We start from the raw sequence: 57671 nt of genomic DNA, 5'->3' as shown, positions 1-57671 counted from the left end.
CGCAACTAAACGGATGTGAATACGGTCGATTTTGTCGGGATGAGCGAGTCCCTCCCGCGAAGTCATTTTCGCAGGCGGATGCTCTTTCAAGTCGACCGCCGGAATGTCTCGGAGCTGATCTCCAACGCGTGCGCGGTAGCCGACCTTGCCATGATGTATCTCGACTGGGCGTTGAGCTTACTCGGAGTCGCCAGACAAAGGTGCTGGAGCACTCGATGCGAAGCCACACGGAATGCTTGTGCTGGCGGCGGCGTGAAATACGTCTAATCTTTGACTTGGACTACGTTGGAAACAAATGTCATGCCGTCGCACCCGCCGGATCCCGATGTCGATGATCTCGCGCCGACCGAAGACGCGCTGACGGCCTATGACGATGAGCACATTTCCACGTACCTGCGCATGCTCGATGCCGCGGCTGAGGACGCCGATTGGCGCGAGGTGGCTCGAATCGTTCTTCATATCGACCCCGATCACGAACCCGAACGGGCCCGCCGCGCTTACGACAGTCATCTTGCCCGAGCCAGATGGATGTCGAGCAAAGGCTATCGTCATCTGTTGCGGCGTGCGGCCGATTGATGCCGATGGTTTTCGATACGCTGAACGCAGTGGTTGAGGTGTTCAGTCTTCGTTAAGGCAGTTCCGTATCGGGATACCTGCCATGCGGTCTCTCGGGCGCCGCAATCACAAAGAGTCCTCATTGTGTGGTTGCAATCTTGGTGCGGCTGCAGATGAGGACTACGAAATGTCGAAATTCGAGTGGCGTTCGTCTCGGGCTTACGATCTGGACCATGCAGCAGATCCAAACGTTGCCTGGGAATGTCTTCGCCGCAATCCAGCCTATCAGCAGGACTACCAATCAGTAGCAGACCCGGAAGTATGCGCTCCGTCCGAATTCCGCAACGAATGGGGGCTCGTCTTTCGCAGCTGATCCCCGCCACGCGTTTGATGCCCAGCCGATCTTTTGGGCGCCAGAGACGTTGCCCACCGTCTTGTCGATGGACCGGGCGGCACAACCGAATTTCACCGCACCGTTGGATCTGACCGAGCTGTTGGGAGACCGACTGCGTGCGGCTTCGGACGGCTGGCATGTTGTGTTGCCGCTCGGCGGCGGTACACACCGTCTGTGGCTGCCGGACGAGCCGGTCAAACGCGTCACATACAGCGTCAAGCTGCCGCTTGATGAGGATTTCGAGGCACGCGCCCGTGCGGCCCAGAGGCTTTGGCGGGCCCTGAACAATCGGCCGCTAGGGCCGTCCCCGGACGGCCTTACGCTGCAGCAACGCGCGCGTCTTGCGACGGCGCTTCGCGCGCTCGACGGCCACCTGGAGGGCGCTTCGTATCGAACGATCGCCGAAGTGCTGTTTGGATCCGCACGCATTCCCGCTCGCGCCTGGAAAACTCACGACCTCCGCAGCCGTACCATTCGCTTGGTGCAATTGGGCCTGCGGCTGATGCGTGGCGGCTATCGCGATCTGCTGCGTCCGCGCCATCGCAAGAGATGGCGCTGATTGCAGTCGCGGCGAGCGCCGCGGTCTACCCGTACGCCCAAGGGTCTGCGACGGTTGGGTTGCTGCTCGATCTCTGCCGATCGTTGGCGATCGTCATGGTGACCGCGTGGGGTGCCGAACATTCACCCCCCGATCTTCGGCATCCCCCTTCGCTCGTCTGCTCCGCCATCGTGACCTCCGACGCGCCGCTGACCTCACAAGCGCGCTCTGAGCACACGGAGCCTCGACAATGCCCGATCCGAACGCCGGCTTGCCGCCACGATACCTTCGCACGCCAGAAGCTGCCCGCCTCCTGAGCCTGTCAGGACGAACCCTCGAAAAGCACCGCACCTACGGCACCGGCCCGGCCTACAGAAAGCTCGGCGGCAGGGTGGTCTACGCGCTCGAGGATCTCAGGGCGTGGGCGGATGGCGGTGTCAAGACATCGACGTCCGATCCGGGAAAGAGCACCGTGCTCCCCGCCAAGCGGCATCCGGCGCTCGTTCCCTATGCTGGCAAGGGGCGCCGCTGATGCACCAGCGGTATGATCGGCAAGCCCATGGCCCGCGGCCGTCTGAACGCGGCCAACTCGAACTGTTCCGCGCGTTGCCCGGCGATCTCGCCGCCCGTGATGCGCAGGATCTCATGGCCTATCCGTTCTTCTCGCTGGCCAAATCCAGACGCGTCGTCCCGATCGACTTCCATGCGGGCAAGATCAGCATCCGTGTCGAAGCGGTGCCGGAGCACGGCATGGCCACGATCTGGGATGCCGATGTTCTGATCTGGGCAGCCTCACAGATCGTTGAAGCGCGTGACGCCGGATTGAAGACCTCACGGCTGATGGCGGCCACGCCTTACGAGATTCTGACCTTCGTTGGCCGCGGGACCAGTGTGCGCGACTACGATCGTCTCAAGGCAGCGCTCGATCGATTACAGTCGACCACGATCATGACGTCGATCAGACAGCCTGAGCGTCGGCGGCATCGGTTCTCCTGGATCAATGAATGGAAGGAGACCGCGGATGTGCACGGCCGTCCGCGGGGGCTGGAACTGATCTTGCCGGACTGGTTCTATGCCGGCGTGCTCGACGACGCCCTCGTGCTCACCATCGACCGTGCGTATTTCGATCTGAAAGGCGGGCTCGAGCGCTGGCTCTATCGCATCGTGCGCAAGCATGGTGGCCATCAGAAAGGCGGCTGGAGTTTTGATTTCGCGCATCTCCACGCCAAGTCCGGCTGCCTGTCGCCCCTAAAACACTTTGCCTACGATCTGCGCGACATCGTCCGCCGTCAGACGCTCCCCGGCTACCGGCTCACCATCGAGGCCGGTCTGCGCGGCGCGGAGCGTCTCTCCTTCGCGCCCGCTCCCGAGGATCCTTTCGCCGCACGTCTACGCAAGCGCGGCTTCATCGGCGCATCTGGGGACAACCTGTGAATCAATTCGTGCCATCGAGGACGCGCAGGATCGTGCCGTCAGGGACCCGATTCCCGTGCCAACGGGGACCAGAATCGAACGAAACGGCCAACCTTTCAACAGTTTGGCGGGCTCGTAACTTTACTAACCTGGAATCCTTCGGATTCCTTCTAACGGACTGCGCATGTCTGTCGCTCATTTCGCCGCGGCAACAGACGCGAGAATTCGATGTTCGGCGTGGCTCTCGTCATGGAGCAGCCGAATGAGCGAGCTCACCGATGTCGAGCTGATCTGGCTCGAGAAGCGGGTCGAAAACTGGATTCGCTTCGGTCATGCGGCGCGAGAGACGATTTTAGACAAGAGGCGCCGGATTCTGTCGTTTGCGCCTGGCAGCATCTTCGCCTTCGTGCGCTGGGCCGCGAACGATTTCGGGACTGTCTTTTCGCGCATCGACATCATCCGGACCGTCGCGCCTGAGCAAGGCTGCACAACCATTCCGCATGTACGTCCCGGTGGCGACATCATGCTGCACCTCGCGGGCTGGCCAAAGGTCGAACGCGTGCTGCAGCAGATCGACATGGTCGAAGCGCTCGGCATCGATCCGACCGAGGCAGCTCCCGACTATTGGCGGCACGTTCACAACCGTCTGCTGGTCGATGAGGCGCCGCGGCCGTACACGCGGTTGCGCCATCAAGCGTGGCTGCGGCGACGGAGGATCGTACCATGAGCCGCCATATCGCAGTCTGTTCCGTCGCGGTTGGGGCCGCCGTGCTCATGATGGCCGCGACCGTCGCGCGGCCAGCCGTCCGGTATATCTGGAACGTGTCTGCAAGCGTGCCCCTTGGCTTGTACCGGCTGCGCCCAATCGACGGGCTTGTCCGTGGTGAGCTTGTCGCAGTCCAGCCGCCTGAGCGGCTCGCAATATTTCTTGCCGACCGCAACTTCCTGCCGCGCGGCGTGCCGATGCTGAAGCGGGTGGCGGCATTGCCCGGTCAAACTGTTTGTAGAAGCGGTCTTGCTCTCAGCGTCGACAATGTCGAAGTCGGGCAGGCGCGTGAGCGTGACGGCAAGGGCCTGCCATTGCCGGTCTGGCAGGGCTGTCACGTTATCGTCGATGGCGAAGCCTTCCTCATGAATCCGCACTCGGCGGTCTCGCTGGATGGGCGATATTTCGGGGTGCTGCCGGCGGCGGCGATCATCGGCCGAGCGGAGCCTGTCTGGGTGAGCGGGGAGGGCTGATGTTGCAACATGCTCGCCGGCCTTCCCAAATCTCGCTGTTCGATCTGCGCTCAGATCCTTCACTCGCCCCGGCCAAATCTAGCAGCACGGCTCAGCCGCGCAGGTGTCCAAAAGCCGCGTCCGGCCTGACCGCGGGGCAGCCGTTGGAATGGAATCTCGGCGGCTTTATCGTGACGGCCACTCGTCCTCTGGCCTGCATTCGGCTCGTGCGGACGATCACGTTGGTTGCTACTGTCGTCGTGTGGTCCACACGGTGGATCGTGTCCGCGGATGCTGCGGCATGCGCCAGTCAGCCGGCATTCGAAGCGCACCAGCGAACAGGGCCGGCGGTCTCATCCTTCACAAGCTTCGTGACCGAAGCCGCGCAACGTTTCGGTATTCCCGAGCGCTGGATTTATGCGGTCATGCGCGCCGAAAGTGGCGGAGAACGGCGCATGCGATCGCCCAAGGGCGCCATGGGTTTGATGCAGATCATGCCGGAGACCTGGCGAGATATGCGCGCCCGATTGGGTCTGGGGGCTGATCCCTATGATCCCCGCGACAACATCCTGGCGGGGGTAGCCTATCTGCGCGAGATGCACGACCGCTATGGAATGCCGGGGTTCCTTGCCGCCTACAATGCCGGCCCTAGACGTTATGAGCGCCATCTGGCGACCGGCTGGCCGCTGCCTATGGAGACACGCGACTATGTGGCGAGGCTCGCACCGATCATCGGTGGCAGGCCGGCCGAGCGCGCAGCCAAGGCGAACGCGTTTGCGCCGGTCGAGTCGCGCGCGACGCTCTTCATCCCGCGCAGCCGGCGTCGTTGGGGTAACGATCGACGAGCACCCAGCAATCGTTCAAACGGTTCATCGGGGGCGCATGCGACGGCCGATCCATCTGCACTGGCGCAGCGCTCGGGCGCGCTCTTTGTCCGTCGGGCGGTCGATGATCTCTCGCAATGATTGGGATCATACCTCGTCGTGGTCTGTCGCAGATCATCGCATGTCTGGGTGGAAGTGAGTTGACGTTGGAATACGTCTGCCACGGATTGCGAGATAAAAGCGCCGACGGCCGTCGGGCGCATGTGGTTGTTTGGATTCGTGTTTCAGACGTGATCCAGATCGGGCCGGCTGGCGGTCTACGGCGAAAGCATCGGCAAATCAATCAAGCGAGCGCCGTCGGCCAAGCCGGCCTGTCGCCGAGGTTGACATGAGCCGGGACGAGAGCGACTTCCGCGTTCGTCCCGGTCGGATCAGGAACGCCGGCCGTGGCCCAGCCAAGCCGAAGAGCTTTGTTGGCCAGGTCATGCGGGCTGCGAGGAAAGCTGGCCACACCGGCAAGGGTTTTGGCCGGGAGGGACGACGGGCCGGTGCGCGGTTCGGGCGCGGGCGGTCTGCTGCCCTGGCCCTGTCGCTGCGCTCGCCGACGCGGCGGGTCGTGATCAAGGCGCGCGTGGTCCGGCATAGGGGGACGAAGTTCCGGTCGGCGCCGCTTGCCAAGCATGTGAGTTATCTCAAGCGTGAGGGCGTCACGCGCAACGGCGCGGATGCCACAATGTTCGATGCGCGATCGGACCAGGCCGAGGAGCGGGCGTTCGCTGCCAGCGTCGAGAGCGACCGCCATCATTTCCGCTTCATTGTCTCGCCGGAGGATGCCGCTGATATGCAGGATTTGCGTGCCTTCACGCGCGAGCTGATGCGCGATGCCGAGCGCGATCTCGGGACGCGGCTGGAGTGGATCGCAGTAGATCATTGGAACACGGACAATCCGCACGTCCATGTTCTCGTGCGCGGCCGGAGCGATGACGGCCGGGATCTCGTCATCAGCCGCGACTATATCAGCCGCGGATTTCGCGAGCGGGCCGCGGAGCGCATCGGTCTTGAGCTCGGGCCGCGCAGCGAGCACGAGATCAAGTCGGCTCTTGAGCGCGAGGTCGATGCCGAGCGCTGGACCGGACTCGATCGCACGCTTCGCGCTGTTGCCGACGAAGGAGCTGGCGTCGCCGATCTTCGCCCGGTGACGCGCGGCGAAGATCCGGAACTGCGAAGGCTGATGACCGGCAGGGCGGCCCGGCTGGAACGTCTTGGTCTGGCCGAGCAGATTGCGCCAGGGCGTTGGACGCTGAAGCCGGGTCTCGAGGAGACGTTGCGCGATCTTGCGCTCCGCGGCGATATCATCAAAACCATGCACCGGGCCATCGCCGGCTTCGGCCGGGAGCCCGACATCGCGGGCTTTGCGCTGCATGGTGATCAGCCGGCCGATCCGGTGCTCGGCCGCCTCGTGGCGCGTGGTCTCCACGACGAGCTCAAGGGCTTGGCCTATGCCATCGTCGACGGCGTCGATGGCCGAACCCATCATCTCAGATTCGCTGATCTCGAGCTGGCCGGCGATGCTCAGCTGGGAGCGATCGTCGAGGCGCGCATGTATGACGATGCGCAGGGTCGCAAGCGGCTGTCGCTCGCGACACGATCGGACCTCGCCCTCGACGCCCAGGTGACCGCGGATGGTGCGACATGGCTCGATCGTCAGTTGCTGGCGCGGGAGCCTGTTGCCGCCCGCGGAGGATTTGGAGCGGACGTCCGGGCCGCCATGGAGCGCCGGATCGATCATCTGTCCGCTGAGGGTCTCGCTCGCCGGCAAGGGCAGCGGGTCGTGTTCGCGCGCGATCTGCTCACCACCCTGCGTCAGCGCGAGCTGAATGCCGTCGCATCCAGGCTTTCGGCAGAGACGGCGCTGGCCTACCGGCCGATCGGCGAAGGCGATCCGATCGCGGGCATCTACCGTCAACGTGTGACCTTGGCGTCCGGTCGCTTCGCCATGATCGACGACGGGCTCGGCTTTCAGCTCGTGCCTTGGCGTCCGGCACTTGAACAGCAGCTCGGGCGCGAGGTGCGCGGGATCGCCATCAGCGGCGGCGCAGTGAGCTGGAGCTTTGGACGCAAGCTCGGCCTCGGACTCTGATCGTCCCTGAAACATCGAAATGGCATGGGGCTGACCACCAGGGAGGCTTGGACACCCCGGTTATTCTGCGAGATTCTGCGCAAGACTACGACGAGCATCGTTGAGGCATTGCCTCCCTTGTATCTCGTCGGCTCCTTCGTCCCACGAGCGCAGATATGTAACGGGGGACGATCACGATGCCGTATATCGATGCTGGCGGGGTCAAGCTCTATGTCGAGGAAACCGGCCAGGGCCATCCGATCATCTTCGCTCACGAGTTCGGCTCTGACTTGCGAAGCTGGGATCTGCAGGTCCGTCACTTCGCGAAAAGCCACCGCTGCATCGTCTACAACGCAAGGGGCTACCCGCCCAGCGATGTTCCCGAGGATGCCGCGCTGTACGGCTGGGAGCATGCCGTCGGCGATATCGATGCGGTGATGCGCGGACTTGGGCTCGACCGAGCGCATCTGGTCGGGGCCAGCATGGGCGCCTATGCCGCCCTGCAGTTCGGACTACGCTACCCAGGACGGGCCAGCGCCATCGTTGCCGCAGCCGCGGGATCGGGCTGTTCGCCGTCGCAGCGCGAGCAATGGCTGAAGCAGACATCGACGCTGGCGCGGTTGTTCATCGATCGCGGTCTGGATGTGACGGCGGACAAAATCGCGCACAGTCCGACGCGCATTCAGCTCAAGCACAAAAATCCCCGGGCGTGGCGGGAGTTCGCGGACCGGCTTGGGCGGCTGTCTGTACAGGGACTGTCGACAACCATGGTCCGATATCAGATGTTGCGCCCGTCGCTGTACGACTTCCGGGACAGCTTGGCCACATTGGCGATCCCGGTGTTTCTCGCTGTCGGTGACGAGGACACGCCCTGTCTCGATGCCAACCTGATGCTGAAGGCATGCCTGCCCGACGCTGGCCTTTGGATCTCTCCGAACACGGGTCACACCATCAATATGGAAGAGCCGGCTGCCTTCAATGCGCAAGTTGAAGGATTCTTCGATGCCGTCGAGCGCGGCTGCTGGCGTCACGGCTATCCCACATCCAAACCGCGTCCCCGGAATCTCGACGCCGAGCAGGCAGGCCCAGCGATCTCCTTGGCTCAGCGCCGAATGCGCTGAGTCCTCGATCGGCTCACCGCAATCTGTCGACGCCGCTGCTCATCCTTCGATCCCACTCATCCTCTCCGCGTGGCAATATGAAATCCAGGATCGGCGTTTATCTCTCCCAGGACGTCGCAGCACGCTTGGCGGTCGCGGTCGCGGTTCAACGCCCGGGCCAATCGAGGTCCGCGCTCGTGGAAGCCGCTCTTGATCGCTATCTGGGCCCCGACGAAGACGACGGCGAGTCCGTGCGCGATTGTATCGGCCTCATGAACCGGCAGCTGGAGCAACTGGCGGCCGATGTCAGGCTCGTCAGCGAGGCTGTCGCGCTGCAGGCGCGCTTTCAGTTTGCCATGGCTCCACGCCTCCCGGCTGCTGCCTTGCACGAAGCCTGCCAGCGGGGGGCCGAACGCTTCGACGAATTTGCGGCGCAGGTCTCCGCCCGCGTTCATCAGGGGCGCTCTTTGCTCCGGGAGACGCTGGACCGGCTCAGCGCGGCGGTCCAGAGCGCGCCGGACGACGATCCCGAGGAGACGGCGCGCTCGCAAACCAGCGCGGGATCGGCTGCCGCTGATCGCGATGTCACGGCTTCGGTAGACGATTTGCAGGCTCATGCGATGCCGCGCCAGGCGGGCACAGGCCAAATGTCCATGTGGCAGCTGATCGTTAGAGTGTTCCTGCCGTTCGTTGGTGCCTACTACCTGTCGTTTCTGTTCCGGACCATCAATGCGACGATAGCAGGCTCGCTCGCCGCCGAATTCGGCCTCAGCGCCGGCAATCTCGGTCTGTTGACGTCGGTCTACTTCCTGACCTTCGCGGCTGCCCAGATCCCGATTGGCATTCTCCTGGATCGACATGGTCCACGGCTCGTTCAGAGCGCGATGCTGTTGGCCGCGGCTGCTGGTGCGGTACTGTTTGCGGTCTCGGATCACTTCCTGCTTCTCCTTGCCGGCCGCGCTCTGATAGGCCTCGGCGTCGCCGCCGCATTGACGTCAGGCCTGAAGGCACTGCTGCTCTGGTTTCCGGGCGAGCGGGTGCCGTTGCTCAATGGCCTCATGATCATGATGGCGGCCTCGGGAGCGGTCACCGCGACGCTGCCGGCGGACTGGCTGGTCGCCTCGATCGGCTGGCGTGGATTGTTCAACCTGCTTGCGCTCGGATCGCTGGGCTGCTCGCTGCTGATCTTTCTGATCGTGCCCAAGGTCGTGCCGGCGTCGCCATCTGCTTCAGGTGTGGCCAAGATCGGCCTGAAGACCATTTACGCCGACCCCCGCTTCTGGCGGCTGGCGCCGCTCTCGGCCACCTGCATCGGGACGGCCTGGTCGCTCCAGGGGCTTTGGGCTGCATCATGGTTCAGCGATGTCGATAGCCTCGGCCGGCCGGCCTTGCTGCAGAACCTCTTAATGATGGCGATTGCCTTGAGTCTCGGCGCGCTGTTGCTTGGTGTCGTTGCGGATCGATTGCGCCGGCGGGGCATCGGGCCCGGTCAGTTGCTGTTGTCAGTCGCGATTCTGTTCATCGCCGCGCAATCGGCGCTGATCGTACGCCTGCCGCTGCCATCGTGCATCTCCTGGGTGTTCATTGCGTCCGTCGGTGCAGCGACCGTGCTGAGCTACGCCGTCTTGGCAGAGTACTTTCCGAAAGAGGTCGCTGGACGAGCGAATGCGGCACTCAACGTGTTCCACATCGGAGGCGCGTTCGCCCTGCAATGCTTGACGGGACTCGTGGTCCAGCTCTGGCCGGCGGTCGGCGGTCACTATCCAGCAATTGCGTACCAGGCAGCTTTCGGCGTGAACGTCGCTCTCCAGATTGCGGCTGCGATCTGGTTCGCGCTTCCGTCCCGGGCGAGCGCTGAGAGCGGGGAGGAGTACCAACAATTCGTTGAGCGGGATCTGCGGCGTGCTTGACAGCATCGGGAGTGACATTCTGCACGAGGTCTTGCCAAGGGCCGGTCTGCTGCAGTCATCGCCTGCCGAGCGTCGAGTTGTGCGTCGAACGAGGCGGCCGTTCGCTGACTGTTCGGGGCCGCTCTCGCCCGGCGTTCTGGGCCTCTGACCTGCCCTCATGCCTGGCACGAGAATCCTCTGGGGGCAGATCACAGCGGTCGTCGCGATCGTGCTTGTCACGATGTGGGCCGCGACGCAGTGGACGGCGTGGCGGCTGGGGTATCAACCGCAGCTTGGGCCGCCCTGGTTCGAGCTGGCGCGGGGCATGCCTGTCTATCTCCCGCCCGCATTCTTCTGGTGGTGGTTTGCTTATGACGCGTATGCGCCCGATGTGTTCGCCGAGGGAGGTCTGATTGCGGCGTTCGGTGGTGTGGCCTCGATCGTGGTCGCGTTCAGCATGTCGGTCTGGCGGGCGCGTGAGCCGGCGGATGTCTTCACTTATGGGTCTGCGCGATGGGGGACGCTGAAGGAGATCTCCGCGGCCGGACTGCTGGGAGCGGACGGCGTGGTGCTGGGACGGTACGCGGATCAGTACCTTCGTCATGACGGTCCAGAGCATGTGCTGTGTTTCGCGCCGACTCGCTCGGGCAAGGGCGTTGGCCTGGTGGTGCCGACCCTGCTGACGTGGTCGGGCAGCTGCATCGTCCACGACATCAAGGGCGAGAATTGGCAACTGACGGCGGGCTTTCGAGCGCGGCATGGCCGGGTGCTGCTGTTCGATCCGACCAATGCGCGATCGGCGGCTTACAATCCGCTGCTCGAGGTGAGGCGAGGGGAGTGGGAGGTCCGCGACGTCCAGAATGTCGCCGACGTCCTGGTCGATCCCGAAGGGTCGCTGGAGCGGCGCAATCATTGGGAGAAGACAAGCCACGCGCTGCTTGTCGGCGCCATCCTCCACGTGCTCTACGCAGAGCCGGACAAGACTCTGGCGGGGGTGGCCAACTTCTTGTCGGATCCAAAGCGGCCGATCGATGTCACTCTGCGCGCGATGATGACAACGGCGCATCTGGGGGACGCCGGACCGCACCCTGTGATCGCATCCGCCGCCCGCGAGCTCCTGAACAAGAGCGAGAACGAGCGCTCGGGCGTGCTCTCGACCGCGATGTCGTTTCTCGGATTGTATCGCGACCCTGTCGTGGCGCAGGTGACGCGCCGTTGCGACTGGCGGATCCGTGATCTCGTCGCGGGCGAGCGGCCAACCACGCTCTATCTCGTCGTCCCGCCCTCCGACATCAGCCGGACCAAGCCGCTGGTCCGGCTCATTCTGAACCAGATCGGACGCCGCCTGACCGAAGATCTGCAGGCCCGCGAGCGGCGCCACCGGCTGCTTCTGATGCTCGACGAATTCCCCGCACTTGGGCGGCTCGATTTCTTCGAGTCCGCGCTCGCCTTCATGGCTGGCTATGGCCTGAAGAGTTTTCTGATCGCACAATCGCTCAATCAGATCGAGAAGGCATATGGTGCGAACAACGCGATCCTCGACAATTGTCATGTCCGGGTGTCGTTTGCGACCAATGACGAGCGCACCGCCAAGCGGGTGTCCGATGCGCTGGGCACCGCCACCGAGATGCGGGCGATGAAGAACTATGCCGGCCACAGGCTCAGCCCCTGGCTCGGCCATCTCATGGTCTCGCGCCAGGAAACGGCACGTCCCTTGCTCACGCCGGGAGAGGTGATGCAGCTGCCGGCTGATGATGAGCTGGTGCTGGTCTCCGGTGTTCCGCCGATCCGCGGCAAGAAAGCCCGATACTTCGCGGATGCGCGGCTGGTCGACCGGTTATTGCCACCTCCCAATCCCGTCTTGACACATCAAGACGGCGATGTGTTGACGGACGACTGGAGCAAGCTGGCGCCAATCTCGCGCAGGATCTCAGCCGCAGATCAGGGCGCGCCGTCTGCGTTCAGCAACGCCGGTGATGCCGCGAATGCCGGGATCCGGAGGGAGGCCGAGCTTCCCCAACACGAGGAGATCGTCCCGGCGCCAACGCAGCCTGTTCAGGAATTCAACTTTGAAGACCGGGAAGCGGATGACGAGACGGTGCGCATCAGCGCGCTGCGTGACCAGCTGCGTGGCTTGCCGCAGCAGGCGGCGCTGGACCCGGACGACGGCCTTGGCCTGTGAAGGAGTTCGACCGTGCGGACCAAGCACACCTTTCGACTGCCGCCAAACCTGGCGGGCCAGCTCGCTGATTACGCCAGCCGCAAGCGTGTGCCGCAGGCGCTCGTCGTCGAGACCGCGCTGACGTCCTATCTGTCGCCTGACAATGCCGAGCGAATGGAGGCAGCGCTAGGGCGGCGTCTCGACCGACTGACGAGGCAGGTGGAACGTTTGGAACGTCACGTGACGATCTCCAATGAAGCGCTGGCTCTGTTCGTGCGGTTCTGGCTGACCGTCACGCCACCGCTGCCGGATGCAGTCCAAGCCGGGGCGCAAGCCAAGGGCCGTGAGCGCTACGAAGGGTTCGTTGAAGCGCTCGGACGGCGGTTGGCCAAAGGACAGACGCTGGCCGCGGAAATCTCCCAGGACGTCGCGGCTAGGGACGTGAAATCAGACGAGGTTCAAGGCTAGGCCGTTTGATCCAGATGTCCGAGGCGGAAGATCAGGACGGACATCAGCCAGCCGATGACGAAGATGCCGATGATGAAATAGCCCATGATCCCGAAGTGCTGGCTGATCTGATCGACAAGGCTCCACCCCCCGCCATGGAGGTCCCATTTGTCGGCAACGAGGCTGATCAGCTCAATTCCACCGATCAGCAGCGCGACCACGACCGAAATCGAAGTCATGGTGAGATTGTAGTACAGCTTGCGGATCGGGTTCGTGAACGCCCACCCATAGGCCTGGACCATGACGACCCCGTCCGTCGTATCGACGAGCGACATGCCTGCAGTAAAAAGCGCCGGAAGAACGAGTGTCGACCAGACCGGCAGTCCGGATGACGCCTGTGTTGCCGACAAACCCAGGAGGCTCACCTCTGTCGCAGTATCGAAGCCCAGCCCGAACAGGAATCCGAGAGGATACATGTGCCAGCTCTTTGTCACGATGGCAAAGAGCGACCGCAATGTCCGTGAGATTGGTCCTCGACGTAAAAGCAGATCATTGAGAGCATCGTCTGTCACCTGCTGGCCGCGTCGGGTCGCAGAGAAGGCGCGGTAGATCGAAAGCAATATCACCAGATTGGCGAGCGCGATGACAATCAGGAACGCTGCAGAAACGCCGATTCCGACCAGTCCGCCAATCTCCTTGAACCAGCTGAACTTGGCGTCGAGCGCCGCAATCGAGCACGCGACCAGAAGCGACGCGATGATGACGACTGTGGAGTGGCCGAGCGCAAAGAAGAGCCCGGTTGAGATGGGACGTTTTTCCTCCTGCATCAGCTTTCGCGTGACGTTGTCGATCGCCGCGATGTGATCAGGATCGACAGCATGCCTGAGCCCGAAGCTGTAGGCCAATGATGCCATGCCGAGCAGGACCGGCTGGCCCGCGTACTGTACGAGGGCCCATGTCCACGCCGCAACATTCGTGGTGATGAGCGCCGCGTAGATGAGGACGATCTTGCGGGTCTGATTTTGTGGACGATCGTCGAAGGTGTGTCGAATGGGAAGTATCAATCGTGCAGTCCTGCTCCACCGCGCCAGGCCGATGGGAGCCGCGCCGCACACCCCCACACGTCTCCGAGACAGTGTCGTTCATCCATCTGTCATGTTGCTCCCCGAGTATGACGAATGTCAATGATTGTCATACTATCGTTGCGCGTGTAGGGTTTGCTGACCGGTGTAGAGGCCGGCGACAGACTTCGGGTGATCGCGGCAAGCCTCGTCCGGAAACGCATCGCGTGAGCGATGGCTCATCGTGGGAAGCAGTCGCCCCTGAGTCTCACGCCAGAGCGCGCAATTCGTCCATCTTCGCACGGCGCGCGCCGTTTCCGGACGGGGCTTTGTGGATCGTGATCATCTCTCAGCCGCAGGCGTTCGGATACGCAGGCTTTAAGAAGTGGTGATCTAGACAATCGGCTGGCGGGCCGCTTTGGCGACCGCGAGCAATCCGATCGAGATCACGAGGGTCAGGATCAGGGCGACGCGCGTCCAAATCCGCCGGTATGTCTCTGCTCGGGTCACCTCAGTCCATCGCCATTGCGGCAACAGAACCAGATCATCCAGCGTCGTCGCACGGTTGTCTTGAATTTTGGGGGCGAAGAAGCGGCGCCAACCGTCGTGAAATGCTTCCGTCTGAGTCTTGAAGGCAACGAAACGGCGCGAGTCGTTGCCGGCAACGGAGTTCAGCGCCTCGTTGACGAGAATGGCGGGCGAGAGAAAGCCAATGATGTCCACGAGACGCTGCTGCGCCAGGAGTTGGCTGTCGAAGCGCTTGAGCAGTGGTTCGATCTGTTCATCAACGCGCTGTTTGGCGAGGAAGAAGGCGCGCATGCGCGACGGCACCTCGATCTGTCCGTTTTTCACCGCCAGGGCTTCGGGGTCAGAGGCGTAGCGGTAGTCGGCGCTGTAGAGAGTCTCGTACTCGCGCAGGGCGTCGGCGGTGACCACCCGCGTCCGGCTTGCCAACTCGGTGCGAGACGGGGCCGGGCTGACCGCGTTCACGGCCAGATTCATTGCAACCGGCAGGATGAGCACGAGGACCGTCCAGAGCGCGACCATGATCAGTGCGTTCTGCGACGACGGACGTCCGAGAACGTTGACGAAGGCCGCGACCGTAAACCAGAACAGCGTATAGCCGGCGATGAGCAGGGCCCACGACAGCATCAGAGCCATCGATGCGATCGTACGTGTCTCGGGAAAGATTGCGAGAAGGACGATCAACGGCAAGGGGATCACCACGGCCAGAAGCGCGATCAGCCGCACGGTCACCTTGGCAGCCAGTAAGGTCGTAAGAGACAATGGCTGCGAGCAAAGCATGCGCAGCGTGCCCTGCTCTCGCTCGGCCGAGAGCAGGTTGTAGCCGAGGCCGACGACGAGAAGGGGCAGCACGAACACCACGACGAAGGCCAGATCGAAATGCCCGCTGAGAAGGTTCCACGGGTTCTCGATTTCCGAGTCGTACATGAACTGCACCTTGCTGAGATACGAGATGCGGTAGTAGTTCGGCATCATGTCGGACTGACCGACTGCGAGTGCCGCCAGCGGCGCATTTGGCAGCACGGTATGCCGGCCCGCGAGCGTGCCCGCCATCGCAGCGGGATTGGCCGGATTGGAGAATGGAACCAGGGCGTCCTTGCCGGCCAGGACGGATTGCAACCTATCGCGGTTCTTCTGCTGCGCTTCGCGCTCATGTGCCGTCACCTCGGCGATCATCCGCTCGCGCAGCGAGGCTTGCGCGATACCGACGAGCAGGCCGCAGCCGATCATCAGAACCAGAGCCGTGCACACCAAGGGCAGAGTCCGGTCTCTGAGGAGCGTGCGTGTCTCGTGGCGGACGATGAGCCAGAAGTTTGCAATCGAGCGAGAGGATGGAGAGATCATCATCGATGGTTCGCGCTATCGCATTAGGGGACGGGAGACAGCGGCATGCGCCAGTGCGATCGTCCCGCCGAGCAGAACCGCCAACAGAACGAGGCTTTGCCAATGATGTGCCAAGGCAAAGGACGCGCGCGGAAGTGAGTAATGAAACTGTGGCACGCTGGCCCACAGCTCCGGGCCGGCCTTATAGGTGAAATGTGCATTCCCCAACGGATCGGCATGCTTGATCAGGTCTTCGCTGACGATGTCCTGGATCAGCCGGCGGTGCGCCTCCGCAGCCGAGGAGAAATCGCGGTGCTGTGTGAAGTCCGTGCCGGCCAGGCCCATCGAAAAGCTGCGAAGGGCAGTCACGGGGGCCACGATGCCGACCCAGCGTTGCATCCGCTCCTGGCGCTCGAACGTATCCCATAACTTGCTGAAGGTCTGATCGAGGACGCCGTATCCGGCATGGTCGTCCACCTGCAGCGCAGCACCCCACTTGCTCAGCGGGAGCGCGGCGTCCCATTGGGTGCGGACGCCAAAATTGGCGGCCCACGCCTGATCAGCCGCTTGGCCAATCTCGTGCGACAGGTGCTCGTCGAAGTCGAGGCGTGACGGCGTCGGATAGAGCAGGCTCGCGGCTTCAGAGGCGGCACGGGGCGCGATCAACGTCGTTGCGACCCAAAAGGCCAGCAACAGCACGAGAGCCGCGCGTGACGAACGCACCAGGGCGGATACGGCAAGCGTAAGGAAGATATAGAAGCCGAGGTACAGACCGTAAGCGGCAAAAAGCCAGGCGGTGCGGTACAGCACGTCGAGGCGGTCGGCGGTGGCGGTGCCCGCGAGCAGAATGAGCGACAGGATCGCGGCGGCCGGGAGAACGAGGAGAGCGATGCACCCGCCGAGCGCGGCCGCCTTACCCAACAGCAGACTGCGGGCGGAGACACCGAGGCTCAGAAGCTGCCGCAGCGTGCCGCGTTCATATTCGCCGCTGATCGCGTTGAACCCGATCACAATGATTAGCAGCGGCAGCAGCACCTGGAGCACCCAGGCCGGCGACAACTCGCCGAACCGCTGCAGCCCGGTGGCATCCTGCGCCGGTCGGAATTTCAGCTCGCTCTGCCGATGAGCCTGCAGCCACACCGTGGATCCGACATAGGGCTCGATGCCGGGGTCCAGGATGGACAACGGCGGTTCGGGCTTGAAGACATGCATGCCCTGTTCGGCGGCGTCGTGAGGGTGACGGCGGCCCTGCTGGAGCCAGGCGTCATAATCGAGCGCCTGCCCCGCGCTTCGCTCGCTGTTGATCTGAGCGTGGCGCTGCCAGCCTGCTGCGAGAGCAACCGCGAGCAGCAGAAAGACCAACCCGCCTGCCCATACCAGTCGACCGTCACGCAGGATCTCGCGCGCATCCTTTGCAGCAATGAATGCAAACACGTCAGTTCTTCATATGCTTGAGATAAAGCGCTTCGAGATCGGCATGGCTGACGTCCTCGCTCTTGAGCTCCTCTACGAGGCGCCCGCGCTTCATGATGCCGATGCGTGTGCCCGTCTGCTTGGCATGGAAGAGATCGTGTGTGGTGGTCAGCACCGCGACCCCCGACTTGCTTGCATTGATCAGCAGTTCCGAGAACTCGTTGGCCGCGGACGGATCGAGGCCGGAGGTCGGCTCGTCGAGTAGCAGGGCCTTGGCCTGCTTGGCGAGCGCAATCGCGATGCCGACCTTCTGGCGCATGCCCTTGGAATAGGTCGAGACCCGGTCGTCGACGGACTGGCGAGGCAGTCCGGCAGCTTCGAGCAAGGCGAGCAACTCCGACCGTGGCAGGCGATCCCCGGTCGCAAGCGACGAGAAGAAGGCCAGGTTCTCGACCCCGGTCAGCGTCGCATAGAGCGTCACCTGCTCGGGGATGTAGGCCAGCAGACGCTTGGTCTCGAGTGGAGATTGCGCGACATCGAGGCTGCCGATCGTGAGACGTCCAGATGACGGTTGGATGAAGTTCAGGAAAAGATTGATCAGCGTCGTCTTGCCCGCGCCATTGGCGCCCAGCAGGCAGTAGATGTCTCCGGGGGAGACGCTGAGCGTTACGCCGTCCAAGGCGGTCTTGTCACCGAATTGCTTCGTCACGTCGATCGCGTCGAGCATCGATGCTCTTTCCATTGCAGATCAAGGTATTCCGGACAACAAGGATCGGTGTGTGACCCGAGAGCTTCGAATGACCTATTCGGTTTTCCAGATCGCAGTATGATCTTTCAGTCTTGACATCATACTCGGTGCGTCTGATTAATCAAGAAGCCGTGAGTGTCGCGGTGAACGAGCGCAATGGGGCAGTCGTTCACCGGCCGGCTGCTGGGGGTGGTTGTGCGTGATCTTCGTTGCTCGGTTTCTGCGTTGAGCTTGTCGGTCGCGCTCGGCTCATGCCTGCTTCTGACGGTCGATGCCGCTGCACAAACATCTTCCCCGCCGGCGTCAGCGACAAGGACGCCATCCGAGCTCCCACAGGTCGATGTGACTGCGCCAAAGCCGCGGAGCTCTGCCGCCGCTCGCTCGTCCGAGACCCAGAAGCGCCAATCCACCCGTTCGAATACGCGGCGGCCTGTTGCCGCTCCTGCGGCTGCAGTCGCAGATCGTCAGGGACAGGGAGATCAGCGCGGAGTTGTAACGCCGCTGAACTCCAGCGGCGTCGCCGCGAGCGCGAGCCGGCTCGGGCTGACGCCGCGCGAAACGCCTGCAAGCGTCGAGGTCGTCGGCGCCGAAACCATCCGCGAGCAGGGCTATCATACGACCGTCGACACTGTGAGGGGCGCTACGGGCGTGACGGCGGGAGACGCGCCGAACGATGTCGCTTATGCCATGCGCGGCTTCCAGGGCAATCAGATCAACGTCACCTATAACGGCATCAATATCGGTCCGACGGGTTTCACCGCGTTGACGATGGAAACGTTCAACCTCGACCGGGTTGAATTCCTCAAGGGGCCGTCATCGCTGGTCTCGGGCCAGGGCGCCGTCGGCGGGGCCATCAACTTCGTGACCAAGGCGCCTCACACCGGGCCGATCACGCAGGAGGCGTTCTTCGGCTTCGACAACCGAGGCAGCATCCGCAGCGGCTATGGTTCGGGCGGGAGCACCAAGATCGATGGTCTCGACTATCGTTTCGACATCAGCAAGTCCAGGGAGGTCGGCTTCATAGACGATACCGACACCAAGAATCTGCACGTGTCCGGACAGCTGAACTATCGTCTCACGGACACGTTCAAGGTGTTTGCGGCCACCGAATTCAAGGATTATCAGGCGAAGCTGTACGAGGGTACGCCACTGGTGCCGTCTGCCTACAGTGGCGCGTTCGCCACTTCGGGGATCGTAGCCGGCAACAAGATTTCGGATTACAACGGCAGCGCGCTCAATAATGTCACGATCGACAGCCGGACATTATCGACCAATTACAACGTTCTGGACGGTCACAAGACCATCAAGGAATCCTGGGTGCGCGGCGGCTTCGAATGGGCCGCGACAAACGACGTCACGGTGCGGAGCCAGTTCTACAACTACAATGCCAGTCGCGACTGGTACAACAACGAGGTGATCGCGTTCAACGCCGACACGAACCAGGTGGATCGCGAACGCTTCTATGTCCATCACAACCAGAACATGGTCGGCAACAACACCGACGTGACCTGGAATTCGAACATCTTCGGTATGGACAACCGGCTGGTGACGGCCTTTGAAGTCTATCACCTGGATTTTGCCAGGCCCGGGGCGGCGTCGATCGCTCCTCCCGATCAGGTCTCGCTCGTCGATCCCGTACGTGGCTATTACGGCACGCTGCAAACGCAGCGTCAGACGGCGGTCATCGACAGCTTCGCGATCAACCTGGAAGATCGGCTGAAGATTACCAACACCTTCGCGCTGATCGGCGGACTGCGCTACAATCCGTTCACGTTGGACCGCACGTCGGTCGACAAGTTCGGCGCGACGAAGAGCGGATTTCCGTATTCGGCGAGCTGGGATCCGGTGACGGGACGGATCGGCTACACCTGGGAGGCCGTTCCTGGTCTGACATTCTACAGTCAATATGCGACGGCGAGCGATCTTTCGGTCGGCAGCCTGTTTCTGTTGAGCCCGACGCAGAAGCTGACCCTGACCTCGGCGCGCAGCTATGAGACTGGCGTCAAGAACCTCCTTTGGGACGGACGCGCCGAATGGACGCTGTCGCTGTTCGACATCGAGCGGAGCAATGTCTACTCGGCGCAGGCCGGGCAGCGCCTCAATCTTGCAGGTAAGGTCAAATCGCAGGGCGTTGAACTGTCGGGAGCGGTCCGCCCGACCCCCGAGAGCAAGGTCTGGGCGAACGTCGCCTATGTCAACGCCCGCTACGCCGACTACGACTTTACGGGTGGCACCTATTCCGGCAACACGCCCCCGAACATTCCGTCGCTGGTGGTCAACGGCGGCGCGTCCTATCGCTTCCTCAATCCGGGCTGGCTGCCCGTTGAACTCGGCTTCTCAGTCCGCCATGTCGGCGACCGCTTCACGACCGACGCCAACGTGGTCACGATGCGGGCCTATACCACTGCGGATGTCTTCGCATTCGTCGACATTCCAAAATCACGAGTCTTCCCGACCGTCGACAATACGCGAGTGACGTTCCGCGTTCGTAACGTGACCGACAAGAAGTACGCCGCCTGGAGCGATCCGAACTATCCTGATCAGATCTTCCTCGGCGCGCCGCGGACGTACGAAATCGAGACCTCGTTCAAATTCTAAGCTGCGCCAGATCGAGGCGGCAGTCATCGTCGGACGGTCGAAGGTGGCCGCTCTCTACGCGCGATTTGAAGCTCGGGACGGCGACTGTATCTGAATTTCCCCAGGCATTCGATTGGCAATTACCTGGGAAATTGCTCGCGCTCGATATGTGCGTCGAAATCTCTCCATCCGTCCCCGCCAATCGTTTCTCTTTCTACGCCATAACGCGACTGCTCCAATGAGCGCGTTGCGCCGTACGAAGGGCTGCCGCTTCTAATCGTCCCTGTGAGCGACGCGCGAAGCGCCGTCGCCGGTCACGGGGGTGATCATGGCGGTTCATTCATGGCGGACCGAGGCGAGCTCGCGCGGCGCGCGCATGTTGCGGACGGCCTTGGGGCCTGCGATCGCAACATGGCTCGATGATCCCACCATCGTCGAGGTGATGCTCAACCCGGATGGCCGGCTCTGGGTCGATCGGCTCGCTTCGGGTCTGACTGCAACGGGTGAGACGCTCTCGCCCGCCGACGGCGAGCGCATCGTGCGTTTGGTCGCGCATCATGTCGGCAGCGAGGTTCATGCCGGAGCGCCCCGCGTCTCGGCCGAACTGCCGGAGACCGGCGAGCGTTTCGAAGGTCTCCTGCCGCCGGTCGTGACCGCACCGGTATTTGCCATCCGCAAGCCAGCGGTCGCCGTGTTCACGCTCGCGGACTACGTCGCAGCCGCAATCCTCACGGACGCGCAGGCCGATTTGTTGCGAACGGCGGTGGTTGCGCGCAGCAACATCCTCGTCGCAGGGGGCACCTCGACCGGCAAGACCACGCTGACGAATGCGCTGTTGGCGGAAGTTGCAAAAACGGACGATCGAGTGGTGCTGATCGAGGATACGCGCGAGCTGCAATGCGCGGCGCCCAATCTGGTGTCGCTTCGGACGAAGGACGGTGTTGCTGCCCTGACGGACCTCGTGCGGTCCGCGTTGCGGCTGCGGCCCGATCGCATCCCGATCGGCGAAGTCAGAGGCCCCGAGGCGCTGGATCTCCTCAAGGCTTGGGGCACCGGTCATCCCGGGGGCATCGGCACCATCCATGCGGGCTCCGCGATCGGTGCGCTCAGGCGCCTGGAGCAACTGATCCAGGAAGCCGTGGTCACCGTGCCGCGTGCTCTGATCGCCGAGACCATCCAGCTGATCGCCGTTCTCGCCGGCCGCGGCGCCGACCGTCGCTTGGTCGAGCTCGCCCATGTCGAAGGGCTGAATGCCGGCGGCGACTATCAGCTCACCCAGCTCGCACCCGCGTCAGGAGAACAGCCATGAAGCAACGCTCTGGTCCTTCGGCTCTTTGGGCGGTGGCGTCCGCGGCTGTGACGTTCGCTAGCTTTGCGATGAGTCCGGTCTGGGCCGCGGGCTCCAACATGCCGTGGGAACAGCCGCTCAATCAGATCCTGCTGTCAGTCCAGGGACCGGTCGCAAAGATCCTGGCGGTGATCATCATCATAAGCACGGGCCTGACGCTCGCCTTCGGCGATACGTCGGGAGGATTCCGCCGGCTGATCCAGATCGTCTTCGGGCTCTCGATCGCCTTTGCGGCCTCGAGCTTCTTCCTCGCGTTCTTCTCGTTCGGTGGCGGGGCAGTGATCTGATGGAGGCTCCGCTCCATGCCGATCAGCCGTTTCCTGGCTTTGCAATCGCCGTGCGCCGCTCGTTGACCGAGCCGATCCTGCTCGGCGGTGCGCCGCGCGCGATCGCGATCCTCAACGGTACGCTCGCTGCTGCGCTTGGCTTGGGGCTGCGGCTCTGGATCGCGGGGCTTCTGTTCTGGGCGATCGGCCACGGCGTGGCGGTGTGGGCTGCCAAACGCGATCCAGACTTCGTCGAGGTCGTGCGCCGGCACCTGCGCATTCCCGGTCATCTCATTGTGTGAGGAGCAAGCCATGATGAACTTGCGTGAATATCGCAACAGCAATGCGCACCTGTCCGATTATCTGCCGTGGGCCGCTCTGGTCGATCACGGCATCGTTCTCAACAAGGATGGCTCGCTGCAGCGGAGCGCGCGGTTTCGGGGGCCGGATCTGGACTCGGCGGTGCCGGCCGAGCTCGTGGCTGTGGCCGGTCGGCTCAATAATGCCCTGCGCAGGCTCGGCTCCGGATGGGCCGTCTTCGTCGAGGCGTTCAGGTATCCGTCGCAGCTTTATCCCGCGAGCCAATTCCCTGATCCCGCCTCCGCACTGGTGGAGGCCGAGCGCCGGGCGCAGTTCCAGGCGCAGGGCGCGCATTTCGAGTCGAACTATTTTCTGACCTTCGTCTATCTGCCGCCGCCCGAAGATGCCTCGCGCGCCGAGCGCTGGCTGTATGAGGGACGCGCGCAAGGTGAGGGCAGTGATGCGCAAGAGATCCTGCGTGGTTTTGCCGACCGCACAGATCGCGTCCTGCAGCTGCTCGATGGCTTCATGCCGGAGTGTCGCTGGCTCGATGACGAGGAGACTCTGACCTATCTGCACGCGACCATCTCGACCAAGCTGCAGCGTGTCCGCGTCCCCGAAATCCCGGTCCATCTCGACGCGCTGCTGGCCGACCAGCCTTTAACCGGTGGACTCGAGCCGCGGCTGGGCGACGCTCACCTGCGGGTGCTGACGATCGTCGGTTTCCCGACCGCCACGACACCCGGCATTCTCGATGAACTCAACGCGCTGGCGTTTCCCTATCGATGGTCGACCCGGGCGATCATGCTCGACAAGAGCGACGCGACCAGGCTGCTGACCAGGATCAGGCGGCAGTGGTTCGCCAAGCGCAAGTCGATTGCCGCGCTCGTCAAGGAAGTCGTGACCAACGAGGCCGCCGCGCTGGTCGACACCGATGCCCACAACAAGGCTCTCGACGCCGATGCGGCGCTTCAGGACCTTGGCTCCGATCTGATCGGGGAGGCCCTGGTCACCGCGACCATCACGGTCTGGGATGAGGATCCGCGCATTGCCGACGAGCGCTTGCGGCTTGCCGAGAAGGTGATTCAGGGTCGCGACTTCACCTGCATGGTCGAGACGGTCAACGCTGTCGAGGCCTGGCTCGGGTCGCTGCCTGGCCACGTCTACGCCAATGTGCGCCAGCCGCCGGTCTCGACCCTGAACATGGCCCATATGATCCCGTTGTCAGCGGTCTGGGCCGGCCTGCAGCGCGATCAGCATCTCGGTGCGCCGCCGCTGTTCGTGGCGCGGACCGAGGGCTCGACGCCGTTCCGCTTCTCGCTGCATGTCGGAGACGTCGGGCATACGCTCGTGGTGGGGCCGACCGGTGCCGGCAAGTCCGTGCTCCTGGCGTTGATGGCGATGCAGTTCCGCCGTTATCCCGGCTCCCAGGTGTTCGCCTTCGATTTCGGCGGCTCGATCCGCGCGGCCGCGCTCGCCATGGGCGGCGACTGGCATGATCTCGGCGGGGCCTTGTCGGAGGGCGCAGCGGACGCGGTCGCGCTACAGCCGCTTGCGGCGATTGAGGATGCGACGGAGCGCGGCTGGGCGGCCGACTGGGTCGCGGCCATGCTCGCGCGCGAGCAGATCAGCATCACCCCTGAGGTGAGGGATCATCTGTGGTCGGCGCTGACCTCGCTAGCGTCGGCGCCGGTGTCTGAGCGAACGCTGACGGGACTATCGATCCTGCTGCAGTCCAATGCGCTGAAGCGGGCGCTACAACCCTTTTGCCTCGGTGGCGGCCCTTATGGCCGGCTGCTCGATGCCGACGCCGAACGGCTCGGTGGTGCGTCCGTGCAGGCATTCGAGACCGAAGGTCTGATCGGCACGGCGGCAGCGCCAGCCGTGCTCGCCTATCTTTTTCACCGCATCGAAGGCCAGCTCGACGGCCGCCCGACGCTCCTGATCGTCGACGAAGGCTGGCTCGCGCTCGACGACGATGGCTTTGCCGGCCAGCTCCGGGAGTGGCTGAAGACGCTGCGCAAGAAGAACGCGTCCGTTGTCTTCGCCACGCAGTCGCTGTCCGACATCGATGGATCAAAGATTGCCCCCGCCATCATCGAGAGCTGCCCGACCCGGTTGTTGCTGCCGAACGAGCGCGCGCTCGAGCCGCAGATCACAGCCATCTATCGACGGTTCGGCCTGAACGACCGCCAGATCGAGATCCTGTCCCGGGCCACGCCGAAGCGGGACTATTACTGCCAGTCGCGCCGCGGTAACAGGCTGTTCGAGCTCGGTCTCGGCGAAGTTGCGCTGGCGCTGATCGCGGCGTCCTCCAAGACCGACCATGCCGACATGACGCGCGTGCTTGCCGAGCACGGCCGAGACGGCTTCCTTGCCGGCTGGCTCACCCACCGAGGCGTGTCCTGGGCGATTGACCTCATTCTCCATCTCAATGGCCGGGAGGTCCTCGCATGACGGGTCCTCGTCGTCTCGTCCGTAGAGCGGCGGCAGCCGTCGCCATCTGGGCAGCGTCGGCCTCTATTTCGTCGGCGCAGCTGGTCGTGTTCGACCCAAACAATTACGCCCAGAATGTCCTGACCGCCGCGCGCGAGCTGCAGCAGATCAACAATCAAATCATCTCGCTGCAGAACCAGGCGCAGATGCTGATCAACCAGGCGAAGAACCTTGCGAGTCTGCCGTATTCGTCACTGGCGCAGCTGCAGCAGTCGATCCAGCGCACGCAGCAGCTGCTCAAGGAGGCCCAGCGCCTGGCCTATGATGTGCAGCAGATCGACAAGGCGTTCGCGACCACCTATGCGCCGGCGAGCAGCAGCCAATCGAGTCAGGCGCTGGTGGACAATGCGCAGGCGCGCTGGCAGACCTCCGTGGCCTCGCTGCAGGATGCCTTGAAGGTGCAGGCCGGCGTCGTCGGCAATCTCGACGCGGTCAAGACCCAGTCGTCCGCGCTGATTGCAGCGAGCCAAGGTGCGAGTGGGGCGCTACAGGTCACCCAGGCTGGCAACCAGATCCTTGCGCTGCAGGCTCAGCAATTAGCCGATCTCACCGCGAGTGTGGCCGCGCAGGGCCGCGCCGTGATGTTGGACGCTGCGCAGCGTGCCGCTGCTCAGGATCAGGGCCGCGAGCAGCTCAAGCGCTTCCTGACGCCAGGTCAAGGCTACCAGCCCTCCAACGTACAGATGTTCCATTGATGCAGAGAAGTCCTGTCAAATGGCTAAGGCTTTTCGCCGTGGCGGCCGCCACGCTCGCCACTCTCTCCGCCTGCACCATTCCGTTGCGGGGTGGGCAGGATACGGAGACGCGGCAGCCGGCGCCAAAGTCCAATGCGCTCGATGAGACGCTTACGCGCTGCCGCGCGGTGCGTCCCGAGCAGGCTGACGCCTTCGCGCAATGCCGTCGGTTGTGGTCGGAGGGCCGCCGCCGCTTCTTCGGCACGATCTTGCCGGCCACACCGAGCAGTGGCTCGCCTTCGCCGGCGCTCGATCCTGTGGAGCGGACGCGATGACCGGGACCGGAATCATCGATCAGTTTCTGGAGACGTTCACCCGCACCATCGACTCCGGCTTCGGCCTCGTCAGCGGCGATGTCGGCACGCTGGCGACGACGCTGGCTGCGATCGATCTCACCCTCGCTGCCTCGTTCTGGGTCTGGGGCCGCGAGGACGATGTCATTGCGCGGCTCGTCAAGAAGACGTTGTTCGTCGGCGTCTTCGCCTATTTGATCGGCAACTGGAACAGCCTCGCCCGGATCGTCTTCGAGAGCTTTGCTGGTCTCGGTCTGAAGGCGTCGGGCTCGGCGCTCTCGGTCGCCGACTTCCTGCGTCCGGGCAAGATCGCCCAAGTCGGCCTTGATGCCGGGCGACCGATGATGCAGGCCACCGCCAATCTCATGGGCTATGTGAGCTTCTTCGAGAACTTCGTCCAGATCGCGGTTCTGCTGTTCGCCTGGATCGTGGTGCTGCTCGCCTTCTTCATCCTGGCTATCCAGCTCTTCGTCACACTGATCGAGTTCAAACTGACGACGCTTGCAGGATTTGTGCTGATCCCGTTTGGACTGTTCGGCAAGACGGCCTTTGCCGCGGAGCGCGTGCTCGGCAATGTCATGTCCTCCGGCATCAAGGTCCTCGTGCTCGCCGTGATCGTCGGCATCGGCTCGACCCAGTTCTCGCAGCTGATCTCCGCCGGCAACGGTGATCCGCCGACCATCGAAAGCGCAATGACGCTCGTGCTCGGCGCATTGGCGTTGCTCGGCCTCGGCATTTTCGGTCCTGGCATCGCCAACGGGCTCGTCTCCGGCGGACCGCAGCTCGGCGCTGCAGCGGCGGCCGGCGCAGGCCTTGCGGCTGGCGGTCTCGCTGTTGCCGGCGCGGGGCTCATTGCGGGCGGTGCCGGTCTTGCCAGCGCGGCGGCGACCGGTAGCGGTCGAGGCGCGTCGGCGCTGGGCGGCGGAGTGGTCCGAGCGCTGCGAGGTGGCGGAGAGCCATCCCCGTCGGAGGCTTCGGCCGCCAGTCCATTGCGACAAGCCGCTGCGGCCAACGCGGGCGGCACTTCGTCCGCAGGGTCGGCTGACGGCGGAGGGTCCCCATCGGGCTCGCCGCGATGGGCCGAACAGCTGAAGGCAGGGCGGACCATCGGTCAGGGCACCTCGGCGGCGACGCAGGCCGTCCGCGGCGCTGGACAGGGCGGGCAGGGCAGCTCCGTCGATCTCTCGGAGGACAAACCATGACGATGTTCAAACGTCCCGCTGTCCATTATGGCCGCACGCCGCAACCGGTCACGCCGTATCAGAAGGCTGCGCAGGTCTGGGATGAGCGCATCGGCTCGGCGCGTATGCAAGCCAGGAACTGGCGGCTAATGGCGTTCGGGTGCCTGATGCTGGCGAGCGGCCTGGCCGCGGCCCTCGTCTGGCAATCGGCACGGGGCAGTGTGACGCCCTGGGTGGTGGAGGTCGGCCATCTCGGCGACGTCCAGCGGGTGGCCCCCGCGATTGCCGAGTATCAACCGACCGATCCGCAGATCGCCTTTCATCTCGCGCGCTTCATCGAGGACGTGAGAAGCCTCCCCGCGGACCCAATCGTCCTGCGCCAGAGCTGGCTGCGCGCCTATGACTTCACGAGCGATCGCGGGGCAGCCGCGCTCAATGACTATGCCCGGACGAACGATCCGTTCGCGAGGCTCGGCAAAGCCCAGGTCTCGGTGGAGGTCTCCAGCGTCATCCGGGCCTCGTCCGAGAGCTTTCGCGTGGCCTGGACAGAGCGGCACTATGACAACGGCGCGCTGAGCGCGACCGAACGCTGGACCGCCATTCTCACCATCGTGCTCGCGATGCCTGACGATGCCGACCGGCTGCGCAAGAACCCTCTCGGCGTTTATGTCCACGCCATCAACTGGTCGAAGGAGCTGTCGCAATGAACGGCCGCGTCCTCACCGGCACGGTGCTTGCGCTCTTGCTGAGCGGCTGCGCCACGTCGAAGCCGCCTGAGATCCGCTACGACGCTGAGGTGCCACCGTTGCCGGCAGCGCCTGTCACGGTTGATGACAGGCCGCGGGCGCTCCATGTGCCGCCGCCATGGAAGGTGACGTTTGGTGGCAAGGCTGGCGCGAAGGAGGAGGGCGATCCTGTCGATCGGATCGAAGCGGCCAATGGTGCGGCCCGCGTCGAGCCGCGCAAGCGGGGCTATTACAACGCGGCGCAGATCTATGCTTACAGTCCAGGCGCGATCTATCAGGTCTACGCAGCGCCGGGACAGATAACGGATATCGCGCTTGAGCCGGGTGAACAGCTCACGGGATCAGGTCCGGTCGCGGCCGGCGACACCGTGCGGTGGGTGGTCGGCGATACCGAGAGCGGCGCGGGCGATACCCGTCGCGTGCACATTCTGGTCAAGCCGACGCGCGCAGGCATCGAGACCAATCTCGTCGTCAACACCGACCGCCGAACCTATCTGATCGAGCTGCGCGCCCGCGAGAAGCCCTATATGCCAGCCGTGGCCTGGTATTATCCAGAGACGCATGCGGCGCTCGCGGCTCTGAAACCCGTCCTGCCAGATCCCGCGCAGCGTCGCTTTCGCTATCGCATCGAGGGTGATGATCCGCCCTGGCGGCCGGTGACCGCTTATGACGACGGCCGCAAGGTCTATGTCGAATTCTCTCCCGGCATCGTTCAAGGCGAGATGCCGCCATTGTTCGTGACCGGCTCAGACGGCAAGCCGGAGATCGTCAACTATCGAGCTTATGGCAACGTCTTGATCGTCGACCGGCTGTTCGCGGCAGCGGAGCTGCGCTTGGGCGGCGACCCGCAGCAGACCGTGCGGATCGTTCGCACCGACGGACAGGTTCGGCCATGAGCGCGGAGGGCAAAGGCACGAGCGCAGGGTCGAATGATCCGGAACGGGCTGCCGATCCTGCGGCGCCCTTCCGCCTCGGCGGAGAGCCGCCACGGATCACTCGGTTGTCGCGCAAAATTCTGGCCAGCGGCAGCGCCGTGGCGCTCGCGCTGATCGCAGGCGCGGCTCTGTGGGCGCTGCAAAGCCCTGGCGCGCATAAGCCGGCGGCCCAATCCGAGCTCGCCAGTTCGGGGCATCGCGAGGTCGCGGATAGCGTCTCCAGCCTGCCGCGTGACTACACGCAGGTTGCCAAAGATGTCCCGGTGCTCGGGCCGCCGTTGCCCGGCGATCTCGGACGGCCAATCCTGGCCTCCCAAGGGCAAACACCTGGTTCAAGTCAAGACCAGGACCAGCAGCGCCGCGAACAGGAGCAGGAGGCCGCGCGCGTCAGCCGTTTGTTTGCGTCGACCGCAACGACGGCGACGCAGCCGTCGCTAAATGTGGCTCAGGGCGCCGGGCTTGGAGGGATGCCGCCGGCCACGGACGACGCCTTCGCGCAGAACGGCCAGGACCGCAAGCTCGCCTTCGTGAATGGCCCGGTGGATCGGCGTACAACGAGCCCAGATCGCATCACGCGGCCGGCGTCACCTTACGTCGTACAGGCTGGCACGGTCATTCCGGGCGCCCTGATCACGGGGCTCCGCTCGGATTTGCCCGGTCAAGCTACGGCCCAAGTGACAGAGAATGTGTTCGATACGCCGACAGGTCGGTTGCTGCTCATTCCTCAAGGAGCCCGGCTGATCGGAGCCTATGACAGCCAGGTGGCAACCGGCCAGTCGCGCGTGCTTCTGGTCTGGACGCGGCTGATCCTGCCGAATGGCCGCTCGATCGTCCTAGAGCGGCAGCAAGGAGCGGATTCTGGTGGCTATTCGGGTCTCGAGGATGAGGTCGACAATCATTGGAAGCAGCTGATCGGGTCAGCCCTGCTGTCGACGTTGCTATCCGTTGGCAGCGAGGTGAATGCGGGAGCCAATGGCAATGCCAATAATGCGGCCCTCGTTCAGGCGCTGCGGCAAGGCTTCGGCAACGCGATGAGCCAGACAGGGCAGCAGCTCGTGCGGCAGCAGATGAACATCCAGCCGACATTGACGATCCGTCCCGGATTTCCGGTGCGCGTGATGGTCAATCGCGATCTTGTGCTCGAGCCGTATCGAGGGTGAGCAATGACAAAACTCAGGATTACAAATTTGCCGGATGACAAGCCCGTCAAGGTCTCCGTCGAGCTGCCCGCCGCGGTGCACCGAGATCTCCTGGCTTATTCGGAGCTGGTGTCGCGTCAATCGGGGCAGCCGGCCAGTGATCTGGGAAAACTCGTGACCGCGATGGTCGCGCGCTTCATGGCGACAGACCGGGCCTTCGCGAAACTGCGGAAAAATCGCGAATAACATGACAAGCGAGGATCAGGCCATCATGATCCGTCGTCTGCCGAGGAACGGGCCACTAATGGAGACGCATCTTGGTCATCCAAGTTACGGAGGAGCGCCACACGCCGCAACGTCGTCCAAAAGCATCTCTCATGACAATGCTCGCGACGCGCTCAAGCATGAGATGTGGGTGGCCTTCTAGCCAATTCCATGCCGTTTGAACGGTTACCAGGGCGATTTGCTGGTCGGATTTGGCGCTCAAAAGAAGCTTGACGACACGCATTGCGAAGTCAGGTCGAGCCGCGCCGGCGCGCGGCGCCAGGTTTTGCGGTGGTCGCCTCATAAGTCCAGTCATTGGCCAGTCAAACCGCCAGAGCCACTGAAGAGAGTTCGTCGCACATCAGTGGCATGCAAGAAACAACGCAAGACTCAGTCATGACAATCAACGAATCAGCAGGACGATCGGCTGCATTTTCACAGATCGCATCGACTATCGCCTTTACCCTGCTGGTAGACGACATCGGCTTGGTTGAAGCGTCATTTTTTCGGACGTGTGGAATGCGTGGCGGTCCACCGGCCAGACCGAGCTTGAGGCGGCCCATGACCATGTCCGGTCGCGCTATGGAGGGCGTTTTAGTTCACCCGACCGATATCGACGCTGGGAGCGTGAACAGGAAGGTGGTGCCGCGGGGTTGGTTAGCCATCGCCCACAGTCTGCCGCCGTAAGATTCGACAATAGAGCGGCAGATGGACAGGCCGAGTCCGAATCCGCCCGACTTGGTCGTATAGAAAGCCTCGAAAACCTGCTCGGGCTCGGCCACCTGCAGCCCAGGCCCGGTGTCGCACACCGTCACGATGACACCGGCGCCCTCTACTGCAGTGCGGATCAGGACTTCCCTGGGGTCGTCTTCGACGCTGCCGATGGCCTCAACGGCATTGAGTATCAAGTTGAGCATCACTTGCTGCAACTGGATCCGATCGGTTGTGACAAGAGGGAGCTGCTCGGCAAAGCGGGCCTCGACCAGTGCCCTATGGCGGTTCGTCTCGCTGCGGGTCAGCTCGATGACTTCCCGCACGACCGTATTAACGTTGACCTGCGTCACACGGGGCGGCGCCTTCCGCACCATGTCGTGGATTCGATTTACAATGTCGTTAGCGCGCGCCGCGTCTTTCACGATGGCGGTGAAGGCTTTGCGGACCTCCTTTATGTCGGGAGGTGCACGGTCGAGCCAACGCATGCCGGCTTGGGCGTTGCCGATCGTCGCGGTGAGCGGTTGGCGCACCTCATGGGCGATCGAGGCGGTGAGGTGGCCCATCGTCGAGATACGATTGGCGCGCGCCAGGTCGGTCTGCGCTTCACGGTAGCGACGGTCGCTTTCGATCGCCTCGGCCTCTGCGCGCTTGTATTCGCTAAGGTCGAGCACAAAGGCCGTGCCCTGCTCCTGGTTACCCTCAAGCAACGCAACGCCCATTAGCACCGGAACTCGCGTCCCACCCTTATGCAAGAACTCCTTCTCGAAGGGTGGGGTGGTGCCGATCCTTCGGAGCTCTGGTACCCACAACTCCTGATCGCGCGTGAGCCATTCGGAAGGCGTGATGTCGGTCCAGCGCAGCGAACCGGAGGCGAGATCGGTGCGATCACGCCCGACGATGCGTAGAAACTCATTGTTGGCATCGAGGATCCGGCCTTCGAAATCCCAAAAGAAGACGCCGATGATGTTGGCGTCCACCAGGCTTCTGATCCGCGCCTCACGTTGTTCGAGGTCGCGATAGAGCTGCGTGTTCTCCAGCGAGATCGCGGCCTGCGAGGCGATCAGCTTTAGCACCGCAATCCGCGCGGCCACGAAGGCCCGCGGCGCGAGGTTGTTCTCCAGATACAGCGCGCCGATGAGCTTACCCTGATTGATCAAGGGCACGCACAGCGCCGAGCGCAGCCTGTGCTCGCGGACATAGGCGTCCCCGGCGAAGGGAGCCTCCAGCGCAGCGTCGCTCAGGATAACGGCGTCATGGGTACGCAGGACATATTGAAGCACCGACTGCGGCAGCGCGGCGGGGTCGACGGACTCGTCCGGCAGGTCCACGCGGATGACGGGGCCGGCGACCGCCGCCCGCGCCGCGATTCGCGGCTCGGCGGCGCGGGCGAGGATGAGCAGGCCGCGCTCGGCACCGGCCTGCTCGAGCGCGGTTCGCATCAGCGTGTCGAGGAGTTTCTCTAGCACCATTTCGCCGGCGATCGACTGCAACACCTTCATCACGGTGGCGAGGTCGAGGTGCTCGACCGGTGTCCCGATCGTGTTGGAGGAGGCGGAAGCGGTTTCAAGGGGGCGAAAATGCGGATTGGTCTCGTCGAGTTGGCGCACCTTGCCGTCTGCTCCCCAGAGGGCGTAGCAGCGACGAGCATTGCGCAGGTAGAGATCGGCGATCTCCTCATATCCCCGCGCGCGATAGAATCGGGCGGCAAGCTCGTATGCGAGACCCTCGTAATGGGGAAATCCGTTGGCCCGTGCGGAGCGGACGGCCACCTCGTAAAAGCGCATCGCATCGGTATCGTGGCCGTCCAGGCGGGCGATCTCGGCGCGGAGAAGGGCGTGTTTGTCGGCGAAGGTCGACGGACAGCTTTCCGCCCACGTTGCCAAACGACCGCAATGGCCAAGGAGACGTGCGCGCCTGACATCGGCTCCCACGTCCGGCAGCTCTGGTTCTAGGCACGCCAAGGTCAATCCCGCGTAGAGCTCATAGTCGAGCAGCTGGATGTGCCCCGGAGAGGCCCACAGTAGAGGCGCAGCGCGCTCGAAGCAGTCATGCGCGACCGCTAGGTCGCCCGCCAGAAATCTGGCCTGCCCCTTGATAATCCAGTACCAGCAGATCATGATCGTCGCGCGGTCGGATGTCAGCGAGCGTTCGTATTCGCTCTCGTCGAAATCTCCGGCGCCGAAGCTCCCAAAGCTCTCTGTGAGGCCGCGCATCGTGAGCATGAAGCGCCGCTGCGCGGTGATCACATCCACCACGTCACGGTAGCCGGCACGCCGAGCGAAGGCGAGGCTGCGCTCTGATTCCGTCCAAACCTCCTCCAGCCGGTCCCCGCGGAGCAGGAGATTGGAGACGATGTGGTTGCAACAATAACAGGCCACGGGGATGTCGCCGGACTTCACGCCGCTCTCGAAAGCCGCCCTTATCGCCTCCACGGCGGTGGAGACCGGCTGGGTCCAGAGGCTTACGAGTTCGAGTGCCCAGAGAGCCATCGCCTCGTTCGCTGCCAGGCCGTGCCGAGCGACCAGCGCGCGCGCCAACTGCGCGAAGCGATAACCCTCCTCGTAGCGCCCATAGACGTGCCCGAGCATGATGCCGAACGCCGCGAAGCCTGGCGCGGAGGCTCCCGTCACGCCGTGATCCAGTGCGAGCACCACCATGTGACAGAGCTGGAGTACCGAGAGTGTCGAATCGGTCCACATGGCCGGGCCGCACATCGTCGCTAGTATCGTCATCGCCGCTTCCGCGTTCGGATCCGTCAGCCTCGGCAACGAGACCAGCGACTCGATCCGACGGCCGTCGAGCTTGTGCAGGACCTGCGCATAGGCCGCGTCCATCTCCGCGCGCGGGGGATGGGGCGAGAGCTCGATGTCAAACAGACGAAGGCACTCTATGGCAGTGTCGATCGCCTCCACATGTTCCGACCTCATCACCTGAAGGTCGATCCTGATGCGATATGCGGCCGCCTTGTCGATCTTTGATCCAGCCTGAGTTAGCAACTCGGCGATACGCCGCTCGGCCTCGTCGAAGTCACCGCTCAGATATTCGCATTCGGCCCGTTCCAGCCACAGGGTGGAAGCGAGCTCTCGTCGAAACTTCCATGCCTCGTCCCCGAGCAGCGCCATGCCAAAACGCAGATAGGCGCAGGCCGAGACATAGGCAGTCGACGTCTTGGCGCGCCGGGCGGCGATCAAATTCAGCTCAGCAAGCCGTGCCCGCTCGTCGTCTTCCTCGATCAATGCCGAGCCACGATTCAACTGGTTCACGATCTCGAATATCGTCTCCTGCCGCTGTTCCGGCGTCGTCCGGTCGACTAGGAGGCGGCCTATCCTAAGATGGATTGGCGCCCTCGCATTTTCCGGTATCAGCGAGTAACTGGCTTCATATATCCGGTCATGGACAAAGGCGTAGGCGTCTTTGCGCCGTTCCACAAGTTCGAGCCGAACCGCTTCCCACAGATCCGCCTCGACCTGGGCTCGGGACACGCCGAAGGCGGTCGCGAGTAGGGACAGGTCGGCCACGTTGCCGACGCAAGCCAGATTCTGCACCGCTCGCCGTGTCTTCTCCGGCAGACGGGCGAGCTTGCCGATCATGAGGTGCACGATGTTATCAGTGAAGCCCTTGGCGGTAATACGGCTGAAGTCCCATGACCACCGGCCGGTCACGTGGTCGACATACAGCATTCCCTCGTCGGCGAGCGCGGAGATAAACTGAATCGCGAAGAATGGGTTGCCGCCGGTCTTGTCCAATACCAGTTGGGCTAGGGGGGCGACTGCGATCGGTGCACAGTGCAGCGTGTCGGCGATCAACTGCGCAATGTGTTCCCGCCCCAGCGGCGCGAGCGTGATCTCCTGCACCTTCACGCCGGTCGCCTTGATGATGAAGAGCTTGCGCACCAGTGGGTGAGCGGTGTCGACCTCGTTGTCGCGATAGGCGCCGATCAGGATCAAGTGGCGAAGATCCGATCGGGTCAGCACGTCCTCGATCAGGTCGAGGGTCGCGGCGTCGAGCCACTGAAGGTCGTCTAGGAAAAGTGCCAACGGGTGCTCGGGGCGTGCGAAAACACCGATGAAGTTCCTGAACACCCGCTGGAATCTCGCCTGCGCCTGCTGCGGCGGCATTTCCGGCACGTCGGGCTGATCGCCGATGATAAGCCGGAGGTCGGGCACGAGATCCACCATCAGTTGGCCGTTCTGCTCGAACGCCTCAAGGAAGGAGCGGCGCCAGCGGGCCAGTTCCGCATCAGTCTTGCCAAGCAGTGGTCGCACTAGTCCCTGCAAAGCCTGCGCCAGGGTCGAGTAGGGGATGTCGCGCTTGTACTGATCGAATTTGCCGGCCGCGAACAAGCCCCGTGGCGGCACCAGTAGCTTGTGCAACTCGTTGATGACCGAAGACTTGCCGATGCCAGAATAGCCCGAGACCAGCACCAACTCCGGCTCGCCACAGCCGACCACGCGGTCGAAGGCTAACATCAGGGCCTCGACCTCTCGGTCCCGGCCGTAAAGGCGCTCGGGGATGAGCAGGCGGTCCGGTGTGTCTTCACGGGCGAGCGGGAAATCGCGGATATGGCCCCCGGCTTCCCATTCGTGGAGGCAGCGCCGAAGGTCGCGCTCGACGCCGCTGGCGGTCTGATAGCGCTCCTCCGCGATCTTGGCGAGCAGCTTTAAAATGATCGCGGAGATCGCGCTGGGAAGGCTCTCGAGCCGCTCGATTGGCGGCGTCGGCTTGCGGGCGATGTGGCAGTGGACCCATTCCATGGGGTCATGGGCGAAGAAGGGAAGCGAACCGGTTGCCATCTGGTAGAGCGTCACGCCGAGCGCGTAGAGATCGCTGCGGGAATCGATCGAACGGTTCATGCGCCCTGTCTGCTCAGGCGCCATGTAGGGAAGCGTGCCGGCGATGGTCTCGGGTGGCTCGGGAAACTGCCGTTCGCGTGGCAGCCGCGAGGTTATGCCGAAGCCAGTGAGTCTCACCTGCCCGGACGGAATATCGACGACGATGTTCGCGGGCTTGAGATCCTTGTGGACGAGGCCGCGCCGATGGATCACACCGACTGCCGCGCAGATTGCTATGGCGATGCGCAGCATGATGCCGACCTCGATCGGCTCGCCCAGCAACTGGCTGAGCGGCTCGCCGTTAAAATCCTCGAGCAGCAGCAGAGTCTTGTTGCCGTCTCGTTCCAACGCAAGTGGCACGAGGACGGGCGCATCGATCAATACATCGCGCAAGCCATATTCATGAGCGAAGCGATCGAGGAGTGCTGGCGGCGCTCGATCATCTGCGGCACGTACCACCAGCACAGGCCTCTGCCTGCGCTCGTCCCCGTTTAGCTGCCCACGGGAAAATACCCTTTCTCCATCCTCCCAAAGCGGTTGCAACTCACCGCCCTGCTGCGTCGAGGATCCCAAAAAAGGGACGGACTGGCTCAACTTATCATACTCCCCGGCCACCGGCCAGCGACGTCTGGCGCCGAGCCGCCGGCCGTGAGAGCTGCGTCCTGCGCCATCGACGGAACCGCACCTTCTGACTGCGGAGGTTGCAATAGAGCACCGGAAAGCTCGCTTTCGGTACTTAGCGCTTGTTAAAATTTGTAAACTTGCAGACGTACTGTACGTTATCTCGTCTGAGAAGTTAACGCAAACTCACATCGAGTAGATCATATTTGAGATAAGTAACCTCGCAGGAGCGACATTCCGCTTCATTGACTCCGCCCTGGGCCGATCTAGTGACGTTGTCCATCAACGAGCTTGCATCCTAACCCGATGTGCAGTCATGACTTGCGCCAAACGCTGATCTCCGCTTGTTAAAATGCGCGGCTCGCGCGGAGCACCAGGGCGAGTTCGTCTTCGCGTGAGATATTATTCTGCCAATCTGCCGAGCAAAATACGTTTGGCCTGGCGGTCGGGGCTGGACTTCACAAGGCCATTTCCAGGACCGCGATCCTTCTGCCTGTAGCCGAAGGAAATATCGCAAGTCAATGGGGCTTCCGGGAAAGTCGCCGACAAGATCACTCGTGACGATCACGGTTCCATCCACCTTTTCGATCTTTATCGGCTCGCCAGAGGCTGGATATCCCGGTCGAGCCATGGTCTGTGACGCCATCTCCATGGTTATGGTGATGCATGGCGTCGCACAATGTTTGCATCGACCCGTCGTGAAAGTAAGGCCTGTGAAAAGGACGTTCCGCAGGTTGGGCGTCTTGAAGGCGGCAATTTCACTCTGCCTCTTCGTGACGAGAAAACGCCCCAAGATCGACATCTCGCCCTCGATCGCCACTATGTCGAGATCCAACTGCTGGCCCTTCACCAATTCACGCTTCGCCTGCTGTGCCAGAGGGCCAACGTGATGCTGGAGAATCCCAATCCCGATGTGATGGAACTTATTGTCGGAGAAAAACGTGACGTCCCGCTCATTCTCCGTCGGTGCACAGCAGAGATTGCAGCGCGCCTTGGTATTGATCAGATCCCAGCCGCGCTTGGCCGCGTCACTGATGGCGTTCGCATCTCCAGCGACGAAATTATCGAACGGTGAAACGAAGGAATCAGCGCGCGTCCGTAGCTCGCTATCGCGCGCAGCATTTCCTTCTCGTTTACCTCGCGGCCAGAGCCCTCCACGAATTGCGCTTGGTAGTTCTTATCGTCGGCGATCCTGGATGCAGCGTCGGCGACGCTGGATGAGCCCATTTCGAACGGGTTGGTGATCGAGAGGGCAGCCTGCTGCTCCAGCGTGTGAACACGGCCTTCGCAGAGCTGGGTCGTGTAATAGTACGCGTCGAGCGCCGTCGCGGCGTTGCGTTGACCGACGCGGCCGTAAATACCAACAGACTTCGACCGCCCATCAATGAAAGCGCGTGCCGGATTGTGACTGTGGCGCAAGCAACGATCCCGTCGCCCGAGAGCCGGCTGTCGAAGAACAGCTTCTGCCCCCGCTTCATCACTACAACCTGTTCGTGTTCATGGAAGTGAATCGACCCTGGCGCCAAGTCAAGGTCACCGAGCACCGCGCCGCCACCGACCGCGCCCAGTGCACACGCGAACTCGTGACGTGTACTATCCCAGGGCCGGTCGCATTCGCGTCGTGCTCGACAATCTGTCAACCCATACGGCCGGCGCGCTCTATTCGGCGTCCCCGGTCGACCAGGCGCGGGGCTTGCTGCGACGCCTGGAATTCCATCACACCCCGAAGCAAGCCAGCTGGCTCAACATGGTCGAGATCGGCGCTCTCGAGCAGCAATGTCTCGCTCGTCGCATCGACAGCTACGCCAAGCTCGTCCAAGAGACCCCGGCGTGGGAGAGACGTCGAAACACCGAGCGCGCCCAAATCAATAAATCAATTGGATGTTCACCACCGAACAGGCGCGCACCAAATTAGGCCGTGCCTATCCCAAAAAACCGGCCAAACCGGCAAAAAAACAAAGAGTCAAAACCTCTGTGTCGAGGTACTAGTCCTATCGCTTCGCGAAGCCTCACCGCCGACGCAAGGCGGCCGTCACTAGGGGCTTACGATACTTCCAAAGACCGCAAATCTTTACCTAAATTAACTCGTCTGCGTCACCCGGCAGCCTAAAGTGCGCTGCTACGTGCGAGAAGTTGCGGCCTTCATCGACAAAGCGCCTACAGAAGCGGACTGACATCACTTGCACTCTACGCAAAGGTCTTTCTTATCGGCCTATGAACAATAGCTTCCTTTGATCGGCGACCCGCTACACGCTGCTGGGTATAGCGAATTGTTAGCGAAGGATGAGGTTGGTTTGGTGCGTCCACACACTAAAGAGGGAAGTCATGACTATCCATGTTCTGTTTATTGTAACCAACGCAGCGGTGATCGGTCCGCACAATCGTAAAACAGGCTTCTTTTTCGCCGAGGTCGCGCATCCGTTCGATGTTCTTGACAAGGCAGGTATCGCCATCGAGTTCGCTTCCTTGAGAGGCGGATGGACACCATATGATGCCTACGACGAGAAAGATCGCGCGGAGAAGGTCTTCTTTGAAAGCAAGGCTTTTCGCCGCTTGAACCGCAGTCGCAAACTTGCGGACGTGGATGCTGCAGATTTTGATGCCATCTTCGTGCCAGGCGGTCTTGGACCAATGGTCGATATCCAGCGCAACCCTGTCGTTCAAAATACAGTTGTCCGCGCCTGGAGTACGGGAAAGTTTGTGACTGCCGTTTGTCACGGTCCGTGCGCGCTTCTCGGGGTTGACCTCGGCGATGGCAAGCCGTTCTTGCAAGGCAAAAAGCTCACCTCTTTCTCGAAGAAGGAAGAGCACGACTACGCGCTCAAAGACGTTCCCTACGAATTGGAAGATGCACTGCGGGCAGAGGGCGCCGAATATACGTCTGTAGCAAATTGGGAACCGCACGTCGTCGTCGACGGACGTCTGATCACCGGCCAGAATCCGGCGTCGGCCGGGCTACTTGCTGAGGAGCTTCTGGCTGCACTTAGAAAATAAGTGATTAGGCGGCCGAGCAACGCTGGGCAAAAGTCACTTTCCCGCGGGCCAGCTATGACATACCGTCAAAATTACTGCTATCTTAGTCGCTTATCCGGGCAAGAGCGATTGCGTACGCTAAAATAGCAGTCGTTGCGGCCTTGAGAGTTTTACCGAGACGACACTGCGAGCGAAGCTTATCGAGCCTCGCATCATTATCAAGCCTATTCGGCCAAGGTTTCGGCATTTGCCGAGCGTATGTCGATGACGGCGGAGGCGGTAGACGGAAGATGACTGAGTAATCGTCATCTTGGTTGCGTGTTCCGCGTCCGATCCACGAATATCATCTTGAGAGAGCACCGCGACTGAACTGCTGCGAGCATCATGTCGACCTTGTGGCTTCAAAAAGTAAAATGAGCTCGCCGCTCTGCCGGGCCGAGCAGTCCCGAGGTTGCGTTGTCGTTGGCTTCATCAGCGATCACTTTCGCCTTCCAGAGCGCACGGACTGGCGCAAAACTCTCATCGCGGAGCTCGACGAATATGTTGAGGAGAGATACGAAATCGGCATCATAATCCTTGATCGTCTGTCGACGAGCGACTATTCCGCGACCGCAGGGTGGTGTTGCCCGTCTTGCAAAGCCGCTCGGCGATGTCGTCCGTAACCGTGAAGATTTCCGACGCCTGATCGTCCAGCAATAGGTGATAGCCGCGAAAGCGCGGCCCGGTCATATACCAATGATAGTTCCTGGTCTTGCAATGGCGGCAAAGATGTCCGTCAGGATCGTGTTGAAACGTTCTGTGCCACGCTAGCGAGTGTAACGCGGACCTCTTCGCTCGTTATCCTTCGCGCCGCGATCTCGATGGAGGCAATTGTCGACATCAAGTCGTTCGCAAACCGATGGGTTGGCTTTTCGAGAACGATAACTCCTCGTACGCTGTCCGGGATTGATCCGCCGACTGTCTAGACCGTCCCTCTCCAAAGGAGCATGCTGCGTGCTCGATAATGTCTCAGCACCCTTTACATTCCTTTACTGGATCTCAGGTCGATTACACCCGATTATTGCCAAGAGACCCGACGTGTACCTACTGAAGGAGCCGCTATGCGACTTTCTTGCGCGACCGTCATTGCATTGACCATTGCAAGCGCGCATCCAGCGTTTGGGCAGTCCACGACATCGGCATTTGGACCGGCCGAAACGCCCGTTCGTCGTTGCATTTCGCCGACGCCCGTCGGCAGCGTAGACGCTTCAACGGTTCATTACCGCACGGCCGTGATCAGCGGCGTGAACGTGTTCTATCGCGAAGCCGGGCCAGTAGATGGACCCGTCGTGCTCCTTCTGCACGGCTTTCCGACATCCTCACACATGTTCCGCAACCTGATCCCGAATCTGGCCCACCGATACCGTGTCATCGCGCCGGATTACCCGGGCTTCGGGCAAAGCGATTCGCCGGATCGCAGCCGATTTTCCTATTCGTTCGCTAACTATGCCGAGATGATCGACGCGTTGCTAAATCAACTCGGAGCGAAGCGCTACGCCATGTACGTCATGGATTATGGCGCACCGGTCGGCTATCGCCTCGCCATCAAGCATCCAGCGCGTGTGACTGCCCTCATCATCCAGAACGGCAACGCCTACGAAGAGGGGCTGCGGGAGGCCTGGGACCCAATCAAGGCGTATTGGAAGGAAGGGACGGAGGAGCGGAGGAATGCGATTTCGTCCCTCGTCTCTCTCCCAGCGACGAAATTCCTGTACACCGATGGTGTCCGCGATCCGACGCGCATCAGTCCTGATAACTGGCTCCACGACCAAGCGCTACTGGATCGTCCGGGCAACAAAGACATTCAGCTCGATCTGTTCTACGACCACCGGACCAACGTCCCGCTTTACGCTGCGTTCCAGGCCTTTTTCCGCGAATGGAAGCCGCCCGCTCTAATTGTCTGGGGGAAGAACGACAAGGTCTTCGCCGAAGTCGGCGCACACGCCTATCTGCGCGACTTGCCCGACGCCGAGTTGCACCTCCTCGACACCGGTCACTTCGCGCTCGAGGACCAACTCGACGTGATGGCGCCGCTGATCAACGATTTTCTCGACCGAATGAATGAACGACGCTGACGCATGCTTTCGCACGAACCAGACCATGGCCTACTTAGCTCAAGGAAGAATGAGTTATGTCCAAGGGAAAAATACAGATCCTGGTGTCGACAGCGACCCGGATCGACGTGCGCATAGGCACGAGTCGGACCGGTCCAACCGGCCATTACTTCAATGAACTGGTCGTGCCACCAGCCACGGTGGACATTGAGGGGTGTTCAGGGTCGTGTTTGCAACTCCGACTGGGCGCCAGCCCACCAGCGACGATGCGCCCGACTCGGCCATGTATTTCGTTAATACCACGAACGCGTATCAGCGCGCGAAGGCTCATCAACGGCGGGAATCCTGGTCTGATTATCTTTTCGCAAAATTGATCAACTCTGTGCGCAATGGCACCGTCGTTCCGTTATGACGGCCAGATCGTCGATCCAATCCAACATTCCAAACGCCGCCCTCACAACACGAGAGGAATCCCATGAACGATCGGGCATCTTTGTTGGCCTTCTCCGCTCTCGCATTAACGTCGACCTCCTCGGTAGCCCAGCAACAGAAGACGACATCCGTCGTACTCGTGCATGGCGCGTTCGTCGATGGCTCAGGCTGGCAAGCGGTATACGATCTCCTCAGCAACGTCGGATACGAGGTACTGGTGGTCCAGAATCCGACTATCACGCTCGAGGGTGATGTCGCCGCCACGGAAGCCGTGATCGCAGCAGCCAAATACCCTGTCACGCTGGTTGGCCACTCGTATGGCGGCATGGTGATCACCCAGGCCGGCACCAATCCGAAGGTCAAGAGCCTGGCTTACGTCGCGGCGTTTGCGCCGGATGCTGGCGAATCTGCCGCATCGCTGAATGAATGGCCAGCAGAGCCCGGTGAGGCGAAGGCGCCCCTGCTGCCGCCGCAGGACGGGTACCTGCTGGTTGATCCCGTGAAGTTCCCGGCTTCCTTCGCCGCTGATTCCCCTGAGGCACTCACCAAATTCATGGCGGTCGCGCAGGTGCCATGGGGACTGAAGGCCGTCGAAGCCAAGATCACGAAAGTTGGCTGGAAGGCAAAGCCGAGCTCCTTCCTGATCCCGTCTCAGGACCGCATGATAACGCCGAGTTCACAAAGGAAGATGGCCCAGCGAAGCGGTGCGCGCACGGAAGAGATCAAGAGCAGCCACGCGGTCATGTTGTCTCATCCGCGCGAGGTCGCCGCGTTCATCGAGTCTGCCGATCGATGATCGACGCGATCAACTCACTCGAAACGGGGTACACTGGTTCGTGGAGGTCACGCGATGATTATAGCCGTAAAGGATCGCCGCAGTCCTGACCGCGCGTCCCAAAAAGGTGCAAGGACTCTGGTTGTTGCTCGACGAGATGGCTGCCCAATGCAGGGCGGAGCCAGGCAATATGCGCTGAGACGCGCCCCGTGATAGGCGAGGCTGAGGCTCTCCTCGACCAGCGCATTGATGTCAGCGGAGCGGCGCTCGCCTGTGCGGTCGCGCGGGTGCAGCAGCGTACTTTTGACGGTGAAGTCGGCTCGCCCACCATGCTAGACAGTTCCCGAGATTGTCCTTGAGAACAATCAATTCGTCGGCCTTCGAACGGATTATCTTCTGCGACGATGATCGGCTTCAAGAGATCATTAAAATCGTCCGTCAGTTCAACGGCCAACGCCGTAAAGTTGTTGACGAAATTGAGCGTATTTTGATTTGGTGGGCGACGCCCGCGGTGAGCTGACCAAGAGAAGCAAGATGGTCGGTCGAGAAGGCATTGTCGGGTACGCTGGAATATTCAGCTCGGGGACCGTCTTGCCCACTCGCTCGCGCGCAAGTCATCCCGACGGCCAACAACAAGCCAAAAGAACGCACCTTGATCGGATGCAGCATTGTCAGCCCTCCACATCCCCGCCAAGAAATCGGGCACTCAGCCAGCGCTTCGGGGGCGCCGAAGCTGTTCGAGAGCTTGTTGGAAAGTCTGCTTCACGGGGGCGAGCGCCTGGACGAACGCAAGCTGCTCGCCTGCCAGCCCTTTGCAGTAGATCAGCGACCAGCCATTCGATTTGCCTCAAGCAATCTTGTTGGCATCGGCGCTCGGGGGCGCGGCCTTGCGCTGATCTTCCGTTTGCACCGAAACAACGCGGTTCGCTTTGACCAGAGTCATGCCGCCGCGGGCGCATAGGGCCTCGAGATCGTTGATGAAATTTGAAAAATTCACATCATCGTGGATGTAGTAGCAGATATGCATGGGTCGTGGGTAAGCGGGGCTCATATGGTCGCGTGGCTCCGCCCAGCTGTTTCCGCGTCCCATCGGCTGGTCCGCTTTGCGATGCTGAAAGAGCTCGATCACAAAAATGTCGAACTGAACGAAGCGGAGGTCCAGCCGCTGCGTGCCGCCCGTTAAGTCGGGCAGGCCGATCGAACGTGGATCGACCTTGAGCTCTCGCGCTACGATGTCCTGGTCGGTAATAAGCGTGTTATGGATCGGGAGGCCGTGAAGATCGCCATCCCGCATGACCTCGTTGCCGCCGAGAACCTGGGTATAAGCCTCGAAGGCCCGGTCCATATTCTGGACCGTAGGTCCGTTCGTTAGCAAGGAAAGCGATGAACAGGGCGGCGCCCCTAGCAAACAGCTTGACCACGATGCGGACCCGAGCCAATCGAGCCGATTGGCCTGATCGAGCCCCGCATAGAGCACCTACAATGAAGAGCCGAACAACAGCGCAGCTGAACGTCACGCCGCCGAGGCGTAAACTTGATCGATTTGCCGCCACCTGTTTCCACGCCAAAGAGTGCCATGACGGACTTCTTGGCGATTGAGGGAGGCGGCGCTGTGTGAACATCGGATCTGGGTTGTCATGAACCAACTCACGGCTCGGGACTTGATTCACGCGTCCGTTATGGCGGCAGCCTGCGCTGGCGCCTACCTACTGACGACTGAATTGCTCGGCGGCTTTATCGATCGGAGCGATACCCTCCTTGGAGGAGTGGGCCGCTGTCGCAACACTGTTCGTCCTCCGCGAGACGCGCCAGGGGAGCCTTTCATCCGGAATTTCGCGGTTGGCCGCGACTTTCGTGAGCTTCGTTCTATGCTTCATCTACATTGCCCTGTCTCCTGTCAATGCGGCGGGCATAGGCCTCGTGATCGGCCTAGGCGCCATTGTGATGATGGTGCTGGGACGGCACGAGGATATGGTGACGATCGGGATCACGACGACGGTTGTGCTGGTCGTCGCTGCCATCGATCCGAAGCATGCGCTGGCGCAGCCATCGCTCCGTCTGCTCGACACCGTGGTTGGGATCAGGGTCGGCACGCTGGCGAAAGGGCCGTGGCCCAAGCTGACATCGTCCCGGCTTCCGACGACGCGTCCCATTCGAAAGAGAGGCAGGCCGGCGCATGACAGACGCCGACCGGATGGGCGCCCTGCCGATCGCAAGAAGCGCGTGGTGCGCACGCTCCTACCGGAAAAGGAAGTGCCGATACTCATCGTCGACACCTGTGACGGTTATCCCGAAGCAAGCCACCCACGCGATCAGCGCTTAGTGCGGTCGGCACGATTTATCCACGCCCAGCGCTTTTACATCTTTAAACTCGCTTTATCGCGACCAGACGCTTCTACTGGTCGCATAACCGCGGCCGGACTGGAAGATATGACCGTCAGAGCGAACGTTTCAACGCAAGACGAACTGCAAGCGATGCTCCCGACGATCGATCTCGTATACCGCATCCACTCTCGCTATGACGTGTGCACAGCGGTGCGCGGCCGCAAGTTTATAGCTACGTGACCGAGCAAAGTTATCGATGATCTCGTATCGACAAAACCAAGACCTCCCACCAAATGAAGGAATGCAGCAATGAAGTCGTATAAAGGCGTTTTGAGCCTGAGCCTCCTAACAGCTATGGTCGCGATCAGCCAACAAGTCTTGGCTGCCGAACCAAAAGCCAAGACCGCCGTCCTTGTGCATGGTGCGTTCGCGGACGGGTCGAGCTGGGAGAAAGTCATTCCTTATCTCGAGAAGGCCGGGCTTAAGGTCATTGCAGTCCAGAACCCGCTGGACTCGCTAGACAACGACGTCGCCGCGACCAAGCGGGCCATCCGGAATGCCGAAGGTCCTGTCGTCCTCGTCGCCCATTCCTGGGGTGGTGCCGTCATAACTGAAGCGGGAAATGACGAAAAGGTCAAATCGCTCGTGTATGTGGCGGCATACGCGCCCGATAAGGGTGAATCGGTGAAAAGCGCCACCTCGAAATATCCGGATCCCGAGAGCCTCAAGGCCTTCGTCAAGGATCCGGACGGTTATCTCAAGATCAGCGATGAAGGCATCAGGAAGTATTTCGCGGCCGACCTTCCGCCCAAGGAACAGGCTGTCGTAGCGGCGACGCAGGGACCCTTCCACATCAGGACACTCACCGCTCCGATGAGCCAGGCTGCCTGGCGGGAGAAGCCGACCTTCATGGTCGTCGCAACGAGGGATGCGATCATTCCGCCGCAAATGGAGCGCGACCAGGTGAAGGCGGCCAAGGCCACGGCAGTCGAGGTGCCCTCGAGCCACGTCGCGATGCTGGCCTTCCCGAAAGAAGTCTCCGAGCTGATCATCAAGGCGGCGGAGTAGCGCTGCCGCAGGCGATATTGCCGACCGCCACATTGGTCGGCATGTCCTGAAACAACGGTCAACAGGAAGGAGTCATTATGGCCATAAAGACGATCGTTCTTATGCATGGAGCTTTTGCCGACTGTTCTTTCTGGGCAAAGGTCATTCCGCAGCTCACGAAACGTAGATTGAAAGCAATCGCCGTTCAAAACTGTTCCGCTAGCTGGTGGACGATGTTACGGCTGCCCACCGGGTGATTGGGATACAAAAAGGTCTGGTTCTCCGGGTCGGTCAAGGCTAGGGCGGCGCCGTCGATGCGGAATCGGATGTTGGTATGCGGGCTGGAATTATTTTCGTCTCCTGACATTCATGCGGCGAGCCGCGGCGGAATGTGAAGAAAAGTGACGATCGGGGCGGTCCGAAGGAGGAGCTCCGGCGGCTTGCGCCCCGACCTACGCATGGCGCGCCGCTATCCGTATGGCATTTAGCATTGGAAAGACGTGGGCTTATCGGCCAGACCTTTTGAAAGCCAAAGTCGTCAGGCATTCCGAACTTGTAGCGAGGGTAGAACCACACCAGACGGAGCTCAACTTAATCGGCGTAACGGTGCGTAGGATCTCGTGGGGCGTGAATTTATCCGGTGTGAGACGCCGGCATAATACGCACTTTTTGTCGATCGGCAGCGGCGAGTCGGCGGCCACAAGCTCTCGCTTTCCCAGCTCAAGCCAAAATTCGGCGGAAATTTTGGGTCCTGAGGGCTGCATGATCTTCGAGGATGCGTCCCGGTTTGCTGGCCCCGGGAATGCCGGCGGCTGAAGCCGGGTGCGCCAGCGAGAAGTGCAGCGCCGCTGCCTTGATCGGTATGTCATATTCTGCGCAGAGTGCGGAGATCTGCTCGACCTTGACGGCAATTGCTGGTGGCACAGCCCCGTATTCAGACTGACGCCGGCCTGTGAGTACGCCGGAGCTGTAGGGGCCCCCGATGGAGGGCAATCTCGTGATCGAGCAGCGTATACCGGTCTGCGAGCAAGGTGGCGTCCGGATCCGCTTCGCTAAGAGCAAGCAGAAGTTTCACAGGCTCGACCTTATTGACGCCGAGGCCCCAGCTCTTGATCACACCCTCGTCGCGCAGTTTCGACAAAGCGCGGAGAGCCGCCGTTCGAGCGGTTTCAAATAATGCGAGCCAGCGATCACCATAGAAGTCCTGGGCGATGTCGTGCACCCATACGAAGTCGATATGGTCGATCTTCATGCGTTTGAGGCTGTCCTCGATCGATTTCATGGTGCCATCGGCCGAATAGTCGGGGACGATCTTGTTGGGCCGACCATGTTTGAAGATCTCGCCCTTCTCGCCATGGTCGCGGCCACTCGGATCTTCGTCCTCGTCGAGTATCAACCGGCCAACCTTTGAGCTGAGAACGTAATCGCTGCGAGGACGTCCGAGCAGTAGTATGCAGAGGATTCAGGCACTCAGCGCGCGTTCGATGAAGCCGAGCAACTTTTCGACGTCGATGGGTTTTCGGAGAAAGCCGATCGCGCCTCCGGAAAGCGCTTTCTTCTCGAGGTCTGGTTCGGTGCGTGCCGTTATCATGATGAGAGGAAGAGAGCGTTCGAGCTTTTGAAGGCATTCCTGCAACTCGAAGCCGCTCATTCCAGGCATATGAATATCAGTGATCGCGCAAGTGAAGCGTTCGAAATCAACTGATGCGAGAAAATCTTCGGCAGATGCGAAGGCGAAAGCGTCGTATCCAAGGGATCGGGTTAGAGAGACCAGCATCTCCCGTACGGCGAGGTCATCATCAACAATGGAGATCATTTCTGTCGCCGCCTGCGAAGTTGGATGGTCCTAGTCGACCTCAGCGCGTCTTATCCTTGAGGGCATCTGCCATGCGAACTAGTTCCGCAAGGGAATGGGCTTGCATTTTGCGCATCACTGCACCGCGATGCATCTTGACCGTGATCTCGCTGAGGCCGAGGTCGCCGGCGACCTGCTTGTTCAGCTTGCCGGACGTCACCAGCATCATCACTTCGCGCTCGCGCAAGGAGAGCGCCGCGAACCGTTCGGCGGCGGCCATCGCAAAGTCTTCGGTCGAGCGCCGCACAAGATCGCGATTGATCGCCATCGTGACCGCATCGATCATGTCTTGGTCTCGGAATGGCTTCGGCAGGAAGTCGACGGCACCGGCCTTCATTCCTCTGACGCTCATCGGGATATCGCCGTGTCCGGTCATCAACACCACGGGCAATCTCACCCCGATTTCTTGGAGCTGCTCTTGGAAATCCAGGCCGTTGATTCCTGGAAGGCGAATGTCCAGAACGATGCAGCCGGGTCCTTCCGGTGGGCTCTCCTTCAGGAACTCCTGCGTGGTGCCGTAGCTACGGACATTGAACCAAACCGACCGCAGCAAGCTATCGAGCATCAGGCGCACCGAGTCATCGTCATCGATGACGTGTACGGTAGGTGTTTCGTTCGCTTGAGCCATTTGCGCGGGCCACACATCAACGGGTTACACTCGATATCATAAGTTGCGCCGGCTCGCATTAAACTAAGGTGCTGGAACGACAGCAAGAGGCATATACCAAGGTGTGGGTCGGAGAGACCCTTGCGATGTTGGCCTTCGACAGACTGGCCATCACACTGCAGGCGTACGCCTAGTGTTCTGACGCTCTGCTCGAAGAAGCAAGGAGAAACTTCGATGAACACGCCTCTCAGGGTGCTTGCCTCGGACCAAGCCGGGGTCGTTCACATCAAACAGGAGGGACTTAATCTTGGGCCGGCGACGGCAGCTAGGCAGTTCATCGGTTTCGATCCGCTTTCTGCTGATGGAGCTCCCATTTTTGATCCCGAACTGATCGCGGAGGAGTGCTACGAATTCGCGGGCTTTCGACTGCTTCCGAAACGGCGGGCTCTCGTGCGTGGGGCAGACCGCATCGCAATTGGAGGGCGGGCGCTCGACTTGCTTTGTTTGCTGGTAGCCCGAGCCGGCGACGTGGTGGGCTTCGCTGACCTGATGCGCCTAGTCTGGCCCAATGTGACGGTCGAGGAAGCAAATGTGCGCGTGCAGATTAACATCCTCAGAAAGATCCTGTCGCAATGGGAGGAGGCGAACTGCGCCATCAATACGGTACCGAACCGGGGTTATTGCTTCGTCCTGCCCGTGCGCCATCATCCGGGTGGGGAAGGATCGACCGGCTCAAGGGCCCAACCAAGTCCAACGCTGCCCATCCTCGCCGGCAAAATCGTGGGGCGGGATGATGCGATCAGGATCATCGAAGATGCATTGGAGGAAAGCCGCCTGGTCACAATCACCGGTCCTGGCGGGATCGGCAAGACGACTGTTGCGATCGCGACGGTCAAGCGGTACGCGGAGAATTTTCGGGGCTTGGTCCGGTTTATCGATTTGTCGAACGTCAACGACGGCTCAGCAGCAATTCGGGTCATCGCTGAAGCGTTGCATCCAATGACGGAACGAGATTTCATGGACGGGCTCTGCGCACGCGTTGGAGCCGATGATGCCCTTTTGGTGCTCGACACTTGCGAGCATATCGTGGAGGACATCGCCATGCTGGCTGAGACACTGCTGGGTCGATGCCCTGGCCTGAGATTGCTTGTAACCAGCCGAGAGACGCTGCGTGCCGCGGGAGAATGGATCCACAGCCTGCCCTCGTTGATGTTTCCGGGGGAGGGACAGGAGATCGACGAGAGACACCTGAACAACTTCTCGGCGGTGTCCTTGTTCATCGAGCGTGTTAGGTCGACGACCAGGTTTCAACCGTGCCGGCGGGATCTACCGAAAATAGCTGAAATTTGTCGGAGGCTGGACGGCATACCTCTCGCGCTCGAGCTCGCCGCGGCCCGGGTTGCGGAACTAGGACTCCGCGAAATTGCTTCCCGCCTCGACAATCGCTTCACCATTCTGACAAAGGGGCGCCGGACCGCTCTGCCCAGGCATCGTACCCTCGCCGCAGCCTTCGATTGGAGTTATGGCCTGCTGTCGGACCAAGAGCAGCGGATGCTGGTGCACCTCGCGGCTCTTCGCGGCTCTTTTACGGCCGAACGTGCCATTGCAAGCTGTGGCGGGAGCGCAGGCCAGCTCCCCGCGGAGGTATTCTACAGCCTTCTGGACAAATCGTTTCTCGCGGTGGAAAGGGCAGGTGATGCGCCAATGTTCCGCCTGCTTGAGACGACGAGAGCCTACGCGGCAAACGTCGCACGTTCGCTGTAAGGTTCAGGCCGCTGGTCAAACGCGGCAGACCTGCATGTGCGGTGCGGCTTCGCGACTTTCGTTGGCCTGCGGCGACTTAGCATCGTGGATGTTGGAGACAGGTCACGATCTGAGCTCGAAGCCGGCTGCCTGGCCCCGCTGGGTGGGTTTTGCGTCCGGATCCGCGCCGCGGCCCGATGTTCAAGCTGAGTCAGACCCGAGGAAGGTCCGAGACGCTGCGGGCCGATTGGGGCGCACTGCCTGCGGAGGCGGACGCCCGGGTCGAGGAGACCATCGCGCTGGGCGAGGCGCGCAGCGCCACTACTCTAGGCTCCCGCGGGGAGAAGGGTGAAAGCGTCCCCGCCTGATTTCTTCGCGTCAGGCCGGCATTCCATTGCTAGGCCCATTTCCTCCGATAATAGGGGCCTTGGAACCGAGAGTCGATCAGGTGGAAGTATCCGGTCAGGCCCAAACTCGCGTTTGAGGGCGCGCGCTGCGCCTGGCTTCGTGTGGCATTTGTTTCAGATCGTCCGGGTACGAACCGCGGTATCGGACCGAACTGCGGCGTCGGCCCGTCGAGGTCTATGAATACCTCGTCGCGATAACACCAGCCCCAGCCTTCCGGCGGGTCGTAGCCTTCGATGATGGGGTGCCCGGTGAGCTCAAAATGCTTGGTGGCGTGCTCGGAGAGGGCGGCGCCACGACCCTGATCTCGATCCCCGGTAACGGATCGCCTGGCGGGCTTCACTGAGACGGCCGGACGCCCCTGGCCTCCGGGCGCGGCGGCCCCGGCCGAAGGCGGAGCCGCTGCGTGAGCTCAGACCAAAGAACGGCGTCTCCGGACGCGCCTCCCGCACCGGCCCAACGCCACCGCCCGGATGCGACGGACGCCGTGAAAGTTGATTTTACCTCGCTTTACTTGCTCGCTGAAGAGTCGCTGGCAATGTGAACGCGAAGAGCCACAGAAAGCAGGAGAGCGACATATGGCGGAAGAGAGAGCGATCGCAGTAGCTGCACCCAATCTCTTCCAAACGGTCAATCCAGCGACTGGCGAGAAGGGAGCTGCCTATCCGGGGCATACCGGGGACCAGGCGTTGTCGATTGCGACCGATGTTCATCGCGCGCAAGTCGTATGGCGCCGAGCGAGCTTCAAGGAGCGCGCTCCCTTGATGAAAAAGGCCGCGGAGGTCATTCGCGACAATCGCACGCGCTATGCCAAGCTGATGACGGAGGAGATGGGCAAACCGGTCACCGACGGTCTTGCCGAGCTCGAGAAATGTGCGTCCTGCTGCGACTATTTCGCGGAGTCCGCGGAAGGGTTCCTTAAACCGAAGCCTCTCGATATGAGCGCTGGCTATGCCGGCCCGGGCGCGCCGCCTAAAGCGTTCGCGACTTTCAATCCGCTTGGCGTCATCCTTGCGGTGATGCCGTGGAATTTTCCGTTCTGGCAGGTTATCCGGTTCGCCGCGCCGCATCTGATGGCCGGCAACGGTGGTGTCTTGAAGCACGCCTCCAACGTACCGGGCTGCGCCTTGGCGCTGGAGGAGATATTCAAGCTAGCAGGATTTCCCGCCGACTTGTTCCGGACCGTGCTGCTGTCTTCGAAGGACTTGCGGCCGCTGATCGAAGATCCGCACATCGCCGCAGTAACGCTGACCGGCAGTGTTGCTGCAGGGAAGTCGGTTGCGGCGATCGCGGGCGGCGTCATGAAGAAAGGCGTCTATGAACTCGGCGGCTCGGACGGTTATATCGTGCTCGACGATGCCGATCCGGTCGCCGCCGCCAGGATCTGTGCGCGCGGTCGCATGGTGAATGGGGGCCAGAGCTGTATTGCGGCCAAGCGCTTTGTTGTGGTCGAGAGCGTCAAGCAGGCTTTTGAGCGCGCCCTGGTCGAGGAGATGAAGCGCTTCGAAATGGGAGATCCCAACGATCCCAATACCCTTCTTGGACCGATGGAAAGCGTGCATTCGCGGGACCAGATCGCAAGCCAGGTCCGGCAAAGCGTCAAAAACGGCGCCCAAGTCCTGTTGGGCGGCGACGTCCCGAAGCGCGCCGGCGCGTGGTTCCCGGCAACGATCCTGACGAACGTTTTGCCGGGCCAGGCGGCCCATGACGAGGAGCTGTTCGGCCCAGTCGCCGCGGTCATATCCGCAAAGGACGAGCGAGACGCGATTCGTATCGTGAATGCGAGCGAGTTCGGATTGGGATCCGCGATCATAACCGCCGACACGGAAAGGGGCGAGCGCATCGCGGCCGAGGAGTTGGAAGCGGGAGCGGCCTTCGTCAATCAGAACGTTCGGTCCGATCCCAGGCTGCCGTTCGGCGGCGTGAAGAACAGCGGCTACGGCAGGGAAGTGTCGGAGTTCGGCATTCGGGAGTTCTGCAACATCAAGACGGTGTTCGTCGAGAAGCTGTAGGCCAGACGGGGACGCGCGTGAGAATCTTCATTGTCGGCATTTCCGGAGAGACCGGATTCAGACTGGCGAGCCTGCTCAAACGGCGAGGCGATGAGGTCGACGGCCTGTATCGCCGGGTCGACCAAGGTGAAAAGCTGCGCTCGATCGGGGTTGCCGGCACGCATGGCGATCTCGTCCGAATGGATCAGACGAAGCTGGCGCACCATTTCTCCGGGAGTGACGTCATTGTGTTCTCGGCCGGCGCGGGCGATGCCGACAGCGATGCCATGATCGATATGGTCGACGGCGACGGCGTGACCAAATCGATCGCCGCCGCCAGGCGGGCTGGAGTCGAGCGCTTCGTCCTGGTCTCGGTGTTTCCCGAAGCCGGTCGCCGGGAAGGATGGGGCGAAAGCTTCGAGCACTACATCGCAGTCAAGAAGCGTGCCGACGTGGAATTGTCGCGAACCGAGCTGGACTGGGTCATCATACGGCCGTCCTCGCTCAACAATGAGCCCGGCGTCGGCGCTGTCAGCCTGGGGCCCGCCGAGTTCCACACCAACATCAGTCGTGACGACGTAGCGGCAACCATGGCGCAAGTGATACATACGCCGGCCTTGCGGCGCAAAATCCTGGAGTTGACGGAGGGGGCGACGCCCATCGAAACCGCCGTCGCCGTGCAGGCCGCCGGCTGAGTGAGATCGGCGCTTTGCGTCCCTTGCGATCAAGGGGCGCAACGATCCATACCAAAAAAAGAGAATGATATGACCGACTACCGCACCGAAAGCGACAGCCTTGGCCATGTCAAGGTTGCGTCGGACAAGCTCTGGGGCGCGCAGACCCAACGCTCGCTCGAACATTTCAGCATCGGACACGATCTGATCCCGCGCGAAATGATCACCGCCTACGCGACCCTGAAAAGGGCCGCGGCGGTCGCCAATCATGCCGGCGGACGGCTGGACGACAGACCCCATGAACTGATCGTGCAGAGTTGCGATGAAATCTTGGCCGGGCGATACCACGACATGTTTCCGCTGCACGTTTGGATGACCGGCAGCGGTACGCAGTTCAACATGAACGTCAACGAGGTGGTCTCGAACCGCTGCTGTCAGCTCGCCGGCACGCCGCTCGGAAGCCACGCTCCGGTTCACCCCAACGACCACGTCAACATGGCGCAGTCGTCGAACGATTCCTTTCCTTCAGCGATGTGCATCGCAGCGGCCGTCAACGTGAAGCAGCGGCTCGTTCCGGCGGTTGCGCAATTGCGCGACGCGATTGCAGCCAAGGCAGCGGAATGGGATGACATCGTCAAGATCGGCCGCACCCACATGCAGGACGCGACGCCGCTGACGTTGGGCCAGGAATGGTCAGGCTACGCCGGGATGCTGTCGGACGATCTGGAACGGCTTGAGGACGCACTAAAAGGCGTCTACCGTCTTGCCCTCGGCGGGACCGCGGTGGGCACCGGCATCAACTCGGCGCCGGGCTTTGCCGAGGCAGCGGCAGCGGAGATCGCTAGGTTCACGGGCCTGCCCTTCGTCACCGCCCCGAACAAGTTCGCCGTTCAGGGGGCGCACGATGCGCTGGTGCAGCTCTCCGGAACGATGCGGACGCTCGCGGTGTCGCTTTACAAGATCGCCAACGACATTCGCCTGATGTCGTGCGGTCCTCGAGCCGGCTTCGCCGAGCTCAATATCCCTGAGAATGAACCCGGCTCTTCGATCATGCCGGGCAAGGTCAATCCGACACAGTGCGAGGCGCTCGCCATGATCGCCGTTCAGGTGATGGGCAACGACGTCGCCGTCGGCTTCGGCGGCGGTGGCGGTTACCTCGAGATGAACGTGTACAAGCCTCTGATGATCCACAACATCACGCACTCGATCACGATCATGACCGACGGCTGCACCAATTTCCGCAGGTTTCTGGTCGAGGGCACCAAGCCGAACCTGAAGAGGATCAAGGAGTTCGTCGAGCGCTCGCTGATGTTGGTGACCGCGCTCTCGCCTGTCATAGGCTATGACAAGGCATCCAGGATTGCCCATTTCGCCATGGACAACGATCTTACGCTCAAGGAGGCTACGCTGAAACTCGGCTTCGTCGACGAAGCGGAGTTCGATCGTGTCGTCGATCCCGCAAAGATGGTGAGGCCCAATGTCGCGCCGGCTCCGGGACAATCCGCCGCAGGGTGAACCTACGGAAGAGAGCACCGAGTACGCGCCGCTGAACTGCGAGCGGCGGGCGAGGCTGGTGCTCGCGTTCGCAGAGGTGCTCTACGTAAGCGGTCAGTCTACGGAACAGACCATTGCTGCGGCCTCGCGGCTTGCGCGTGCGCTCGGTTTGAGCGCGACCCTCATCACTCGGTGGGGCGAGCTAACTCTCTCTGTAGTCGAGGATGCCCGCACATTCCTGTACCAAGCCTCGGCGAACCCTACGGGCGTCGAGATGGACCGGGTGGCCTCCGTCATCCGTGCCATCTGCGACGTGGAGGCGGGACGTCTGGGGCCCGATACCGCCGCCACGACAATAGATGCGATCGCGCGATTGCGTCCCTCGCCGACGTGGCTCTTCATGCTCGCCGCGGGGGCCGGCAGCTTGGCGCTAGCCGTCATCTTCGGCGTCCAACATGTTGCTGCCGCGGGCTTGATCTTCGTCGGCGGTTGCCTCGGCGCCTTGCTGCGGCGAGGCTTGGCGCGCTTGAGCGAAAATCTATTTCTGCAACCGTTTTGCGCGGCGCTGCTGGCCGGTCTGATCGGTGGATTGGCGGTCCGCTATCAGGTGAGTTCGTCGCTGCGCTTGGTCGCGGTCTGCCCCTGCATGGTGCTGGTGCCGGGTCCGCATTTCCTGAACGGAATGATCGACTTGGCCCGCGGGCGGTTGTCGCTCGGCGCGTCGCGCCTGCTTTATGCGATCCTGGTCGTTGCGGCGATTTCGGCGGGATTGTTGCTCGGGCTGGCCTGCTTCGGCGCGTCGTTGCCGATCGAACCGCCTGGTCGCATCGCGTCGTTGTGGAGAGACGTCGTCGCAGCGGGCGTGGCAGTCGCAGCCTACTGCGTGTTCTTCTCAGCGCCGTTCCGTATGCTGCCGTGGCCGGTCGGGGTCGGCATGGTCGCCCACGCGTCGCGATGGGTCGCGATCACGCAGTTCGGAGCCGGCGCCGCGACCGGCGCGTTGGTTGCGGCCTTGGTCGTGGGTCTGACGCTGACGCCGGTCGCACGACGCGACAACATGCCGTTTGCCGCCATCGGATTCGCCGCCGTCGTGTCGATGATTCCTGGAGTCTATCTTTTCAGGATGGCAGCGGGGCTGCTGCAGGTCACCACCCAAGCTCAGGTGACGCAGGATCTTATTGCGGCGATCCTGGTCGACGGCGCCAACGCCGCGATGATCACCCTCGCATTGAGTTTCGGTCTGATCGTGCCGAAACTAATCGTCGACGCCTGTGAGAAGCATGCCGGAGCAAGCGGAGTGCTGGGCGCAGGCTCGCCACCGCGCATTGGGCGCCGCTGACCGGTCGGGCGCATCTTTATACTGGTTTTGCTCGGCTCCAGCGCCTCTATTGACCACACGACCTCGGTTCGATCGATAGATCGCCATGACCAGTTCTGTCGCGGCCGACATCTCCAGCAAAGAAAAGGAAACGCAGCTATGAAACCCCTACAAAATCGCTTTGGGCTTGGCTCTCCTGAGCGGGATGACTGCGATTTGGCTGCCGAGCTCAAGGCCAGGACCGCAGTCCTTCTCCACAGTGCGTTCGCCGACGGGTCGAGCTGGGGAGAAAGTTATCCCCTATCTCAAAAGGCGGGGCTCAAGGTAGTCGCAGTTCAGGATCCGCTCGACTCTCTGGACAACGACGTCGCTGCGACCAAACGGGCGATTCGGAACGCGGAAGGCCCCGTCGTGCTCGTCGGCCATTGTTGGGCCGGTGCCGTCATCACCGAGGCGGGAAACGACGACAAGGTCAAATCACTGGTCTATCTGGCGGCCCACGGGCCGGACAAGGGCGAGTCAGTGAAGAGCGCGACTTCGAAATATCCGGATCCCGAGAGCCTGAAAACCTTCGTCAAGGAGCCGGACGGATATCTCACGATCAGCGAGGAAGGCATCAGGAAATATTTCGCAGCCGACCTTCCGCCCAAGGAGCAGTCCGTCGTAGCCGCGACGCAGGGACCATTCCACATCAGAGCGCCCGGCGCGACGATCAGCGAGGCAGCATGGCGGGAGAAGCCGACCTTCATGGTCGTTGCGACCAAGGACGCCATCATCCCGCCGCAAATGGAGAAGGACCAGGTGAAAGCCGCTAATGCTACCGCGATCGAGATGCCCCCGAGCCATGTCGCGATGCTGGCGTTCCCGAAAGAGGTCTCCGAGCTGATCATCAAGGCGGCGGAGTAGCAGCGCTGCCGCAAGCGATGTTGCCGACCGCCACACTGGTCGGCATGTCTTGAAACAGCCTCAACAGAGAGTAGTCATCGTGGCCATAAAGACCATCGTTCTTGTGCATGGCGCTTTCGCGGACGGTTCTTGTTGGACAAAGGTCATTCCGCTGCTCACGAAGCGTGCTTTGAAAGCGATCGCCGTTCAAAATCCGCTCGGCTCGCTGGCGGATGATGTTACGGCTACCCACCGGGTCATTGGGATGCAGGAAGGTCCGGTTCTCCTCGTCGGTCACTCTTGGGGGGGGGCTGTCATTACAGAGGCCGGCAACCATCCTCAGGTGAAGGGTCTTGTTTATATCTCGGCCGGAGCGCCGGACAGCGGTCAGTCGTTCGCCGACTGGAAGGACTACACGCCGGCGCCCGCGGCGACCGAAATCAAGCCATATGGCGAGGGATACGTCGCATTGACCCTCGAGGGGGTCCGCAAGCACTTCGTGCAGGACATCCCGTCGGATGAAGCCGATATCGTGTAGGCGGCCCAGGGCCCGCTTGCAGTCAAGTGTTTCGGCGACAAGATCACGGCGGCGACATGGCGCTCTAAACCAAACTGGTACATCGTGGCCGCGCAAGATCAGACTATTCCTTCCGGTGTTGAGCGCGAGTCCGCAAAGCGAAGGGGCGCCCAGACCCTGGTGCTGGAAATCTCGCATGTGCCGATGCTCTCTCGACCCGATGTCGTTGCCGAGTTCATCGCCAAAGCGTCGTCGTCGCTCTAGAGCATGATGTTTTTATACGGAGACATATCCTGAGTTTTTGAGATAGTTCGCACACTCCTCTGCGGAGAAGAGGTCGAGGAGCCTTCCGGCCTTTCGCCA

Annotated in this window: 52 protein-coding genes and 2 pseudogenes (2 of these 54 running past the window's edge); 40 read left to right on the top strand and 14 right to left on the bottom strand. The window is 62.0% G+C overall.

Annotation, left to right across the window (positions count from 1 at the left end; translation table 11 throughout):
• A protein-coding gene (locus QX135_RS31705) for a hypothetical protein (RefSeq protein ID WP_315745053.1) crosses the window boundary here: on the bottom strand, window positions 1-90 show its 5' portion. The gene continues 60 nt to the left of window position 1, outside the view; the window shows 90 of its 150 coding nt (coding positions 1-90); it begins with the start codon at window positions 88-90; its stop codon lies off the left edge, out of view.
• A 210-nt stretch (window positions 91-300) separates the two neighbouring features.
• Here QX135_RS31705 and QX135_RS31700 point away from each other — a divergent pair, with 210 nt between their 5' ends.
• The 13 genes from QX135_RS31700 to QX135_RS31640 all read left to right on the top strand — a co-directional run bounded on the left by QX135_RS31700 (window position 301) and on the right by QX135_RS31640 (window position 12679).
• On the top strand, window positions 301-576 hold the full coding sequence (locus tag QX135_RS31700; protein WP_315745051.1) for a DNA -binding domain-containing protein: 276 nt from the start codon (window positions 301-303) through the stop codon (window positions 574-576).
• A gap of 82 nt (window positions 577-658) precedes the next feature.
• On the top strand, window positions 659-928 hold the full coding sequence (locus tag QX135_RS31695) for a transcriptional regulator domain-containing protein (protein WP_315745049.1): 270 nt from the start codon (window positions 659-661) through the stop codon (window positions 926-928).
• Between the two features lie 49 nt (window positions 929-977).
• Window positions 978-1508: a DUF2285 domain-containing protein gene (locus QX135_RS31690; RefSeq protein WP_316196511.1), complete on the top strand. Its 531-nt coding sequence runs from the start codon at window positions 978-980 to the stop codon at window positions 1506-1508.
• A gap of 229 nt (window positions 1509-1737) precedes the next feature.
• Window positions 1738-2019 (top strand): helix-turn-helix domain-containing protein, encoded by a 282-nt coding sequence (locus QX135_RS31685; protein ID WP_315745045.1) that lies wholly within the window; start codon window positions 1738-1740, stop codon window positions 2017-2019.
• On the top strand, window positions 2019-2921 hold the full coding sequence (locus tag QX135_RS31680) for a replication initiator protein A (RefSeq protein ID WP_315745043.1): 903 nt from the start codon (window positions 2019-2021) through the stop codon (window positions 2919-2921). The genes QX135_RS31685 and QX135_RS31680 overlap by 1 nt, the downstream gene beginning before the upstream one ends.
• A gap of 241 nt (window positions 2922-3162) precedes the next feature.
• On the top strand, window positions 3163-3627 hold the full coding sequence (locus tag QX135_RS31675) for a DUF2840 domain-containing protein (protein ID WP_315745041.1): 465 nt from the start codon (window positions 3163-3165) through the stop codon (window positions 3625-3627).
• Window positions 3624-4139, top strand: coding sequence for a S26 family signal peptidase (locus QX135_RS31670; RefSeq protein ID WP_315745039.1), 516 nt, complete (start codon window positions 3624-3626; stop codon window positions 4137-4139). The genes QX135_RS31675 and QX135_RS31670 overlap by 4 nt, the downstream gene beginning before the upstream one ends.
• Window positions 4139-5083, top strand: a complete 945-nt coding sequence (locus QX135_RS31665; protein ID WP_316196510.1) for a lytic transglycosylase domain-containing protein — start codon at window positions 4139-4141, stop codon at window positions 5081-5083. The genes QX135_RS31670 and QX135_RS31665 overlap by 1 nt, the downstream gene beginning before the upstream one ends.
• Window positions 5084-5330: 247 nt before the next feature.
• Entirely contained in the window at window positions 5331-7082 is a 1752-nt protein-coding gene (locus tag QX135_RS31660; RefSeq protein WP_315745031.1) for a relaxase/mobilization nuclease domain-containing protein, read from the top strand.
• A 176-nt stretch (window positions 7083-7258) separates the two neighbouring features.
• Window positions 7259-8182 (top strand): alpha/beta hydrolase, encoded by a 924-nt coding sequence (locus QX135_RS31655; RefSeq protein ID WP_315745029.1) that lies wholly within the window; start codon window positions 7259-7261, stop codon window positions 8180-8182.
• Window positions 8183-8259: 77 nt separating this feature from the next.
• Window positions 8260-10071 (top strand): MFS transporter, encoded by a 1812-nt coding sequence (locus tag QX135_RS31650; protein ID WP_316196509.1) that lies wholly within the window; start codon window positions 8260-8262, stop codon window positions 10069-10071.
• A gap of 157 nt (window positions 10072-10228) precedes the next feature.
• Window positions 10229-12232, top strand: a complete 2004-nt coding sequence (locus QX135_RS31645; protein WP_315745024.1) for a conjugal transfer protein TraG — start codon at window positions 10229-10231, stop codon at window positions 12230-12232.
• Between the two features lie 12 nt (window positions 12233-12244).
• Window positions 12245-12679, top strand: a complete 435-nt coding sequence (locus QX135_RS31640) for a CopG family transcriptional regulator (protein ID WP_315745023.1) — start codon at window positions 12245-12247, stop codon at window positions 12677-12679.
• On the opposite strand, the gene QX135_RS31635 is transcribed toward QX135_RS31640, so the two are convergent.
• The 4 genes from QX135_RS31635 to QX135_RS31620 all read right to left on the bottom strand — a co-directional run bounded on the left by QX135_RS31635 (window position 12676) and on the right by QX135_RS31620 (window position 17707).
• Window positions 12676-13722: a HoxN/HupN/NixA family nickel/cobalt transporter gene (locus tag QX135_RS31635; protein ID WP_316196508.1), complete on the bottom strand. Its 1047-nt coding sequence runs from the start codon at window positions 13720-13722 to the stop codon at window positions 12676-12678. The two genes, QX135_RS31640 and QX135_RS31635, sit on opposite strands and share 4 nt — an antisense overlap.
• Before the next feature lie 390 nt (window positions 13723-14112).
• On the bottom strand, window positions 14113-15591 hold the full coding sequence (locus QX135_RS31630; protein WP_316188010.1) for a DUF3526 domain-containing protein: 1479 nt from the start codon (window positions 15589-15591) through the stop codon (window positions 14113-14115).
• 12 nt (window positions 15592-15603) lie between these two features.
• On the bottom strand, window positions 15604-17001 hold the full coding sequence (locus QX135_RS31625) for an ABC transporter permease subunit (protein WP_315745022.1): 1398 nt from the start codon (window positions 16999-17001) through the stop codon (window positions 15604-15606).
• A gap of 1 nt (window position 17002) precedes the next feature.
• Entirely contained in the window at window positions 17003-17707 is a 705-nt protein-coding gene (locus tag QX135_RS31620; protein WP_315745020.1) for an ABC transporter ATP-binding protein, read from the bottom strand.
• A gap of 177 nt (window positions 17708-17884) precedes the next feature.
• Between QX135_RS31620 and QX135_RS31615 the strand changes: the two genes are divergently transcribed.
• The 12 genes from QX135_RS31615 (at window position 17885) to QX135_RS31565 (ending at window position 29989) form a co-directional block, all read left to right on the top strand.
• Entirely contained in the window at window positions 17885-20326 is a 2442-nt protein-coding gene (locus tag QX135_RS31615) for a TonB-dependent receptor (protein WP_315745018.1), read from the top strand.
• A gap of 307 nt (window positions 20327-20633) precedes the next feature.
• Window positions 20634-21614, top strand: coding sequence for a P-type conjugative transfer ATPase TrbB (gene trbB, locus QX135_RS31610; protein WP_315745016.1), 981 nt, complete (start codon window positions 20634-20636; stop codon window positions 21612-21614).
• Window positions 21611-21940, top strand: coding sequence for a TrbC/VirB2 family protein (locus QX135_RS31605; RefSeq protein ID WP_315745014.1), 330 nt, complete (start codon window positions 21611-21613; stop codon window positions 21938-21940). Before trbB ends, QX135_RS31605 begins: the two co-directional genes overlap by 4 nt.
• Window positions 21940-22221, top strand: a complete 282-nt coding sequence (locus QX135_RS31600; RefSeq protein WP_315745012.1) for a VirB3 family type IV secretion system protein — start codon at window positions 21940-21942, stop codon at window positions 22219-22221. The genes QX135_RS31605 and QX135_RS31600 overlap by 1 nt, the downstream gene beginning before the upstream one ends.
• Window positions 22222-22231: 10 nt before the next feature.
• Window positions 22232-24676 (top strand): conjugal transfer protein TrbE, encoded by a 2445-nt coding sequence (trbE, locus tag QX135_RS31595; RefSeq protein ID WP_315745010.1) that lies wholly within the window; start codon window positions 22232-22234, stop codon window positions 24674-24676.
• The gene (gene trbJ, locus QX135_RS31590; protein WP_315745008.1) at window positions 24673-25410 is read left to right on the top strand and encodes a P-type conjugative transfer protein TrbJ; all 738 of its coding nucleotides are present in this window, start codon (window positions 24673-24675) and stop codon (window positions 25408-25410) included. Before trbE ends, trbJ begins: the two co-directional genes overlap by 4 nt.
• Window positions 25410-25724: a putative entry exclusion protein TrbK-alt gene (gene trbK-alt, locus QX135_RS32490; protein ID WP_315745007.1), complete on the top strand. Its 315-nt coding sequence runs from the start codon at window positions 25410-25412 to the stop codon at window positions 25722-25724. The genes trbJ and trbK-alt overlap by 1 nt, the downstream gene beginning before the upstream one ends.
• Entirely contained in the window at window positions 25721-26944 is a 1224-nt protein-coding gene (gene trbL / locus QX135_RS31585) for a P-type conjugative transfer protein TrbL (protein WP_315745005.1), read from the top strand. The genes trbK-alt and trbL overlap by 4 nt, the downstream gene beginning before the upstream one ends.
• A 2-nt stretch (window positions 26945-26946) precedes the next feature.
• Window positions 26947-27630 (top strand): conjugal transfer protein TrbF, encoded by a 684-nt coding sequence (gene trbF, locus QX135_RS31580; protein ID WP_315745064.1) that lies wholly within the window; start codon window positions 26947-26949, stop codon window positions 27628-27630.
• Entirely contained in the window at window positions 27627-28565 is a 939-nt protein-coding gene (trbG, locus tag QX135_RS31575; RefSeq protein ID WP_315745003.1) for a P-type conjugative transfer protein TrbG, read from the top strand. Before trbF ends, trbG begins: the two co-directional genes overlap by 4 nt.
• A complete protein-coding gene (locus tag QX135_RS31570) occupies window positions 28562-29764 on the top strand; it encodes a TrbI/VirB10 family protein (protein WP_315745001.1) in 1203 nt (400 codons plus the stop codon). The genes trbG and QX135_RS31570 overlap by 4 nt, the downstream gene beginning before the upstream one ends.
• A gap of 3 nt (window positions 29765-29767) precedes the next feature.
• Window positions 29768-29989 carry a DUF2274 domain-containing protein gene (locus QX135_RS31565; protein WP_315744999.1) on the top strand — a complete coding sequence of 74 codons (222 nt, stop codon included), beginning with the start codon at window positions 29768-29770 and terminating at the stop codon, window positions 29987-29989.
• 341 nt (window positions 29990-30330) lie between these two features.
• On the opposite strand, the gene QX135_RS31560 is transcribed toward QX135_RS31565, so the two are convergent.
• Both QX135_RS31560 and QX135_RS31555 read right to left on the bottom strand, forming a co-directional pair.
• On the bottom strand, window positions 30331-30570 hold the full coding sequence (locus QX135_RS31560) for a hypothetical protein (protein ID WP_315745072.1): 240 nt from the start codon (window positions 30568-30570) through the stop codon (window positions 30331-30333).
• 36 nt (window positions 30571-30606) lie between these two features.
• Entirely contained in the window at window positions 30607-36147 is a 5541-nt protein-coding gene (locus QX135_RS31555; protein WP_315744997.1) for an AAA family ATPase, read from the bottom strand.
• A 706-nt stretch (window positions 36148-36853) separates the two neighbouring features.
• Between QX135_RS31555 and QX135_RS31550 the strand changes: the two genes are divergently transcribed.
• A complete protein-coding gene (locus tag QX135_RS31550) occupies window positions 36854-37249 on the top strand; it encodes a hypothetical protein (RefSeq protein WP_315744995.1) in 396 nt (131 codons plus the stop codon).
• Here QX135_RS31550 and QX135_RS31545 read toward each other — a convergent pair.
• Window positions 37177-37593, bottom strand: coding sequence for a cytochrome-c peroxidase (locus tag QX135_RS31545; RefSeq protein WP_315744993.1), 417 nt, complete (start codon window positions 37591-37593; stop codon window positions 37177-37179). The genes QX135_RS31550 and QX135_RS31545 overlap by 73 nt on opposite strands.
• A 65-nt stretch (window positions 37594-37658) precedes the next feature.
• On the opposite strand from QX135_RS31545, the pseudogene QX135_RS31540 reads away from it, so the two are divergent.
• Together QX135_RS31540 and QX135_RS31535 are read left to right on the top strand one after the other, a co-directional pair.
• A pseudogene (locus tag QX135_RS31540) lies at window positions 37659-38163 on the top strand (transposase); the annotation flags it as partial.
• Window positions 38164-38499: 336 nt separating this feature from the next.
• Window positions 38500-39168, top strand: a complete 669-nt coding sequence (locus QX135_RS31535; RefSeq protein WP_315744991.1) for a type 1 glutamine amidotransferase domain-containing protein — start codon at window positions 38500-38502, stop codon at window positions 39166-39168.
• A gap of 546 nt (window positions 39169-39714) precedes the next feature.
• Here QX135_RS31535 and QX135_RS32485 read toward each other — a convergent pair.
• The gene (locus QX135_RS32485; RefSeq protein ID WP_409997834.1) at window positions 39715-39876 is read right to left on the bottom strand and encodes a hypothetical protein; all 162 of its coding nucleotides are present in this window, start codon (window positions 39874-39876) and stop codon (window positions 39715-39717) included.
• Between the two features lie 371 nt (window positions 39877-40247).
• On the opposite strand from QX135_RS32485, the gene QX135_RS31530 reads away from it, so the two are divergent.
• From QX135_RS31530 to QX135_RS31520, 3 genes are all read left to right on the top strand, one after another.
• Entirely contained in the window at window positions 40248-41261 is a 1014-nt protein-coding gene (locus QX135_RS31530; protein ID WP_315744990.1) for an alpha/beta fold hydrolase, read from the top strand.
• A gap of 454 nt (window positions 41262-41715) precedes the next feature.
• A complete protein-coding gene (locus tag QX135_RS31525) occupies window positions 41716-42468 on the top strand; it encodes an alpha/beta hydrolase (RefSeq protein WP_315744988.1) in 753 nt (250 codons plus the stop codon).
• 334 nt (window positions 42469-42802) lie between these two features.
• A complete protein-coding gene (locus QX135_RS31520; RefSeq protein WP_315744986.1) occupies window positions 42803-42967 on the top strand; it encodes a hypothetical protein in 165 nt (54 codons plus the stop codon).
• A gap of 327 nt (window positions 42968-43294) precedes the next feature.
• Here QX135_RS31520 and QX135_RS31515 read toward each other — a convergent pair whose 3' ends face one another.
• Entirely contained in the window at window positions 43295-43792 is a 498-nt protein-coding gene (locus QX135_RS31515) for a lactoylglutathione lyase (protein WP_315744984.1), read from the bottom strand.
• Between the two features lie 413 nt (window positions 43793-44205).
• Here QX135_RS31515 and QX135_RS31510 point away from each other — a divergent pair, with 413 nt between their 5' ends.
• Entirely contained in the window at window positions 44206-45012 is an 807-nt protein-coding gene (locus QX135_RS31510) for an FUSC family protein (protein WP_315744982.1), read from the top strand.
• Between the two features lie 69 nt (window positions 45013-45081).
• Entirely contained in the window at window positions 45082-45840 is a 759-nt protein-coding gene (locus QX135_RS31505) for an alpha/beta hydrolase (protein WP_315744980.1), read from the top strand.
• Between the two features lie 913 nt (window positions 45841-46753).
• Here QX135_RS31505 and QX135_RS31500 read toward each other — a convergent pair.
• The 3 genes from QX135_RS31500 to QX135_RS31490 form a co-directional block, all read right to left on the bottom strand.
• A complete protein-coding gene (locus QX135_RS31500) occupies window positions 46754-47215 on the bottom strand; it encodes an aldo/keto reductase (protein WP_315744978.1) in 462 nt (153 codons plus the stop codon).
• A 66-nt stretch (window positions 47216-47281) separates the two neighbouring features.
• Window positions 47282-47635, bottom strand: coding sequence for a response regulator transcription factor (locus tag QX135_RS31495; protein WP_315744976.1), 354 nt, complete (start codon window positions 47633-47635; stop codon window positions 47282-47284).
• A 40-nt stretch (window positions 47636-47675) separates the two neighbouring features.
• Window positions 47676-48302, bottom strand: a complete 627-nt coding sequence (locus tag QX135_RS31490; RefSeq protein ID WP_315744975.1) for a response regulator transcription factor — start codon at window positions 48300-48302, stop codon at window positions 47676-47678.
• Between the two features lie 213 nt (window positions 48303-48515).
• On the opposite strand from QX135_RS31490, the gene QX135_RS31485 reads away from it, so the two are divergent.
• The 7 genes and pseudogenes from QX135_RS31485 to QX135_RS32480 all read left to right on the top strand — a co-directional run bounded on the left by QX135_RS31485 (window position 48516) and on the right by QX135_RS32480 (window position 57572).
• Window positions 48516-50045, top strand: coding sequence for an ATP-binding protein (locus QX135_RS31485; protein ID WP_315744974.1), 1530 nt, complete (start codon window positions 48516-48518; stop codon window positions 50043-50045).
• A gap of 962 nt (window positions 50046-51007) precedes the next feature.
• Complete coding sequence (locus QX135_RS31480; protein ID WP_315744972.1) at window positions 51008-52441, top strand: NAD-dependent succinate-semialdehyde dehydrogenase; 1434 nt, start codon at window positions 51008-51010, stop codon at window positions 52439-52441.
• Window positions 52442-52458: 17 nt separating this feature from the next.
• Window positions 52459-53115 carry an NAD(P)H-binding protein gene (locus QX135_RS31475; protein WP_315744970.1) on the top strand — a complete coding sequence of 219 codons (657 nt, stop codon included), beginning with the start codon at window positions 52459-52461 and terminating at the stop codon, window positions 53113-53115.
• 69 nt (window positions 53116-53184) lie between these two features.
• The gene (fumC, locus tag QX135_RS31470) at window positions 53185-54609 is read left to right on the top strand and encodes a class II fumarate hydratase (RefSeq protein WP_315744968.1); all 1425 of its coding nucleotides are present in this window, start codon (window positions 53185-53187) and stop codon (window positions 54607-54609) included.
• Window positions 54572-55927 carry a threonine/serine exporter ThrE family protein gene (locus QX135_RS31465; protein ID WP_315744966.1) on the top strand — a complete coding sequence of 452 codons (1356 nt, stop codon included), beginning with the start codon at window positions 54572-54574 and terminating at the stop codon, window positions 55925-55927. The genes fumC and QX135_RS31465 overlap by 38 nt, the downstream gene beginning before the upstream one ends.
• 138 nt (window positions 55928-56065) lie before the next feature.
• Complete coding sequence (locus tag QX135_RS31460; RefSeq protein ID WP_315744965.1) at window positions 56066-56812, top strand: alpha/beta hydrolase; 747 nt, start codon at window positions 56066-56068, stop codon at window positions 56810-56812.
• Window positions 56813-56891: 79 nt separating this feature from the next.
• Window positions 56892-57572 (top strand): annotated as a pseudogene (locus QX135_RS32480) (alpha/beta hydrolase).
• 12 nt (window positions 57573-57584) lie between these two features.
• Here the strand turns inward: QX135_RS32480 and QX135_RS31450 are convergent.
• Window positions 57585-57671, bottom strand: a protein-coding gene (locus QX135_RS31450) for an IS630 family transposase (RefSeq protein WP_315744963.1); it runs 856 nt beyond the window's last position. Within the gene, window positions 57585-57671 belong to an annotated coding region that runs on past the window's edge; the region does not span the whole gene.

The sequence above is a fragment of the Bradyrhizobium sp. SZCCHNR1098 genome, assembly GCF_032489375.1.
In the GTDB taxonomy this organism is placed as follows: Bacteria; Pseudomonadota; Alphaproteobacteria; order Rhizobiales; family Xanthobacteraceae; genus Bradyrhizobium.
Note: the sequence above shows the minus strand (reverse complement) of the source record. Positions and strands in the feature narration are given on the sequence as shown.

Coding starts and splice junctions, on each gene's coding strand:
- QX135_RS31700 (WP_315745051.1), top strand. CDS start 301: ATGCCGTCGCACCCGCCGGATCCCGATGTCGATGATCTCGCGCCGACC.
- QX135_RS31695 (WP_315745049.1), top strand. CDS start 659: ATGCGGTCTCTCGGGCGCCGCAATCACAAAGAGTCCTCATTGTGTGGT.
- QX135_RS31685 (WP_315745045.1), top strand. CDS start 1,738: ATGCCCGATCCGAACGCCGGCTTGCCGCCACGATACCTTCGCACGCCA.
- QX135_RS31680 (WP_315745043.1), top strand. CDS start 2,019: ATGCACCAGCGGTATGATCGGCAAGCCCATGGCCCGCGGCCGTCTGAA.
- QX135_RS31675 (WP_315745041.1), top strand. CDS start 3,163: ATGAGCGAGCTCACCGATGTCGAGCTGATCTGGCTCGAGAAGCGGGTC.
- QX135_RS31670 (WP_315745039.1), top strand. CDS start 3,624: ATGAGCCGCCATATCGCAGTCTGTTCCGTCGCGGTTGGGGCCGCCGTG.
- QX135_RS31665 (WP_316196510.1), top strand. CDS start 4,139: ATGTTGCAACATGCTCGCCGGCCTTCCCAAATCTCGCTGTTCGATCTG.
- QX135_RS31660 (WP_315745031.1), top strand. CDS start 5,331: ATGAGCCGGGACGAGAGCGACTTCCGCGTTCGTCCCGGTCGGATCAGG.
- QX135_RS31655 (WP_315745029.1), top strand. CDS start 7,259: ATGCCGTATATCGATGCTGGCGGGGTCAAGCTCTATGTCGAGGAAACC.
- QX135_RS31650 (WP_316196509.1), top strand. CDS start 8,260: ATGAAATCCAGGATCGGCGTTTATCTCTCCCAGGACGTCGCAGCACGC.
- QX135_RS31645 (WP_315745024.1), top strand. CDS start 10,229: ATGCCTGGCACGAGAATCCTCTGGGGGCAGATCACAGCGGTCGTCGCG.
- QX135_RS31630 (WP_316188010.1), bottom strand. CDS start 15,591: ATGATGATCTCTCCATCCTCTCGCTCGATTGCAAACTTCTGGCTCATC.
- QX135_RS31620 (WP_315745020.1), bottom strand. CDS start 17,707: ATGCTCGACGCGATCGACGTGACGAAGCAATTCGGTGACAAGACCGCC.
- QX135_RS31615 (WP_315745018.1), top strand. CDS start 17,885: ATGGGGCAGTCGTTCACCGGCCGGCTGCTGGGGGTGGTTGTGCGTGAT.
- trbB (WP_315745016.1), top strand. CDS start 20,634: ATGGCGGTTCATTCATGGCGGACCGAGGCGAGCTCGCGCGGCGCGCGC.
- QX135_RS31605 (WP_315745014.1), top strand. CDS start 21,611: ATGAAGCAACGCTCTGGTCCTTCGGCTCTTTGGGCGGTGGCGTCCGCG.
- QX135_RS31600 (WP_315745012.1), top strand. CDS start 21,940: ATGGAGGCTCCGCTCCATGCCGATCAGCCGTTTCCTGGCTTTGCAATC.
- trbE (WP_315745010.1), top strand. CDS start 22,232: ATGATGAACTTGCGTGAATATCGCAACAGCAATGCGCACCTGTCCGAT.
- trbJ (WP_315745008.1), top strand. CDS start 24,673: ATGACGGGTCCTCGTCGTCTCGTCCGTAGAGCGGCGGCAGCCGTCGCC.
- trbK-alt (WP_315745007.1), top strand. CDS start 25,410: ATGCAGAGAAGTCCTGTCAAATGGCTAAGGCTTTTCGCCGTGGCGGCC.
- trbL (WP_315745005.1), top strand. CDS start 25,721: ATGACCGGGACCGGAATCATCGATCAGTTTCTGGAGACGTTCACCCGC.
- trbF (WP_315745064.1), top strand. CDS start 26,947: ATGTTCAAACGTCCCGCTGTCCATTATGGCCGCACGCCGCAACCGGTC.
- trbG (WP_315745003.1), top strand. CDS start 27,627: ATGAACGGCCGCGTCCTCACCGGCACGGTGCTTGCGCTCTTGCTGAGC.
- QX135_RS31570 (WP_315745001.1), top strand. CDS start 28,562: ATGAGCGCGGAGGGCAAAGGCACGAGCGCAGGGTCGAATGATCCGGAA.
- QX135_RS31565 (WP_315744999.1), top strand. CDS start 29,768: ATGACAAAACTCAGGATTACAAATTTGCCGGATGACAAGCCCGTCAAG.
- QX135_RS31560 (WP_315745072.1), bottom strand. CDS start 30,570: ATGGGCCGCCTCAAGCTCGGTCTGGCCGGTGGACCGCCACGCATTCCA.
- QX135_RS31550 (WP_315744995.1), top strand. CDS start 36,854: ATGTTTGCATCGACCCGTCGTGAAAGTAAGGCCTGTGAAAAGGACGTT.
- QX135_RS31535 (WP_315744991.1), top strand. CDS start 38,500: ATGACTATCCATGTTCTGTTTATTGTAACCAACGCAGCGGTGATCGGT.
- QX135_RS32485 (WP_409997834.1), bottom strand. CDS start 39,876: ATGACCGGGCCGCGCTTTCGCGGCTATCACCTATTGCTGGACGATCAG.
- QX135_RS31530 (WP_315744990.1), top strand. CDS start 40,248: ATGCGACTTTCTTGCGCGACCGTCATTGCATTGACCATTGCAAGCGCG.
- QX135_RS31525 (WP_315744988.1), top strand. CDS start 41,716: ATGAACGATCGGGCATCTTTGTTGGCCTTCTCCGCTCTCGCATTAACG.
- QX135_RS31515 (WP_315744984.1), bottom strand. CDS start 43,792: ATGGACCGGGCCTTCGAGGCTTATACCCAGGTTCTCGGCGGCAACGAG.
- QX135_RS31505 (WP_315744980.1), top strand. CDS start 45,082: ATGAAGTCGTATAAAGGCGTTTTGAGCCTGAGCCTCCTAACAGCTATG.
- QX135_RS31495 (WP_315744976.1), bottom strand. CDS start 47,635: ATGATCTCCATTGTTGATGATGACCTCGCCGTACGGGAGATGCTGGTC.
- QX135_RS31490 (WP_315744975.1), bottom strand. CDS start 48,302: ATGGCTCAAGCGAACGAAACACCTACCGTACACGTCATCGATGACGAT.
- QX135_RS31485 (WP_315744974.1), top strand. CDS start 48,516: ATGAACACGCCTCTCAGGGTGCTTGCCTCGGACCAAGCCGGGGTCGTT.
- QX135_RS31480 (WP_315744972.1), top strand. CDS start 51,008: ATGGCGGAAGAGAGAGCGATCGCAGTAGCTGCACCCAATCTCTTCCAA.
- fumC (WP_315744968.1), top strand. CDS start 53,185: ATGACCGACTACCGCACCGAAAGCGACAGCCTTGGCCATGTCAAGGTT.
- QX135_RS31465 (WP_315744966.1), top strand. CDS start 54,572: ATGTCGCGCCGGCTCCGGGACAATCCGCCGCAGGGTGAACCTACGGAA.
- QX135_RS31460 (WP_315744965.1), top strand. CDS start 56,066: ATGAAACCCCTACAAAATCGCTTTGGGCTTGGCTCTCCTGAGCGGGAT.